At 75.5% G+C, this 56,910-nt stretch carries 50 protein-coding genes and 1 pseudogene (1 of these 51 only partly in view); 19 read left to right on the top strand and 32 right to left on the bottom strand.

Annotation, left to right across the window (positions count from 1 at the left end; genetic code table 11):
• On the top strand, positions 1-213 hold the 3' portion of the coding sequence (locus GCU56_RS05210) for an NUDIX domain-containing protein (protein WP_163480467.1). It extends 273 nt beyond the left edge of the window; 213 of the gene's 486 nt are visible here — the last part of the coding sequence; its start codon lies off the left edge, out of view; it ends in the stop codon at positions 211-213.
• Positions 214-215: 2 nt separating this feature from the next.
• Here the strand turns inward: GCU56_RS05210 and GCU56_RS05205 are convergent, their stop codons facing one another.
• The gene (locus GCU56_RS05205) at positions 216-725 is read right to left on the bottom strand and encodes a MaoC/PaaZ C-terminal domain-containing protein (RefSeq protein WP_163480466.1); all 510 of its coding nucleotides are present in this window, start codon (positions 723-725) and stop codon (positions 216-218) included.
• 127 nt (positions 726-852) lie between these two features.
• Here GCU56_RS05205 and GCU56_RS05200 point away from each other — a divergent pair, with 127 nt between their 5' ends.
• Together GCU56_RS05200 and GCU56_RS05195 are read left to right on the top strand one after the other, a co-directional pair.
• Positions 853-1,341 carry a hypothetical protein gene (locus tag GCU56_RS05200; RefSeq protein ID WP_345771645.1) on the top strand — a complete coding sequence of 163 codons (489 nt, stop codon included), beginning with the start codon at positions 853-855 and terminating at the stop codon, positions 1,339-1,341.
• Complete coding sequence (locus GCU56_RS05195; protein WP_239521813.1) at positions 1,338-2,309, top strand: HTTM domain-containing protein; 972 nt, start codon at positions 1,338-1,340, stop codon at positions 2,307-2,309. The genes GCU56_RS05200 and GCU56_RS05195 overlap by 4 nt, the downstream gene beginning before the upstream one ends.
• Positions 2,310-2,401: 92 nt before the next feature.
• On the opposite strand, the gene GCU56_RS05190 is transcribed toward GCU56_RS05195, so the two are convergent.
• On the bottom strand, positions 2,402-2,695 hold the full coding sequence (locus tag GCU56_RS05190; RefSeq protein WP_163480464.1) for a WXG100 family type VII secretion target: 294 nt from the start codon (positions 2,693-2,695) through the stop codon (positions 2,402-2,404).
• 152 nt (positions 2,696-2,847) lie between these two features.
• On the opposite strand from GCU56_RS05190, the gene GCU56_RS05185 reads away from it, so the two are divergent.
• Positions 2,848-7,089, top strand: a complete 4,242-nt coding sequence (locus tag GCU56_RS05185) for an FtsK/SpoIIIE domain-containing protein (RefSeq protein ID WP_163480463.1) — start codon at positions 2,848-2,850, stop codon at positions 7,087-7,089.
• 20 nt (positions 7,090-7,109) lie between these two features.
• On the opposite strand, the gene GCU56_RS05180 is transcribed toward GCU56_RS05185, so the two are convergent.
• The 4 genes from GCU56_RS05180 to GCU56_RS05165 all read right to left on the bottom strand — a co-directional run bounded on the left by GCU56_RS05180 (position 7,110) and on the right by GCU56_RS05165 (position 11,335).
• Complete coding sequence (locus GCU56_RS05180; protein ID WP_163480462.1) at positions 7,110-7,622, bottom strand: DUF6912 family protein; 513 nt, start codon at positions 7,620-7,622, stop codon at positions 7,110-7,112.
• A 72-nt stretch (positions 7,623-7,694) separates the two neighbouring features.
• Positions 7,695-9,077, bottom strand: coding sequence for a WS/DGAT/MGAT family O-acyltransferase (locus GCU56_RS05175; protein ID WP_163480461.1), 1,383 nt, complete (start codon positions 9,075-9,077; stop codon positions 7,695-7,697).
• A gap of 27 nt (positions 9,078-9,104) precedes the next feature.
• Positions 9,105-10,421 (bottom strand): AAA family ATPase, encoded by a 1,317-nt coding sequence (locus GCU56_RS05170; protein WP_163480460.1) that lies wholly within the window; start codon positions 10,419-10,421, stop codon positions 9,105-9,107.
• The gene (locus GCU56_RS05165) at positions 10,421-11,335 is read right to left on the bottom strand and encodes an SAF domain-containing protein (protein ID WP_345771644.1); all 915 of its coding nucleotides are present in this window, start codon (positions 11,333-11,335) and stop codon (positions 10,421-10,423) included. Before GCU56_RS05165 ends, GCU56_RS05170 begins: the two co-directional genes overlap by 1 nt.
• Positions 11,336-11,514: 179 nt before the next feature.
• Between GCU56_RS05165 and GCU56_RS05160 the strand changes: the two genes are divergently transcribed.
• The gene (locus GCU56_RS05160) at positions 11,515-11,763 is read left to right on the top strand and encodes a helix-turn-helix domain-containing protein (RefSeq protein ID WP_163480459.1); all 249 of its coding nucleotides are present in this window, start codon (positions 11,515-11,517) and stop codon (positions 11,761-11,763) included.
• Positions 11,764-11,811: 48 nt separating this feature from the next.
• Here the strand turns inward: GCU56_RS05160 and GCU56_RS05155 are convergent, their stop codons facing one another.
• The gene (locus GCU56_RS05155; RefSeq protein WP_163480458.1) at positions 11,812-12,381 is read right to left on the bottom strand and encodes a hypothetical protein; all 570 of its coding nucleotides are present in this window, start codon (positions 12,379-12,381) and stop codon (positions 11,812-11,814) included.
• A 102-nt stretch (positions 12,382-12,483) separates the two neighbouring features.
• On the opposite strand from GCU56_RS05155, the gene GCU56_RS05150 reads away from it, so the two are divergent.
• Both GCU56_RS05150 and GCU56_RS05145 read left to right on the top strand, forming a co-directional pair.
• Positions 12,484-13,302, top strand: coding sequence for a hypothetical protein (locus GCU56_RS05150; RefSeq protein WP_163480457.1), 819 nt, complete (start codon positions 12,484-12,486; stop codon positions 13,300-13,302).
• A gap of 50 nt (positions 13,303-13,352) precedes the next feature.
• On the top strand, positions 13,353-13,916 hold the full coding sequence (locus GCU56_RS05145; RefSeq protein WP_239521812.1) for an Rv3235 family protein: 564 nt from the start codon (positions 13,353-13,355) through the stop codon (positions 13,914-13,916).
• Between the two features lie 99 nt (positions 13,917-14,015).
• On the opposite strand, the gene secA is transcribed toward GCU56_RS05145, so the two are convergent.
• On the bottom strand, positions 14,016-17,090 hold the full coding sequence (gene secA / locus GCU56_RS05140; protein WP_163480456.1) for a preprotein translocase subunit SecA: 3,075 nt from the start codon (positions 17,088-17,090) through the stop codon (positions 14,016-14,018).
• Positions 17,091-17,149: 59 nt separating this feature from the next.
• On the opposite strand from secA, the gene GCU56_RS05135 reads away from it, so the two are divergent.
• Positions 17,150-17,542: a TIGR03618 family F420-dependent PPOX class oxidoreductase gene (locus tag GCU56_RS05135; protein WP_163480455.1), complete on the top strand. Its 393-nt coding sequence runs from the start codon at positions 17,150-17,152 to the stop codon at positions 17,540-17,542.
• A gap of 115 nt (positions 17,543-17,657) precedes the next feature.
• Entirely contained in the window at positions 17,658-18,173 is a 516-nt protein-coding gene (locus tag GCU56_RS05130; RefSeq protein WP_163480454.1) for a GNAT family N-acetyltransferase, read from the top strand.
• A 43-nt stretch (positions 18,174-18,216) separates the two neighbouring features.
• Here GCU56_RS05130 and hpf read toward each other — a convergent pair whose 3' ends face one another.
• The 14 genes from hpf to GCU56_RS05060 all read right to left on the bottom strand — a co-directional run bounded on the left by hpf (position 18,217) and on the right by GCU56_RS05060 (position 34,304).
• The gene (gene hpf / locus GCU56_RS05125; RefSeq protein WP_163480453.1) at positions 18,217-18,897 is read right to left on the bottom strand and encodes a ribosome hibernation-promoting factor, HPF/YfiA family; all 681 of its coding nucleotides are present in this window, start codon (positions 18,895-18,897) and stop codon (positions 18,217-18,219) included.
• A 92-nt stretch (positions 18,898-18,989) separates the two neighbouring features.
• Positions 18,990-19,715 (bottom strand): ComF family protein, encoded by a 726-nt coding sequence (locus GCU56_RS05120; protein WP_163480452.1) that lies wholly within the window; start codon positions 19,713-19,715, stop codon positions 18,990-18,992.
• A 122-nt stretch (positions 19,716-19,837) separates the two neighbouring features.
• Positions 19,838-21,562: an LpqB family beta-propeller domain-containing protein gene (locus tag GCU56_RS05115; RefSeq protein WP_163480451.1), complete on the bottom strand. Its 1,725-nt coding sequence runs from the start codon at positions 21,560-21,562 to the stop codon at positions 19,838-19,840.
• Positions 21,563-21,576: 14 nt separating this feature from the next.
• Positions 21,577-23,337 (bottom strand): MtrAB system histidine kinase MtrB, encoded by a 1,761-nt coding sequence (gene mtrB / locus GCU56_RS05110; protein WP_163480450.1) that lies wholly within the window; start codon positions 23,335-23,337, stop codon positions 21,577-21,579.
• Positions 23,338-23,385: 48 nt separating this feature from the next.
• Positions 23,386-24,093 carry an MtrAB system response regulator MtrA gene (mtrA, locus tag GCU56_RS05105; RefSeq protein ID WP_440588731.1) on the bottom strand — a complete coding sequence of 236 codons (708 nt, stop codon included), beginning with the start codon at positions 24,091-24,093 and terminating at the stop codon, positions 23,386-23,388.
• A gap of 229 nt (positions 24,094-24,322) precedes the next feature.
• Positions 24,323-25,804, bottom strand: a complete 1,482-nt coding sequence (ahcY, locus tag GCU56_RS05100) for an adenosylhomocysteinase (RefSeq protein ID WP_163480448.1) — start codon at positions 25,802-25,804, stop codon at positions 24,323-24,325.
• A gap of 143 nt (positions 25,805-25,947) precedes the next feature.
• Positions 25,948-26,811: a GmrSD restriction endonuclease domain-containing protein gene (locus GCU56_RS05095; protein WP_345771643.1), complete on the bottom strand. Its 864-nt coding sequence runs from the start codon at positions 26,809-26,811 to the stop codon at positions 25,948-25,950.
• Between the two features lie 85 nt (positions 26,812-26,896).
• Positions 26,897-28,072, bottom strand: a complete 1,176-nt coding sequence (manA, locus tag GCU56_RS05090; protein WP_163480447.1) for a mannose-6-phosphate isomerase, class I — start codon at positions 28,070-28,072, stop codon at positions 26,897-26,899.
• A gap of 109 nt (positions 28,073-28,181) precedes the next feature.
• Positions 28,182-29,924 (bottom strand): glycerol-3-phosphate dehydrogenase/oxidase, encoded by a 1,743-nt coding sequence (locus GCU56_RS05085; protein ID WP_163480446.1) that lies wholly within the window; start codon positions 29,922-29,924, stop codon positions 28,182-28,184.
• Between the two features lie 46 nt (positions 29,925-29,970).
• Positions 29,971-31,056, bottom strand: a complete 1,086-nt coding sequence (locus GCU56_RS05080) for a cation diffusion facilitator family transporter (protein ID WP_163480445.1) — start codon at positions 31,054-31,056, stop codon at positions 29,971-29,973.
• Complete coding sequence (locus tag GCU56_RS05075) at positions 31,053-32,198, bottom strand: SIS domain-containing protein (RefSeq protein WP_163480444.1); 1,146 nt, start codon at positions 32,196-32,198, stop codon at positions 31,053-31,055. Before GCU56_RS05075 ends, GCU56_RS05080 begins: the two co-directional genes overlap by 4 nt.
• Complete coding sequence (locus tag GCU56_RS05070) at positions 32,195-32,419, bottom strand: Trm112 family protein (RefSeq protein ID WP_163480443.1); 225 nt, start codon at positions 32,417-32,419, stop codon at positions 32,195-32,197. Before GCU56_RS05070 ends, GCU56_RS05075 begins: the two co-directional genes overlap by 4 nt.
• Positions 32,416-33,780 carry a phosphomannomutase/phosphoglucomutase gene (locus GCU56_RS05065; protein ID WP_163480442.1) on the bottom strand — a complete coding sequence of 455 codons (1,365 nt, stop codon included), beginning with the start codon at positions 33,778-33,780 and terminating at the stop codon, positions 32,416-32,418. The genes GCU56_RS05070 and GCU56_RS05065 overlap by 4 nt, the downstream gene beginning before the upstream one ends.
• A 173-nt stretch (positions 33,781-33,953) precedes the next feature.
• Entirely contained in the window at positions 33,954-34,304 is a 351-nt protein-coding gene (locus tag GCU56_RS05060) for a DUF3499 family protein (RefSeq protein ID WP_163480441.1), read from the bottom strand.
• A gap of 198 nt (positions 34,305-34,502) precedes the next feature.
• Here GCU56_RS05060 and GCU56_RS05055 point away from each other — a divergent pair, with 198 nt between their 5' ends.
• Entirely contained in the window at positions 34,503-34,958 is a 456-nt protein-coding gene (locus GCU56_RS05055) for a metallopeptidase family protein (RefSeq protein ID WP_163480440.1), read from the top strand.
• 40 nt (positions 34,959-34,998) lie between these two features.
• On the opposite strand, the gene GCU56_RS05050 is transcribed toward GCU56_RS05055, so the two are convergent.
• Complete coding sequence (locus GCU56_RS05050) at positions 34,999-35,895, bottom strand: phosphotransferase (RefSeq protein WP_163480439.1); 897 nt, start codon at positions 35,893-35,895, stop codon at positions 34,999-35,001.
• A 103-nt stretch (positions 35,896-35,998) separates the two neighbouring features.
• Here GCU56_RS05050 and GCU56_RS05045 point away from each other — a divergent pair, with 103 nt between their 5' ends.
• Positions 35,999-37,024 (top strand): hypothetical protein, encoded by a 1,026-nt coding sequence (locus GCU56_RS05045; protein ID WP_163480438.1) that lies wholly within the window; start codon positions 35,999-36,001, stop codon positions 37,022-37,024.
• Here GCU56_RS05045 and GCU56_RS05040 read toward each other — a convergent pair.
• The gene (locus GCU56_RS05040; protein ID WP_345771642.1) at positions 36,999-37,865 is read right to left on the bottom strand and encodes a GNAT family N-acetyltransferase; all 867 of its coding nucleotides are present in this window, start codon (positions 37,863-37,865) and stop codon (positions 36,999-37,001) included. The two genes, GCU56_RS05045 and GCU56_RS05040, sit on opposite strands and share 26 nt — an antisense overlap.
• 179 nt (positions 37,866-38,044) lie before the next feature.
• Entirely contained in the window at positions 38,045-38,380 is a 336-nt protein-coding gene (locus GCU56_RS05035; RefSeq protein WP_275585718.1) for a WhiB family transcriptional regulator, read from the bottom strand.
• Between the two features lie 232 nt (positions 38,381-38,612).
• Here GCU56_RS05035 and cofD point away from each other — a divergent pair, with 232 nt between their 5' ends.
• The 3 genes from cofD (at position 38,613) to rfbA (ending at position 41,608) form a co-directional block, all read left to right on the top strand.
• A complete protein-coding gene (gene cofD / locus GCU56_RS05030) occupies positions 38,613-39,572 on the top strand; it encodes a 2-phospho-L-lactate transferase (protein WP_204331481.1) in 960 nt (319 codons plus the stop codon).
• Positions 39,565-40,659: a coenzyme F420-0:L-glutamate ligase gene (locus GCU56_RS05025; protein WP_163480437.1), complete on the top strand. Its 1,095-nt coding sequence runs from the start codon at positions 39,565-39,567 to the stop codon at positions 40,657-40,659. The genes cofD and GCU56_RS05025 overlap by 8 nt, the downstream gene beginning before the upstream one ends.
• Positions 40,660-40,738: 79 nt before the next feature.
• Positions 40,739-41,608, top strand: coding sequence for a glucose-1-phosphate thymidylyltransferase RfbA (rfbA, locus tag GCU56_RS05020; protein WP_163480436.1), 870 nt, complete (start codon positions 40,739-40,741; stop codon positions 41,606-41,608).
• An 8-nt stretch (positions 41,609-41,616) separates the two neighbouring features.
• Here the strand turns inward: rfbA and GCU56_RS05015 are convergent, their stop codons facing one another.
• The gene (locus tag GCU56_RS05015) at positions 41,617-42,741 is read right to left on the bottom strand and encodes a hypothetical protein (protein ID WP_163480435.1); all 1,125 of its coding nucleotides are present in this window, start codon (positions 42,739-42,741) and stop codon (positions 41,617-41,619) included.
• A gap of 312 nt (positions 42,742-43,053) precedes the next feature.
• Between GCU56_RS05015 and GCU56_RS05010 the strand changes: the two genes are divergently transcribed.
• Positions 43,054-45,804 carry a S8 family serine peptidase gene (locus tag GCU56_RS05010; RefSeq protein WP_163480434.1) on the top strand — a complete coding sequence of 917 codons (2,751 nt, stop codon included), beginning with the start codon at positions 43,054-43,056 and terminating at the stop codon, positions 45,802-45,804.
• Positions 45,805-45,871: 67 nt separating this feature from the next.
• On the opposite strand, the gene GCU56_RS05005 is transcribed toward GCU56_RS05010, so the two are convergent.
• The 4 genes from GCU56_RS05005 to GCU56_RS04990 form a co-directional block, all read right to left on the bottom strand.
• Positions 45,872-46,264, bottom strand: coding sequence for a hypothetical protein (locus tag GCU56_RS05005; protein WP_163480433.1), 393 nt, complete (start codon positions 46,262-46,264; stop codon positions 45,872-45,874).
• A 269-nt stretch (positions 46,265-46,533) separates the two neighbouring features.
• Positions 46,534-47,772 (bottom strand): DUF222 domain-containing protein, encoded by a 1,239-nt coding sequence (locus tag GCU56_RS05000; RefSeq protein ID WP_163480432.1) that lies wholly within the window; start codon positions 47,770-47,772, stop codon positions 46,534-46,536.
• A 99-nt stretch (positions 47,773-47,871) separates the two neighbouring features.
• Complete coding sequence (locus tag GCU56_RS04995; RefSeq protein ID WP_163480431.1) at positions 47,872-48,813, bottom strand: DNA-3-methyladenine glycosylase 2 family protein; 942 nt, start codon at positions 48,811-48,813, stop codon at positions 47,872-47,874.
• A gap of 41 nt (positions 48,814-48,854) precedes the next feature.
• Positions 48,855-49,625, bottom strand: a complete 771-nt coding sequence (locus GCU56_RS04990; protein WP_163480430.1) for an SDR family NAD(P)-dependent oxidoreductase — start codon at positions 49,623-49,625, stop codon at positions 48,855-48,857.
• 179 nt (positions 49,626-49,804) lie between these two features.
• Here GCU56_RS04990 and GCU56_RS25020 point away from each other — a divergent pair, with 179 nt between their 5' ends.
• A complete protein-coding gene (locus GCU56_RS25020; protein WP_163480429.1) occupies positions 49,805-51,325 on the top strand; it encodes a GDSL-type esterase/lipase family protein in 1,521 nt (506 codons plus the stop codon).
• Between the two features lie 120 nt (positions 51,326-51,445).
• Here the strand turns inward: GCU56_RS25020 and GCU56_RS25470 are convergent.
• Positions 51,446-52,411: pseudogene (locus tag GCU56_RS25470) on the bottom strand (acyltransferase family protein); the annotation flags it as partial.
• A gap of 245 nt (positions 52,412-52,656) precedes the next feature.
• Here GCU56_RS25470 and GCU56_RS04975 point away from each other — a divergent pair.
• From GCU56_RS04975 to GCU56_RS04965, 3 genes are all read left to right on the top strand, one after another.
• Positions 52,657-53,970, top strand: a complete 1,314-nt coding sequence (locus tag GCU56_RS04975) for a lipopolysaccharide biosynthesis protein (RefSeq protein WP_163480427.1) — start codon at positions 52,657-52,659, stop codon at positions 53,968-53,970.
• On the top strand, positions 53,967-55,538 hold the full coding sequence (locus GCU56_RS04970; protein ID WP_163480426.1) for a DUF2142 domain-containing protein: 1,572 nt from the start codon (positions 53,967-53,969) through the stop codon (positions 55,536-55,538). Before GCU56_RS04975 ends, GCU56_RS04970 begins: the two co-directional genes overlap by 4 nt.
• Positions 55,539-55,614: 76 nt before the next feature.
• Positions 55,615-56,028, top strand: coding sequence for a polymer-forming cytoskeletal protein (locus GCU56_RS04965; RefSeq protein ID WP_163480425.1), 414 nt, complete (start codon positions 55,615-55,617; stop codon positions 56,026-56,028).
• A 26-nt stretch (positions 56,029-56,054) separates the two neighbouring features.
• Here GCU56_RS04965 and GCU56_RS04960 read toward each other — a convergent pair whose 3' ends face one another.
• Positions 56,055-56,741, bottom strand: coding sequence for an SGNH/GDSL hydrolase family protein (locus tag GCU56_RS04960; protein ID WP_163480424.1), 687 nt, complete (start codon positions 56,739-56,741; stop codon positions 56,055-56,057).
• Positions 56,742-56,910 lie beyond the last annotated feature (169 nt).

Raw genomic sequence — 56,910 nt, 5'->3', positions numbered from 1 at the left:
GTCGACCTGGCCTGCACGCTGCTCGACCCGGCCGCGGCGCCGGTCGCCGGGGACGACGCCGACGACGTGACCTTCGCCGACGCCGCCACTCTCGACCGCCTGCACTGCACGCCACGGCTGCTGGAGACGCTGCGCGGCTGGGGCGTGCTGCCGGATGCCGGTGCACCGCCGCTCACGGGCCCGCCGCCTGTCCCGGGTCCGTCGCCGGGCTGAGCTCAGCCGCGGGCGCGGGGCTCGGGCCGGCCGGGCTGCTCGCCGCCGCGGCCCTCGCCGTAGGAGCGCTTGGGCACCATGACCCTGCGCCGGAAGGTGCACACGACGGTGCCGTCCTGCTTGTAGCCGGTGGTCTCGACGTACACGACGCCGCGGTCGTCCCTGGACCTCGACTCGGTGGCGTCGAGGACCGTCGTCTCGCCGTAGATGGTGTCCCCGTGGAAGGTCGGCGCGACGTGCCTGAGCGACTCGACCTCGAGGTTGGCGATCGCCTTGCCGGACACGTCCGGGACGCTCATGCCCAGCAGCAACGAGTACACGTAGTTGCCCACCACCACGTTCCGGCCGAAGTCGGTGGTCTCCGCGGCGTAGTGGGCGTCCAGGTGCAACGGGTGGTGGTTCATCGTCAGCAGGCAGAACAGGTGGTCGTCGTACTCGGTGACGGTCTTGCCGGGCCAGTGCTTGTAGACCGCGCCGACCTCGAACTCCTCGAAGTACCGACCGAACTGCACGGGCTGCTCCCGACGACGACGCAGGGCACGGGCACGGACGGCGGGCGGGTGCCCACCACGCGGGCCAGTTGCCCACGACGCGGCGTCGGTGACCCATCTGGACGGGCGCCGATCCTACGATGCTCCGGTGGTACCGGTCCCTCCTGCGCGTGACCCTGGGGAGACCGGCGTCCTCGCTCTCCCCCGCACCGGCCGACGGGTCCGGCTGGCCGCCAGCGCCGTGGTGCTGGCCCTCCTGCTCGGCGGCACCCTCTGGGGCAACGACTCGGAGTTCCCCTTCGGCCCCTTCCGGATGTACTCGACCCGCGCCGACCCCGATCGACCGGTCGTCTCGACCCGGGTGGTGGGTCTGACCGCCGCAGGCGAGGAGGTCCGGCTCTCCGGTGGCGAGGTGGGCCTGCGCCGCGCCGAGTTCGAGGGCCAGCTCCCCCGGCTGGTCGACCAGCCCGAACTGCTCGGCCTGCTGGCCGACTCCTACGCCGGGCAGCACCCCGACGCGGACCCGCTGGTCGAGGTGCGGGTGGTCCAGCGGCGCTACGAGCTCGAGGACGGACGCCGCACCGGCGAGGTGACCGACAGCGTGCTGGTCGGCGTGGACCTGGAGGACGCCCCGTGAGCAGCACCCCGGCGACAGCCGCCGGTCCGCCGGGACCCGGGCCGGGCAACGGGCGACGAGGAGCGGCAGGCCGGCACGGCTGGTGGTTCCGGCCCGTCCCGCTGGCGCGGATCGCCGTCTTCCGCACCATCGCCTACCTGTTCATCCCGGTCGACGTCTTCCTGACCACGGCGTGGGTGCGGGCGCACGCCGCCGTCCCGACCGAGTACTACCAGCCACTCACCATCGCCGAACTGCTGCCACTGCCCACGCCCACCTCCACGGTCGTGCACGTCGTCCAGTGGGCGCTGGTGGCCGCGGCGGTGGCGGCGGCCACCGGCCGGGCGCCCCGCCTGCTGGGGACGGCGGTGTTCCTCCTGTACTTCGAGTGGATGGTCATCGCGATGAGCTACGGGAAGGTGGACCACGACCGGATCGCCTTCCTCGTCGCCCTGGCCGTGCTGCCCACCATCGGCCGGGCCCGCTGGCGCGACCGGCGCCCGTCCGAGGCAGCCGGCTGGGCGATGGCCGCCGTCCTCGTCACCGTCATGCTCACCTACTTCCTCGCCGCCTGGGCCAAGTTGCGCTTCGGCGGCTGGGACTGGGCGACCGGGTCCACCCTGGCCCGCGCGATCGTGCGGCGGGGCACCGTGCTCTCGGACTGGACGCTGGAGGTGCCCGGTCTGCTCACGGCGGCGCAGTGGGGGATGCTGGCGTTCGAGCTCGCCGCGCCCCTGATGCTGCTGGTGTGGTCCTCCCGCGCCCGGGTGGGTCTGGTGCTCTTCCTCCTGGGCTTCCACCTGATGGTGTTCGCCGGCGTGAAGATCATCTTCCTGCCGCACTGCGTCGCGATCCTGTCGATCCTCCCGTGGGAGCGGCTCCCCGACCTGGCCCGCCGGCTCTGCGGAACGCGCTCGGAGGAGCCGGTCCGAGCGGTCCCCGACGGCGTTCCCGCCCCGGACGGGGCGCCGAGCGACGCGCGGGCGTGAGCTCCGCGCGGTGCCGTGGACCAGCCCCCGTGGGGTGGGCTCCGCCCCGCGCCCGGGAAGCCCGCGTCGGGGCTCCACCGGGTCGCCACTGCTCAGAGCAGGGCGCCGATACGAGCCGCCATGTCCGCCTCGTGCTGCTGGTAGGACGCCGCGACACCGTCCAGCAGGCCGCCCATGCCGGTGAGCGCGTCGCTGACGCCCTGCGCGCTGAGCCGCCACTGCTCGTACAGGTCGCTGAACCGCAGCGCCGCCTGACTGTCGGTCCACCCGTCGAGCACCGAGGCGTTGACACCGCTGGACAGGGTGGCGTGGCGGGCGGTGGTGTCGGCGGCCTCGGCGCGGCACTGTCCGGCCATCGACTGCAGGGTGGCGATGTCGACCTTCACGGATCCTCCTCGGTTCCCGGGTGCCTCCCGGTCCTGGCGGACGCTAGGCCGGCCCCCCGTCCGGCCGGTGCCGCCCGTCCACAGGTGGGTCAGCCGTCCACAGATGCGGAACCGGTGGCCCACGGCGCCCGGCACGCCCCGACGGTGGAGCGGTGGCACCGCTCCCCGGCCCCCCTCCCTCGACTCCTCGCTGCTGGACCCTCGTCACCTCCGGCGGCGCCCTCGACGTGGAGATCACCGCGTCGGACGCCGCCACCCTCGACCCGGTCCTGTCCGCCCTGGCACCCGCCCTGGAACTGCCGTCGGCCGAGCTCTGGTCGGGGTCGTCCCGCCTGACCGGTGACCTCCCGCTGGCCGACCCGGCGCTGGCGCACGGAGCGGTGCTGGGGCTGGGCGGACCGGCCCCGCGCCACGGGGGCGGCATCCGGTCGGGGGCGCTGGAGCTCCACGTGGTCGGAGGGCCGGCTGCCGGGAGCACCCTGCCGCTGGAGCGGGGCAGGCACGTCGTGGGTCGCGGCGCGACCGCCACCCTCCGGTTGACCGACCCCGACGTCTCCCGCCGGCACGTCCTGCTCGAGGTGGGTGCCGGCGACCTCACGGTGACCGATCTCGGCTCCACCAACGGCACCGTTCTGGCGGGCGAACCGCTCCACGACCGGCCGCGACCCTGGCGGGCCCACGAGGTGCTGCGGCTGGGTGCCAGCGCCCTGCGCACGACCGGGCCCGGAGACGCTCCCGCGGTGGTCGAGCCGACGACGGGCGGACGGGTCCGGTTGCGTCCGCAGCCGCGCCTGGGACCCTCGCGTCCGGCGGTCGAGGTGGCGCTCCCCGGCGGCCCGCCGGCACCGCCGCGCCGGCGGCTGGCCTGGGTGGCGGTCGTCCTGCCCGCCATCGCCGGCGTGACCTTCGCGTGGGTGCTCGACGCACCGCACTTCCTCTTCTTCGCCCTCCTGAGCCCCGTCGTCGCCGTGGGCACCTGGCTGTCGGACCGGTGGTCGGGCCGGCGGAGCGGGCGCCGGGCCGCGGCGGCCCACGCCGCGGCCGTGGCGGATGCCCGGTGCCTGCTGGACGAGGCGGTGGCGGCCGACGTCCGGGCGGCCGAGGCAGCCCAGCCCGACCTGGCCGCTCTTGCCACCGCCGCGCGCCGTCGCTCGGCCTCCCTCTGGCAGCGCGGCCGGGGGGACGCCGACGCTCTGGCGGTCCGGGTGGGCGCCGGCCCGGACACCTCCCGCGTGGTCGCCGTGCACCCCGACGGGAGGCGCGTCCCGGAGCCGGTGGACCACCTGCCGGTCGTCGTCGAACTGGCCGCGACCGGCGGCCTGGGCGTGGTGGGTCCGCGCAGCCACGCGCTGGGCGTGCTGGCCGGGGTCGTCACGCAGCTCACGGCGCTGCACGCCCCGGGCGAGGTGGACCTGGTGCTGCTCACGACCCGGGAGCGGCTGCGGGACTGGGCCTGGCTGCGCTGGCTCCCCCACCTCGCCCCGTCGTCGGTGCACGTGCGAACGGACGGGACGGTCGACGACGCCGCCGGCAGCGCGCCGTCGGAGTGGTCGACCAGCCTGGTGAGCCGGCGACAGGCGGGGACGCCGGGATCCGCCGGCTCCGGTGGCGGAGGCGGCGCGCCGGGCTGGGTCGTGGTGGTGGTGGACCAGCCGCTGGGCTCCCGGTCGGCGGCGGCCCTGCGGCAGGCCCGTGCGGTGGGCGTGGTCGTGCTCATGACCGCTCCGGCCGTCGCCGCGCTGCCGCTCGCCGTCGACGCGGTCCTGGAGCTGACCGGTGAGACGGGGAGTGCGGGCACGCTGCGCCGCTCCGGGGCCGCCGACCGGACGGGCCTGGTCGTCGACCGGGTCCCGCCGCAGGTCGCCGGCTGCTTCGCCCGCGACCTCGCCCCGTTGGCGCCGGCGACCACCGGGACATCCCTCCCCCGCCGGGTGCGCCTGCTCGACCTCGGGCGCGACGGTGTGGACGTCGCCGCGGACGGTTCGACGTCCGGCTCGTGGTCGCGGGACCGCACGACCCTCCGGACCACCCTGGGCCGCGGGACGGGCGGGCCGGTGACCGTCGACCTCTGCCGGCAGGGTCCGCACGCACTCGTGGCCGGGACGACCGGCTCGGGGAAGTCCGAGTTGCTGCAGACGCTGATCGCCGGCCTGGCGCTGTCCCATCCGCCCGACCGCTGCTCGTTCCTGCTGATCGACTACAAGGGCGGGGCGGCGTTCGCCGAGGCAGCCGGGCTGCCGCACACCGTGGGCCTGCTGACCGACCTCGACGGCGCGACGACCGCCCGGGCGCTGCGCTCGCTGACCGCCGAGCTGATCCGACGGGAGACGCTCCTGGCGGTGCACGGGGCGCCCGACCTCGGGTCGCTCCCCGACGGCGTGGCGCTGTCGCGCCTGGTCATCGTCGTGGACGAGTTCGCCGGCCTCGCCGAGGAGCTGCCCTCCTTCGTCGCGGGCCTCGTCGGCATCGCGCAGCGGGGGCGGTCGCTCGGCGTGCACCTCGTCCTCGCGACGCAGCGGCCCAGCGGTGTGGTCTCGCCGGAGATCCGCGCCAACTGCACGCTGCGGATCTGCCTGCGCACCACCGACGACGCCGACTCCAGGGACGTGCTGGGGACACCGCACGCCGCGCTGCTGCCGGTCGACGTCCCCGGACGTGCGTACCTGCGTGCCGGCGCCGGGCCGCCGGTGCTGTTCCAGGTCGCACGGGTCGCCACGGTCGCGAGCGACCACCCCGGCACCGCCACCCGGGCGCGACCGTGGCGGTGGCCGGAGCCGCCGGATGACGGTGCGGCAGTGGAGGTGTCCCACGGCGACTCGGACCTGGCCCGCCTCGTCTCCGCCCTGAGGAGGGTGGCCAGCCGGTCGAACGTCGAACCGCCGCACCGGCCGTGGTGTCCCGTCCTGCCCGACGTGGTCCGTGCCGAGCGTCTCGGCGGAGACGAGGGGCAGCGGGGCGGCCGGCCAGCGGGACGCCTGCGGGTCGGCATCGTCGACCGCCCGGAGGCGCAGGCCCAGGAACCGCTCGAGCTGGACCTGCGACGAGGCGGAGGGTGGCTCGCGGTCGGCGGGCCCCGCAGCGGGCGGACGACGTTCTTGCAGACCGTCCTCGCCGAGACGGTCGCGCTGTCCCCGGCCGACGTGCACGTCCACGTGCTCGACCACGGTGGTGGAGCACTGGCTGCGGTGGCGGCCGGGTTGCCGCACACCGGAACGGCCGTCGGCGCGGACGACCCGCTGCGGACCGTGCGTCTGCTGGACCGTCTCGCGCAGGAGGTCGCCGCCCGTCGCACCGGCACCGACGCCGAGCCGGCTCCGAAGGTCGTGCTGCTCGTCGACGGCCTGGAGTCGGTGAGCGCCCAGCTGGACGACGCCGATCCGAGCCGCGGCTCCGCGGCGCTGCTGAGGCTCGTCCGCGACGGGGCCGCAGCAGGGCTCACCTGTCTGCTCACTGCCGACCGGGCGGTCCCCGGAGGCCGGGTGGCCGGTGCCGTCAGCACCCGGCTGGTCCTCCCCCTGGCCGACCGCGCCGACTACGCCACCGCCGGTCTGGCACCACGGGCGGTGCCGGACCACCGGCCGCCCGGGCGGGCGCTGCTGGGTGAGGCCGGCGTCGAGTGCCAGCTCGCCCTCCCCCGACCGCTGCCCCCCGCCTCGTCCTGGGCGGGTGTGGTGGTCAGGCCCCGCCCACTGTCGATCCCCGAGTTGCCGGCCGCGCCGGTGCTGCCGCTGTCCCACCAGGACACGGCCGGACCCGGCCTGCGTCTGCCCATCGGGCCCGGTGGCGACGAGGGCACCGTGCTCGAGGTGGAGCTGTCCCGCACCGGCGGCCTGCTCGCCGCGGGAGGCCCCGGGTCCGGGCGCCGGACCGCGCTCGCGGCCTTCGCCCGCCACCTGAGCACGGCCGGTGTCCCGGTGCTGGAGGTCACTGGCGGGCTCCCGCCGACGGCGGAGCCGGAGGCCCGGTGGACCCGGGTGTCGGGCGCGGACCACGACGGCTGGCGGGCGTGGCGTGCCGCGCTGGACGGGTCCCCGGGCGTGGTCCTGGTCAGCGACCACGGCGCGGTGGCCGACTCGCCGGTGCTGGCCGCACTCGGCACCGGCGAGGCCTCCGAGGGACTGGTGCTGCTCGTGGGTGGGACCGCCGGGGAGCTCGCGTCGGGCTACCGCGGTCCGGTCATGGCGCTGCGGAGGCGCCGCAGCGGCCTGCTGCTCTGCCCCGGACCCGGTGACGCCGACCTCCTGGGCATCCGGCTCCCCCGGACCCCGGTTCCGCAGCGCCCCGGATCGGGCTGGCTGGTGACCGCCGGGATCGCCCAGCGGGTGCAGGTCGCACGCCGCGCACCAGCCGGTGCCGGCGGTCCGCGCACCGGGTCGGCGGAGGCCGCCGGGTGAGCCCGGCCGCGGACGCCGGCTCAGAGCAGCTCGAGCACCGGGCCGATCTCCTGTGTGGCGTACCAGGCCAGTTCGTGGCCCTCGGCCTGGTCGACGACGAACTGGGCGTCCTCGCTGCCCAGGTCGGCCTCGAGGACGACGCCCACTGCCGCTCGCACGTCCTCCTCGGCGTCCGCGCCGTCGATGTGCGCGCTGGCGACGGCGCGCAGCGCGACGTCGGCCGAGATCCGCACGGCTCCGCGGTCGGCATCCGGGTCCTCGATCTCGGCGACGTCGGAGTCGGCGACGTCCGCGGCCACCACCACGCGACGACGGGCCGCGGTCGGATCGACGTCGATCAGCCGCAGGCTCGCGCGGGCCGCGGTGAGCAGCGCTGCGTACTCCAGCTCTTCCGTGTCGGCCTCGGCCTCGCTCACCGCGTAGAACTCTCGCAGCCGCGGGGTCACGGCGAAACCGGTGAGCGGGCCGGCCAGGCGGCCGTCGTCCACGAGCGTCCGCAGGACGCTCGTCGTCGCAGGGAGGTACACGCGCACCGGGATGGCTCCTTCTCGCTGGTGGACGGCGCGACGGTATCCCCCCGTCTCCAGGTGCCGGCCTGCGACGGGTCAGCCCGCGGTCTCGACGAGGACCCCGATCTCCTGCTCGATCAGGTCGGCCAGGACGTCGACGTCGCCGACGGCGTCCCGGTCGGCGTTCAGCCCGAAGAAGACCCGGCCGTCGTAGCTGGTGATGCCCACCGACAGCCCCTGCCCCGGAGCGAGCGGGACGACGGGGTAGACCTCCAGCATCCGACCCCCCGCCGCGTACAGCGGCAGCTGCGGACCGGGGACGTTCGTGATCACCAGGTTCGACATCCGGCGGGAGAGCCCGCGGGCCGCCCGCGCGCCGAGGGCGTGCAGCGTCGGCGGGGCGAAACCGGTGAGCGCGACGAGCGTCTCCGCGCCCACCGACCGACCGTGCTGGCTCACCCCCCGCATGGCGTAGCTCAGCCGCGCGAGCCGCACCCGCGGGTTCGGCTCACCGACCGGGAGGTCCACGAGGTAGCTCGACACCCGGCTGCCCGGGGCCTCCTCACCCTCTCCCTGGACCGAGAGGGGCACGAGCGCGCGCACCGAGGTCGACCCGAGCACCGCCTGGCCTCGCGAGAGCAGCCAGTCCCTCGCGGCGCCGGCGACCACGGCGAGCAGGACGTCGTTGACCGTCCCACCGTGGGTCTTGCGGACCCGCTTCACCTCGTCGAGGTCGATCCGGGCGACCGCCACCCGGCGCTGGCTGCCGCTGGCGGAGTTGAGCGGGCTGTGCGGCGCCGGGAAGAGCGCGGACCGCGCGGTGCGCAGGACGCCACCGGCGGCGCCGGTGAGCCGCCCGCCGGTCGCACGCAGGTCGGTCACCGCGTGCCGGGCGGCCTCCACGACCGCCGACGGGCGCTGCACGTACTCCTCGACGGCCTCGCGGACCAACTCCAGCGGGCCCGGCAGCGGCCGCGGCCGCCACCGGTCGGGCGCCGGAGTGGGAGCGTCCGGCGAGGGGTCGAGCAGCACCTGACCGATCTCCACGGCGCCCAGCCGGTCGACCAGGGCGGGATGGGTCTTGGTGACCACCGCGACCCGGCCGTCGGCCAGTCCCTCCACCAGGTAGACCTCCCACAGGGGGCGGGCGCGGTCCAGCGGCCGCGCTGTCACGCGGGAGACCAGGTCCAGCAGCTGCGCCTCGGTCCCCGGCCGGGGCACCGCGGACCGGCGTACGTGGTAGTCGACGTCGAAGTCCGGGTCGTCGGCCCACACCGGGTCGGCGAGGTGGCCGGGCACCCCGAGGACCCGCTGCCGGTACCGCGGCACCAGCTGGAGCCGCGCCCGCACCAGCGACGCGATGGCCTCGAGACCGCCGGGCGGCGCCTCGAGCACCAGCACCCCGGCGACGTGCATCGGGCTGTCGGGCTTCTCCAGGTAGAGGAACGACGCGTCCAGGGTGGTCAGGCGCTCCACCATCGGTCTCCTCCCGATCGGGCCCCCACGCTACGACCCGGTCGCCGGCACCGGCACCCGGGACCACGGGCGGACGCGTCCCCGCCGGCCCGCCGCCGGCTCCGGCACCCCGGCGACCGCCGCCGCGAGGCCGCGCAGGCCGGTCCGCAGGGGCGACCCGGGAGCGACCTCCGCCAGCGACCGGCCGGCCGCCAGCGCCGCGTCGGTGGCCCGGCGGTCCGCGGGCAGGAAGTGGGCGGCCTCCCGCCCCGTGAACCGTTCGAGAGCCTGGGCGATCTCCCGTGCGGGGTCGCCGGGGACCGGCCCGCGGCGCACCTGGTTGACCACCACCACGGGCTCGACGCCGGGCAGCACCTCCCTCAGTTCGGCCAGGGCCCGGATGCTCCGCTGCAACGCCACCGGATCCGCGCCGCTGACGCAGAGCACCGTGTCGGCCGCCTCGAGGACGGTGAGGGTCACGCCGTTGCGGCGCGGCGCCGCGGTGTCGAAGGACAGCTCCTCGTCCTGCTCGAGGTTGAACGCGCAGTCGACCACGGTGAGCGCCGCCGACCTGCGGGCCTCCTCGAGCACGGCCGCGACCCCGGAGGGGCGGAGCTCGGGCCAGCGGTCGGCGCGCGCGAGCCCGGTGAGGACGCTCAACCGCGGACGCACCGCCCACGCCAGCCGGGCGAGCGCCGGCCCGTCGAGGGTGCCGGCCGCGGCCTGCCGCGCGGCGCCGGCCAACCCCGGCGACTCGTCGAGCAACCCCAGGACCTGGGCGACCACCCCGCCGTAGACGTCGGCGTCCACCAGCAGCGTGCGCACGTCCAGCCGGGACGCCTCGTCGGCCAGGCCCACCGCGACCGTCGTCCGCCCCGGAGCGCCGGTCGGGCCCCACACCGCCACGACCTGGCCGCTGCCGGAGGAGTCCGCATCTGCCGACCCGGGCGGGTCCGCGGCGGGCAGGGCGGCCCGCGGGTCGGCGATGTCCCGCCCGGCGGGTGCGCCGCCCGCCACCGCCTCGCGCAGTGCCTGCGCGATCGCGTGCGGCTCGGCGTCGACGGCGAGCACCCGGACCACGCCGAGTGCCCGCAGCCGGTCGGCGGCTCGGTCGTCCCCGGGCTCCACGACACCGACCACCGCCACACCGGCGGCCGCCAGCCGGGCCACCGCGTCGGCGTCCAGCCGCCGGAGGTCGGCCGAGAGCAGGGCGGCCTGCCCGGTGCCCGTGGCGGCGGCCGCCAGCAGCTCCGAGACGTCCACGCACCGCCGGACGACGGTGACGCCGTGGTCGGCCCGGTCCAGGGCCCCGACCAGGACCGACTCCCAGTCGGCTCCGGTGACCGCGGTGAAGACCTGCAGGGCCATCAGGGCACCGGCTCCGCCGGGGCGCCGGGCACGATCGCCGCCCCCGGGCCGGCGGCACCCCCGGGTGCTGCAGGGGGACCCGGCACCGCCTCAGGTCCTGGTACGACCGGAGCACCGGGGACGGCGGGGTCGGCCGGCACCGGCACACCGCCCGCTGGTCCCGGCGGAGCCGGCGGGGACGCGGGTGAGCCCGGGGCCCCGGTACCAGGCGCCGAACCGCCACCGGCGCCGTCCACCGACTCGTGCACGACGACCACCAGTGGCCGGCCGGCGATCGCCCCGAGGACGGCCGGAGCCCGGTCGGCCGCCACCGAGACGACCACCTGCACGGTCGTCGTCGCCGTGGACAGCACGCCCTCCGAACGACCCGAGACAGCCTGGACGGGAGCCGCGGCGACCACCAGCGACACGCTCTCCCCGACCGCACCCACCGCGCCGGTCGCGGGATCACCCACGGCGTAGACGTCCACCACCTGACCGCGGGTGAGGGCCGGCGGGACGAAGCCGGCCTGGACCGGCAGGGCCAGGGACACCAGCTCGGCCGGCTCCTCCAGGGCCGAGCGCGGGACCAGTTCACCCGCGCCGACCGTGCGGGCGAGGGTGCGGCCCTCCGGCCGGGTGCTGGTGGCCAGGTAGGCGCCGGCCGCGTCGTCCAGCCGCACCTCGACGGCGACGAGGTCCGCAGCCGTGAGCACCGTCCCCGCCGCGAGGTCGGCCGTGGCGGACCAGACCGGGACGGTGGCATCCGCTGCGGTCACCACGCGGGCCCCGAGCAGCACCGAGCCGAGCACGAGCAGCACACCCAGCACCAGCCGGAGGTCCAGCCACCCGGGCGGCCGGGTCCGTCGCGGCACCGGTCCGGGCGGATCGGCGGCAACCGCCGGAGGGGTCGGGGCGGTGCGCGTGGCGCTCACAGCCAGCGGTCCTCCGTTCTGCGGATGCCCCGTCGCGTCTCGTTCCGCCACGGTCGGACGCCGATGATGCGACATGGGCGCAGTTGCCCGCAGTCGCTGTCCACACGTTCGGGTGTGGACGGCGGGGATGCCACCCGGACGGGGCTGCCAGACTGTCGGGGACCGGACGGAGACCCTCGATGCCCACACCGCGCTTCCTGACCCTCGACGACGTCGCCGAGATCCTCAACGTCTCGTGGTCGCAGGCGTACGCGCTGGTCCGCCGCAAGGAGCTCATCGCCATCCAGATCGGCGGCCGCGGCCAGTGGCGTGTCGAGGTCGACGAGCTCGAGCGCTTCATCCAGCAGAAGTACGCGGAGGCGCGGGCGGGCACCGTCCCCGCGCAGCCCGCCGTCCCCGAGCAGCCGACGGCGGCCGAGCCCGGCTGACCCGCGCGGCCGGAACGGCACGCGCGCGACCGGCCGCTGGCCGGCGGCTCAGTCCAGACCGGGCGCCAGCGTCCGGACGACCGCCACGGCGCGGAGGGCGATCGCGCGCACGCCGCGCACCGCCCCTGCCCGCCGCGGCTGGTCCGCGTCGTGCTCGGCCAGGTCGACGTAGTCCGCGCCGACGGCGTCCAGGGTCCCGACGTGCACCGATCCGTCCGAGACCACCACCTGGACGGCGCTCCGGTCACGCACCAGCGCACGCAGCGCCCACCGCAGGTCCAGGCGCGCCCGCACCGCTCCCGCCGCCTCCGGCGGAGCGGTGAGTCGGCTGAGCCCGGCCACCGAGTCGACCGCACCGATCGACACCAGGAGGTCGCGGGAACCGCTGCCGGCGAGCAGCACCCAGTCCGGCCCCGTCGCCGTGAGCACACCCGCGACCTCGCCGGCCGGGCCGCACCGCAGCCGGACCGGCCGGCCCACCGAACCCCCGAGCCGCTCGGCCAGCCGGACCGTTCCTGCCTCCGCGCGGCGTCGCGAGCCCAGCTCTCCGCGCTCGGCGGCCGCCTCGGCCTCGTCGAACTCGGCCTGCAGATCGGCGAACAACTGCTCCCAGCGCATCCGGCACCTCCTCCACCCCAGCCTAGTTCCACAGGTTCACTTGCATTCGCGTGCATTTGATTGCTTTAGTCTCGTTAGACCCGATCGAGTCGAGGAGGGGACATGTCGACACGTCGCCTGCTGGTGACCACGGCGGCCATGGCCGGCACCGCGGCTGCCTTGGTCGCGGTCACCCCCGACCTGTCCTGGTCCACCGACACCGGGTGGGATCTGCAGCGCGCCGCGGAGACCGCCGGCGCCGAGACCCTCCTCCTCAGCGGCGTCGCCGTGCTCGCGTGGCTCACCTGGGCATGGGGCGCAGTCGGGCTGCTGCTCACCGCCCTCGCCGCGCTCCCCGGCAGCACCGGCGCCCTGGCCCGGACCTCCGCCCGGCTCGTGCTGCCGGCAGGAGCCCGGCGCGCCGCCGCGATCGCCCTGGGCGTGGGGCTCGCCGGAGGGCCACTGGTGGCCGGCTGTGCGTCGGCGCCTCCGCCCCCCGTCACGGTGGCGCTCACCTCCGCAGCGGCGGAGAGGCCCGTGGCCGACTGGCCGTTCCCCGCGACCGCCACGCCCGCACCAGGCCCCACCGCGGCGGCCACGCCGACACCCGGTCCCGCGGCCGCCACGCCGGCACCGGCGACCGCCGCGCCCGAGCCCGCCCCCTCCGCGGCGGCCGCTCCGGCGCCCGTCCCCTCCTCGCCCGGCGGGGTCGCCGACTGGCCACGCCGCGATCCCGGAGACCACGTCGTCCTGCGGGGCGAGTGCCTGTGGGAGATCGCCGCCGGCGACGTGCGCAGCCGCTCCGGTGCAGAGCCCTCCGACGCTGAGGTCGCCCGGGCGGTGCAGGCGTGGTGGGCGGCCAACAGGTCGGTCATCGGGCCCGACCCCGACGTCCTGCTCCCCGGTCAGGTGCTGCGCCCGCCGCCGGAGGCGGCGCCGTGACCGCCCCGCGTCCCGATCCCCTCCCGCACCGACAGAACCCGGAGCACCCGATGCCCGCCACCGTCTCCTCCACCGAAGGGCCGACTGTCGCGCAGCCACTCACCACCGCCACGCTGCGGCTGGTCGTCGTCCCCACTCCGCAGCCGCCGCTGGACGAGGGCCCGCTGCAGTTGGTCCGCCCGGGCGTCGCCGTTCCGCGCCCCGCGCACCGGCCCGGGCCTCGGCCGCGCCCCCAGCCCGGCCCCTCGGACGACTTCCCCGCCGGCTTCGGTCCGGCCTGGTCGGGACGCGCGGATCTGCCGGACCCCCGCGTGGCCGGCCGGCGGCTGCTCACCCTCACCCTCGAGGCGCTGGCGGGGCGCCGTCCGCTGTCCCAGGTGCAGCCACTGACCTCGGTCGGGGTCTACGCCGCGCTGACCCGTGGCCGCCGCCCCCGCTGGTGCGCCGGCGGCACCACGCCGCTGCTGCTGGGTGCGGTGCACGTCTGCGAGCCGGTCGACGGTGTGGCGGAGGTCAGCGCCGTGGCCCGGCGGTCGGGCCGCGCGCACGCGGTGGCCGCCCGCTTGGAGGGCATCGACGGACGGTGGCGCTGCACGGCCCTGCAGATCGGCTGATCCGGGAACGACAGCGCCCCCGCCGAGGAGGTCGGCGGGGGCGCTGTCATGGCTCCGTGCGCGGGCTCGTCCCGAGCCGAGGAGAGGCAGGGTCCTCTGTCAGCGCGCGACGCCGTGGCACTGCTTGTACTTCCGACCCGAGCCGCACGGGCACGGGGCGTTGCGGGCCGGCTCCTTGGTGCCGGTGACCGTCGCCGTCTTCGCTGCCTTCGCCGAGCCGCTCTCCTTGGCAGAGGCGTCCAGGCTGGGAGCCGAGTAGCTCAGCTGCTCGTCGGACCGGCGCGGCTCGTCGAGGCCCTTGACCGCGAGCTCCGGCCCGGTGCCGGACACCGACGGCTCCTCGACCACCGGGGCGGCCTGTGCCGCGGCCGGGCTGGGCTGCACCGGAGTCGACGTCCCCGACCGGCGGGCCGTCGGGGCCTTGGCCAGCGACGGCGCGGGCGCCGGGGCAGCCGGAGCCGCCGGCGCAGCAGCCGCCGACCCGTTCCCGTCGGAGGGCGCCGGTGCCGCCGCGGCACGCGCCGGGGGAGCCGCAGCCGGGGCGGGAGCCGGCGGGGTCGCCGTCCGGGCCGCCGCGGCCTGGCGGGCCAGCACCCGCGCCGTCCCCTCCTGGGCGGCGGCGAGCGCCTTGGCCTCCGCGTCGGCCTGCTTGGCCTGGGCCTCGGCCTCCTGCTGCGCCTTGGTCTTGACCTCCAGGTTGAACAGGAAGCCGACCGACTCCTCCTTGATGCCGTCGAGCATCTGGTTGAACATGTCGTAGCCCTCGCGCTGGTACTCCACGACCGGGTCGCGGTTGGCCATCGCGCGCAGGTGGATGCCGGCCCGCAGGTAGTCCATCTCGTAGAGGTGCTCGCGCCACTTGCGGTCCAGCACCGAGAGCAGCACCCGCCGCTCGAGCTCGCGCATGACCTCCGAGCCCAGGCTCTCCTCGCGCTCCTCGTAGGCGCGGTGGACGTCGCCGATCAGCTCGGCCTTGAGCACGTCGGCGGTCAGCGCGGCCTGCTCCCCGTCGGCCACCCGGTCGAGCAGCTCCGCCCGGTCCAGGGCGACGGGGTACAGCGCCTTGAGGCCGGCCCACAGCTGCTCGAGGTCCCAGTCCTCGGCGTAGCCGGTCTCGGTGGCGCCGTCCACGTAGGCCCCGACGACGTCGTCGACCATGGCCTGCACCTGCTCGTGCAGGTCCTCGCCGTCGAGCACCTTGCGCCGCTCGTCGTAGATGACGGTGCGCTGCCGGTTGAGCACCTCGTCGTACTTGAGGACGTCCTTGCGGACCTCGAAGTTCTGCTGCTCGACCTGCGTCTGCGCCGACAGGATCGCCCGGCTGACCATCTTCGACTCGATCGGCTGGTCGTCGGGCACGCGCAGGGTGTTCATCATCGACTCGAGCATCGGGCCGTTGAACCGGCGCATCAGGTCGTCGCCGAGGGACAGGTAGAACCGCGACTCGCCCGGGTCGCCCTGACGTCCGGAACGACCGCGCAGCTGGTTGTCGATGCGCCGGCTCTCGTGCCGCTCGGTGCCCAGCACGTAGAGCCCGCCGGCGTCGACGACCTGCTCGTGTTCGGCCTTGACCTGCTCCTTGGCCGTGCGGAGCGCGTCGTCCCAGGCGGCCTCGTACTCCTCCGGCGTCTCCGCCGGCGACAGGCCGCGGGCGCGCAGCTCCTCGTCGGCGATGAACTCCGGGTTGCCGCCGAGCTGGATGTCGGTACCGCGACCGGCCATGTTGGTGGCCACGGTGACCGAGCCCAGCCGCCCGGCCTGGGCGATGATGTGCGCCTCACGCGCGTGGTTCTTCGCGTTGAGGACCTCGTGCTGGATACCTCGGCGCAGCAGCAGCTTGTCGAGGATCTCGGACTTCTCGACGCTCGCCGTCCCCACGAGCACCGGCTGGCCGGCCTCGTGCCGGCCGGCGATGTCGTCGATGACCGCGTCGTACTTGGCCTTCTCCGTCTTGTAGATGACGTCGGAGCGGTCGTCGCGGATCATCGGCCGGTTGGTCGGGATGGGGACGACGCCCAGCTTGTAGGTCTGGTGGAGCTCGGCGGCCTCGGTCTGGGCCGTGCCGGTCATCCCGGACAGCTTCTCGTAGAGCCGGAAGTAGTTCTGCAGCGTGATCGTGGCGAGGGTCTGGTTCTCGTCCTTGATCTGCACCCTCTCCTTGGCCTCGATGGCCTGGTGCATGCCCTCGTTGTAGCGCCGGCCCGACAGCACGCGACCGGTGAACTCGTCGACGATGAGCACCTCGCCGTTGCTGACGATGTACTGCTGGTCGCGGTGGTAGAGCTCCTTGGCCTTCAGCGCGTTGTTCAGGTAGCTGATCAGCGGGGAGTTGACCGCCTCGTAGAGGTTCTCGATGCCGAGCTGGTCCTCGACGAACTCGACGCCCTCCTCGGTGACGGCGACCGTGCGCTTGGCCTCCTCCACCTCGTAGTGGACGTCCCGCTTCATCAGCGGCACGATCCGCCCGAACTCCGTGTACCACTTGCCGGCGGACTCGGCCGGGCCGCTGATGATCAGCGGGGTGCGGGCCTCGTCGATGAGGATCGAGTCGACCTCGTCGACGATCGCGTAGTGGTGCCCGCGCTGCACCAGGTCGGCCTTGCTCCAGGCCATGTTGTCGCGCAGGTAGTCGAAGCCGAACTCGTTGTTCGTGCCGTAGGTGATGTCGCAGGCGTACTGCTCGCGGCGGTGCGCCGGCCGCTCGCCGGACAGGATCGTGCCGACCGAGAGACCGAGGAAGCGGTGCACCCGGCCCATCTGCTCCGCGTCGCGCTGGGCCAGGTAGTCGTTGACCGTCACGATGTGCACGCCGTCGCCGGTCAGCGCGTTGAGGTAGGCCGGCAGGACGCCGGTGAGCGTCTTGCCCTCACCGGTGCGCATCTCCGCGATGTTGCCCAGGTGCAGCGCCGCCCCGCCCATGATCTGGACGCGGAAGTGCCGCTGACCCAGGGTGCGGGTGGCCGCTTCACGGACGACGGCGAAGGCCTCGGGCAGGAGCTGGTCGAGGGACTCCCCGTCGGCCACCCGCTCCTTGAACTCGTCGGTCTTGGCCCGCAGCTCGGCGTCCGTGAGGTCGACGACGTCATCGGCGAGGGACTCGACCGCGTCGGCGATCTTGTTCAGTCGTCGGAGGAGCTTGCCCTCACCGGCTCGCAGGATCTTCGAGAACACCACGACCCCAGCGTAGGCGGCTCGGCCCGGCGGGCTCCGCGGCCGCCACGCACAATCGCCCGGTGGCCCACGACCCCGGCACCCTCGGCCCCGGCTTCCTCACCTTCCTCACCGAACGTCACCTGGCCACGCTCACGACGATGCGTGGCGACGGCACCCCGCACGTCGTCCCGGTCGGGGTGACCTACGACGCCGCGACCTGCACCGCCCGGGTGATCACCTCCGGGACGTCGGCCAAGGCCCGGCACGTGCGCGACGGGCGGTCACGGGTGGCCGTCTGCCAGGTCGACGGCCGCCGCTGGGTGACCCTCGAGGGGACGGCGGTCGTGCGGACGGACCCCGCGTCGGTCGCCGACGCCGAGGAGCGCTACGCCGCCCGCTACCGCCGGCCGCGGGAGAACCCCGCCCGCGTGGTCATCGAGATCTCGGTCGACCGGGTGCTGGGCAACGCGTGACCATCGCTGCATGCCATCGACTCCACGGCCCCGGCCAGAGCCTCGCCGCGAGCGTGCGAGCGGGAAGGGGGCCGGGGTCTTCTCACTGAACGGCGTCGACCTGACCAGCGCGGTCGTGCGCAGCACGCGGCTGGTGCTGCGCCCGCACCGCCCGGACGACGAGGAGGCCGTCCTGCGGGCCTGCCAGGACCCGGACATCCAGCGCTGGATCGGCGCGCTGCCGGTGCCCTACACCCGCGCCGACGCGCGGGCGTTCGTGACGCAGGTCTCGCCTGCGGAGCGGGTCGAGGGCCGGGGCATGCCGGTCGTCCTCGAGGCCGACGGGGAGCTCGTCGGCTCGGGCGGCCTGCACCTGCGCGACGGCCGGCTGGGCCCCGAGATCGGCTACTGGGTGGCGCCGTGGGCGCGCGGCCGGGGCTTCGCGGCTGAGGCCGCCCGTGCGCTGGCGGACTGGGCGTTCACCCACGGGGCGCCGCGGGTGCACCTGTTCACCGACGTCGACAACACCGCCTCGCAGGCGGTCGCGGAGCGGGCCGGGTTCCGACGGGAGGGCGTCGTGCGCTCGTGCCTGCCCTACCGGGACGGCTCCCGCAGCGATGCGGTCCTGTTCGGCCGGCTGGGCGGAGGGTGAGCGGGGGTGGGGACGCGGTCGCGCGTCCCCACCCCCGCCGTGGTCAGAGGGGGGCCGCCGCGGGCTGGGCGGGTGTCTGGGCGGCGGAGGCAGCGCCGTCCATCGGGGTGTCGACCAGGCGGATGAGGCCGTAGTCGTACGCGTGCCGTCGGTAGACGACCGTCGGGCGACCGGTGTCGGCACACTGGAAGAGGAAGAAGTCGTGACCGACGAGCTCCATCTCGTGGAGCGCCTGGTCGACGGTCATGGGCGTGGCCGGGTGGTGCTTCTCTCGCACGATCTGGCCGGGCAGGTGCTCGTCGAGGTCGGTGACCAGCGGGCCCTCGGACGGCGACGACTCCTGCTGGGGCGCCTCCAGCGACTCCAGCTCCGCACCTCCACCGACCCGGACGCTGGCCGGCGTGCGGCGACCGTGGTGCACGCGGCGCCGGTCGGCGGCCCTGCGCAGCCGGTTGTCGAGCTTCCCGGCGGCCAGGTCGAGCGCCGCGTAGAAGTCGGGGGCGCTCGCCTCGGCCCGGACGACGGGTCCCTTGCCGCGCAGGGTGATCTCCACCCGCTGGCACTGCGAGGACTGGCGGGGGTTCTTCTCGTGGAACAGCTCCACGTCGATCCGGATCAGTTTGAGTTTGCCGTCGAAGCGGTCGAGTTGGCCGACCTTGTCCTCGACGTGCTGCCGGTAGTGCTCGGGGACTTCGACGTTGCGGCCGCGGACCACGATCTCCATGAGACCTCCCGATTGAGCGGGCTGTGATCGAGTCCACGCTAGTCGCCGTCCGGGGGTACCGACAGTCGACGCCGTCGTCCCCCGTGGCCCGGTCACCGAGCCCCGGTGGCGGGTGGTGGACCGGCTCGTCGGGGGGTCGCGGCCACCACCGCCGCCAGCACCGGCGGATCGTGCGGACCGGCCGCGGAGGCCAGCACGGCGGCGGCCTCGGTGAGCGTCGCACCGCTGGTGACGACGTCGTCGACCACGACGAGCACGCCGCCCGCGGCCGGCCGGCGGTGGCCGCCGGCGAGCGCGAAGGTGCCCGCCAGGTTGGCCCGCCGCTCGGCCGCGGACAGCCCCGCGGAGTCCTGGGCGCGGCCGGTGCGCCGCAGCAGCCGCGCCTCGGCGGCCGGCACGCCGGCCGCGCGGAGGTCGGCGACGGCGCGGGCGGTCAGCTCACGGACGTGGTCCCGGCCCCGGGCGCGCAGGGCGGCGGCGCCACTGGGGACGGGCACCAGCCGCACCGGCCCCGGCGATCCGGAGAGCCCCGTCAGGACGCCGGCCACCGCCAGGGCCAGCGCCGCGCCCAGGGGGCGGGCCAGCTCGGCGCGACCGCGCTCCTTGAAGGCGTTGACGGCCGGGCGCACCGGGCCGTCGTAGCGGCCGGCGGCGACCGTCGGGGGGAAGCCGAGCGGGAAGCGCCGCGGCTGGGCCAGGAGCGGGACGGCGAACAGGCGGGCGCACCGCCGGCAGAGCGCCGGGCCGGGGAGCTCGCAGCCCGCGCAGGTGCGGGGCAGCACCAGGTCGGCCAGCGCCGCGAGCAGGCCGCCGTCCATCCCGCCAGCGTCGCCGTTCCACCGCGAGACCGCTCAGGACGCGACGCGGCTTGTGGACGGCCGGTCGCGGCCTCGTGCGCAGTCCCAGCCCGAGCGGGTGAGGGGTGAGGGGGGACGTCCGGTCACATCGGGTAGAACGGCTCGTTGCCCGGCAGCGGCTGCTGCCCCCGGAGCAGGGTCACCCAGGTGCCCCCGGCGAGCTGCCAGATGGTGCCGTCGGCGCTGACCAGCGCCGGGCGGCCGGGCGCGGCCGCCACCCCGGTCGGCTGGCTGGGCAGCCCGGACGTCGGCACGTCGGTGAGCCCCCAGCCGTCCACACCCAGCGAGTACGGCTCGATCCGGCCCTCGTCGGCGTCGCCGGCCAGGACGAGCAGGCTGCCGGCCGTCCGCCAGGCCACGTCCACGACACGGGTCAGCGTCGGCGCGACCTCGCGGAGGTCCCGCAGCGCGACGGGGCCCTCGTCGGACCGCACCACCGTCCCGACGAACAGGCTCGCCCCCTGCGCGTCCTCCAGCACGACCGCGGCCCGCACGCCGTCGGGCGACAGCTGCAGCACGGTCGCCCGGCCCGGGCCCGGGAGGGTGGGGGCGATGACCGCCTGGGCCTGGCCCTCCGCGGGCACCCGCACCACCGCCGACCCGTCCCGGACCACCCAGAACTCCCGGCGGGTGGCGGCGACGGTCGGCGCGCTCAGGGTCGCGCCGCTGAGCACCGGCACCAGGTCACCGCCGTAGGCGCCCGACAGCAGCGTGGTCTGCCCGTCGCGGACCACCGAGCCGACCATGTCCGTCAGCTCGCCGGTGCGGGCGTCGGCGGAGACCGCGGCGGCCGTGAGCCCGTAGGCGCCGGCACCGGCCGGGCCCGGGGCGGGCTCGCCCGCGACGGTCCGGAGGGCCCCTGCGTCGACGAAGTGCCCCACGGCGTCCACCGGCACGGCGTCGGGACCGAACGCCGTCCAGTCGTCGATGGTCTGCACGGCCGGGACGCCCTCGAGGTCCAGCGACGCGCCGTCGGCGCGGATCGCCACCGACCGGGCCAGCGGCCGGAGGGTCCACACCAGCTGCGCGCAGAGCTCGGCGAGCTCGGCCGGTGGCCGGTCGGCCAGCCCGGCCAGGTCGACGGTCACGGTCTGGGCGGAGACGGTGACCGTGCTGTTCAGGGTGGTGCCGGCCAGCCGGTTGCCGACGCCGGCCGCCAGCGTCGACGACGGCCCGCCGAGCAGGCGCTCGACGAGCACCGTGGGCTGGGCGTCGCCGCCGATCAGGTAGCGGGGGTCGGGGACGACCCGGCGGCCGGTGGGGTCGATGAAGTACAGGTCGCGCCGCTCGTAGAGCCGCTCGAAGTCCGGTTGCAGGATCAGCAGTCCGTCCGGCGGGTTGGTGATCCGCCACTCGGCCTCCACCTGCTGGAGGGTGAACTCGTAGGTGAAGAGCTCCTCCCCTCCCACGGTGAACACGCCCCGCTGGTCGATGGTGCCCACCACGCTGGCCGTGACCTCCACCGACCCGGAGTCGGTGGTCACCGTGGCGTAGTCCTGCCCGAGCACCGTGATGCCCGACTCGTCCGACCACACCCGCGCCGGCTCGGGCGCCAGGTGCTCGCGGGCCACCGGGTGCCCCGGGACCGAGCTCGCGGCGGCGTCGAGGAACCCGCGCACGACGTCGTCGGGGGTCACGCCCGACGGCGGCGGCAGCGGCTCGATGCCGACCGCGCCGTCGGGCCGGGTCGGCGCCTGGGTGATCTGCACCGTCGGCGAGCTGGTCGGCACCGTGGAGCACGCCGACAGCACCACGAGCAGCACCGCGGCCAGGACGGCGACCCGGCGACGGGCCCCCCGCCCCGGCACCGCCGCGCGCGACCTCACCGGGCTGCCCGGGGACGCCGGGTGATCGCCGGCCGCAACGGCAGCGGCGAGCTGGTCAGGTCCGCTCCCGCGGTGAGCGGCAGGGTGAGCCGGAACTGCGCACCGGCGCCCGGCTGGCCCCACACCTGCAACCAGCCGCCGTGCAAGCGCGCGTCCTCGAGGCTGATCGAGAGCCCCAGCCCACTCCCGCCGACCGTGCGCACCCGCGACGGATCGGCCCGCCAGAACCGGTCGAAGACGTGCTGGGCCTCCGCCGAGGTCAGCCCCACGCCGTGGTCCCGGACGGTGACCGCCGCCGCCGTCCGGTTGGCCGCCCAGGTGACCTCCACCGGCCGGCCCGTGCCGTGCTCGATGGCGTTGCCGACCAGGTTGCGCAGGATCCGCTCCACCCGCCGGGAGTCCACCTCGGCGATGACGTCCTCGCGCGGACCATGCACGGTCAGGGTGCAGCCGTGCCGCTCGGCCAGCGCGGACATCCCCGCGGTGACCCGCCCGACCAGCGCCCCGAGGTCGGTCGCCTCCCAGTCGAGGACGGCCGCCCCGGCGTCGTACCGGCTGATCTCGAGCAGGTCGGTGAGCAGTGACTCGAACCGGTCGAGCTCGGTGTGCAGCAGCTCCGCCGACCGCGCCACGTGCGGCGGGAAGTCCTCGCGGGACTCGTACAGGATCTCGGCGGCCATCTGCACGGTGGTCAGCGGCGTCCGCAGCTCGTGCGAGACGTCGGAGGTGAACCGCTGCTGGAGCTGGCTCAGCCCCTCCAGCTGGGTGATCTGCCGCTGCAGGCTGTCGGCCATCGCGTTGAAGCTCGTGGCCAGCCGGGCGAGGTCGTCCTCCCCGCGCACGGTCATCCGCTCCTCGAGCTGCCCCTCGGCCAGCCGCTGCGCGGTGCCGGCGGCCCGGCGCACCGGATCGACCACCAGCCGGGTCACCAGGACGCCGATGCCGACGACGAACAGGGTGAGGGCGATGCCGCTGATCACCACCGTGCTGCGGATCAGCGACAGGCTCTCCGCCTCCTGGTCCAGCGGGAAGGCGTAGTACAGCTCGATCCGCTCGGCACCCGCGGCGTCGGTGGGTACCGGCGAGCCGACCAGCAGGGTCGGTCTCGGCTCGTTGGCGTCGTTGGGCACCATCGCGTACTGGTAGGACTGGCCGCCGGCACCGACGTCCGCGCGGAGGTCGGTGGGGATGGCCGGGTAGATGTAGCGCCGGCTGGTGGCCGGGGGGCGCTCGGTGTCGCCGGTGCGGTAGATCATGACGACGTCGAAGTCGCCGGCCGCGCCGCCGCGCTCCTGCAGTTGCCGGACCGTGCGGTCCAGCGTCGACCGCACGCTGGCCGCGTCACCGGAGGCGATGCCCGCCACCTCGGTCTGCGCGTACAGGACCCCGGCCTGGACCTGGTCGACCGCGGCCCGCTCCTTGACCGACAGCAGCTGCTCCCGGATCTGGCTGAACAGCACCATGCTGACGATCACCACCACGGTGCCGGCGACGAGCATGGTGATCGCCCCGATGCGCACGTGCAGCGACGAGCGCCAGGCGTGCACCGCCTGCCCGGCGAGCCGCCGCGCCACCCGGCGGGTACGGACCGCCCGGCGGCGCAGGTCGCGGCGCAGCGATCCCCCTCCGGTGGACGGCGCCCGCCGCGCCGTGGGGGGAGCCGCGGACGGTGCCACCACCCCGGAGGACACGGTGGAGGCCGAGGTCGCGCCGGTGGGCTCGGCGACGACCTCGGGCGGCGCGGGCCGGGCGGTCACCTCAGGCGGCCGCGGTCGCGGTCAGCTCGCGCGGCGTCGCGAGCTCGGTCACGGTGGCCCCGCCTTGTACCCGACCCCCCGGACGGTCAGCACGATCTCCGGCCGCTCGGGGTCCCGCTCGATCTTGGCGCGCAGCCGCTGCACGTGGACGTTGACCAGCCGGGTGTCGGCGGCGTGCCGGTATCCCCAGACCTGCTCGAGCAGGAGCTCGCGGGTGAACACCTGGCGCGGCTTGCGGGCCAGCGCCACGAGGAGGTCGAACTCCAGCGGCGTCAGCGCGACGGCGACGCCGTCCCGGGTGACCTGGTGGGCCGGGACGTCGATCTGCACGTCGCCGATCGCGAGGTTCTCCGCCTGTCCGGTCTCCCCGCGGCGCAGCTGCGCCCGCACCCGGGCGACCAGCTCGACCGGCTTGAACGGCTTGGTGACGTAGTCGTCGGCGCCGGCCTCCAGCCCCTGGACGACGTCGATCGTGTCGCCCTTGGCGGTGAGCATGACGATGGGCACCGTCGACTGGGTCCGGATGTCCTGGCAGATCTGCAGGCCGTTGCGGCCGGGCAGCATGAGGTCGAGCAACACGATGTCGGGGCGGGTCTGCTGGAAGACGCCCAGGGCGCGGTTGCCGTCGGAGACGAACGCCGGTTCGTAGCCCTCTCGGCGGAGCACGATGCCGAGCATCTCGGCGAGGGCGGCGTCGTCGTCGACGACCAGGACTCGGCCGCGGCTGGACCCGTTCTGCGGGGCGGTGGGTGGCACGGCGCCCATTCTGCGCTGCTCGGGACGAAAGATGGCCCACCCGCCCGGGTGAGGCCCCGCGGCGCCCACCGCAGGTGGGACCCCCGGCGCCGGGAGTCCCACCTCGCGAGGGGGTGGAACGGCCCCGCTGCAGGGCCCCACCCTGAGCCTGCGCAGGGTGGGGGCAGCGGTCAGGCCCGCCTGCAGGGTCCCGCCGCGAGCTCGCGAGCGGTGGGGCAGGCGGGTCCTCTCAGTAGCGGTAGTGGTCGCTCTTGAAGGGGCCCTCGACCGGGACGCCGAGGTAGTCGGCCTGCACCTTCGACAGCTCGGTGAGCTTGACGCCCAGCGCGTCGAGGTGCAGCCGCGCCACGTGCTCGTCGAGCTTCTTCGGCAGCACGGTGACGCCGGGCTGCTGCCCCTCGTAGGCCGACCGGTTGGTCCACAGCTCGATCTGGGCCAGCACCTGGTTGGAGAACGAGGCGCTCATGACGAAGCTGGGGTGCCCGGTCGCGTTGCCCAGGTTCAGCAACCGGCCCTCGGAGAGCACGATGATCGTGTGGCCGTCGGCGAACCGCCACTCGTCCACCTGCGGCTTGATCGTGGTCCGCTCGACGCCCGGGGTGCGGGCCAGCCCGGCGATGTCGATCTCGTTGTCGAAGTGGCCGATGTTCCCGATGATCGCCTGGTGCTTGGTCTTCCCGAGCTGCTCGGCGGAGATGATGTCCTTGTTCCCGGTGGCCGTGATGATGATGTCGGCCTTGCCGATGACCTCGTCGAGGGTGGTCACCTCGTAGCCGTGCATGGCCGCCTGCAGCGCGCAGATCGGGTCGATCTCGGTGACGATCACGCGGGCGCCCTGGCCGCGCAGCGACTCGGCGCAGCCCTTGCCGACGTCGCCGTAGCCGCAGACGACGGCGACCTTGCCGCCGATCATCACGTCCGTGGCCCGGTTGATGCCGTCGATCAGCGAGTGGCGGCAGCCGTAGAGGTTGTCGAACTTGCTCTTGGTGACCGAGTCGTTGACGTTGATCGCCGGGAACAGCAGCCGGCCCTCACGGGCGAGCTCGTAGAGGCGCAGGACGCCGGTCGTGGTCTCCTCGGTGACGCCGGCGATGCCCTGGCCGATGCGGGTCCAGCGCTGCGGGTCCTCGGTCAGGCTGGCGCGCAGCACGCCGAGGATGACCTTGTACTCGTCGGAGTAGGCGTCGACGTCGTCAGGGACGGCGCCCTCGGCCTCGAAGCGGGTGCCCAGGTGCACCAGCAGCGTGGCGTCGCCGCCGTCGTCCAGCAGCATGTTCGGGCCGACGACCTCGCCGGCCTCGTCGCGGAACTCGAACAGCCGCTGGGTGCACCACCAGTACTCCTCCAGCGACTCGCCCTTCCACGCGAACACCGGCACGCCGGTGGGCTGCTCGGCCGTGCCGTCGCCGACCACGATCGCCGCGGCGGCGTGGTCCTGGGTGGAGAAGATGTTGCAGCTGACCCAGCGGACGTCGGCGCCCAGCGCGGTGAGCGTCTCGATGAGGACGGCGGTCTGCACGGTCATGTGCAGCGAGCCCGCGACCCGGGCGCCGGCGAGCGGCTGCGCGGCGCCGTACTCCTCGCGCAGGGCCATGAGGCCGGGCATCTCGTGCTCGGCGAGCTGGATCTCCTTGCGGCCGAAGCCGGCGAGGGAGAGGTCGGCGACCTTGAAGTCGGCGTCGGTCAGGGTGGTGCCGGTGCTGGCGGTCATGTCGCTCCAGGGGGCGGGACCGGCCGGTGCGCAGAGGGCGCGACGGGGCCGGCTCGGCGGTCTGCGGATTCGAGCGAGCATGCCGAGGCTTCGGCGGGGCTCGTGCCGGTGTCCAGGATACGCGGCGGCCGGAGCCGGCCCGATCACTCGCAGCCGACGCCGTCCCCGTCGCCGTCGAACGCGGTGTCCCAGCCGGGCTCGCCGACCCGGATCGGTGCGGCACCGGCGGCCCGCACGGCGGTGCAGTCGGCAAACGGCGCCGACGCCGGGACGACCGGGGAACCCGCCGGCGCGCTGGAGCCGTCAGGCAGGGGCTCGTCCGGGCAGCCGGCGAGCACGGAGGCGACGGCGTCGCGCTCGGCGGTCGTCATCCACAACCCGTAGCCGGCCTTCACGGCGACCTGCCGGGCGACGTAGGCGCACCGGTAGCCGGTGGCCGGCGGCAGCCAGGTCGCGGCGTCGCCGTCCCCCTTCTGCATGTTCAGCGGCCCGTCGACGGCGAGCAGGTTCAGCGGGTCGTTGGCGAAGGCGGCGCGCTGGTCGGCGTCCCACTGCTGCGCGCCCTTCTGCCAGGCGTCCGACAGCGCGACGACGTGGTCGATCTGCACGTCCTCGCTGGTGCCCTCACCGCGCTGGAAGGCGATCGTGCGCCCCGAGTAGGGGTCGGCGAGGGTGCCGGTGAGGACGACGCAGTCCCGGGTGCCCGGCCGGAACGTCTCGCCGGTGAGGTCCCGGGCGAGCACGTCGTTGCGGGTGTCGCAGCCGTTGCGATCGGTGTCCACCCAGCCCGCGCCGAACAGCTCCCGGTCGTAGCCGGTCTGCGGCGCGCGGCCCTTGACCTCGATCCCGCCGAGCGCGGCCAGCGCGGAGCCCGACGGCGCGTCAGCGGTCGCGCCCGCGGACAGGGTCTGCTCGAAGGACGCGCACCCGCCGACGACGCCGGCCAGGGTCAGCGACAGGGCAGCGGCGGCGACCCGCCGCCGCACGGTGGTGGAGCGGACGGACACGCGACTCCCCGGGTGGACGGAGAGTCGACGCTAGGCGGCGACCGCGGCGGCGCGGCGGCGACACGCCCGTGCCGGGCGGCGGGCCTCAGCCGAGGTTGGTCGTCGTGCGGTAGAGGACGGCGGGCCCGCGGGCGCTGACCGGCTCACCGGCCGGGACGAACGCCGACTGGCCCCGCTCCAGGACCAGCTCGCCGTCCGCCGCGGAGAAGACGGCCTGGCCCTCGGTGCACAGCAGGACCTGCGGTCCGGCGGTGGTCAGCGAGCCCGCCCCGCTGTCGAGCTGGATGCGGGTGAGGTCGAACTCCTCGACGGGGACCGGGTAGCGCAGTCCGCCCGGGCCGAGCACCGGGCGGAGGACCGGGACGCGGCCGTCGCTGAAGTCGAGCACCTCGATCAGCGCCGCGAGGTCGACGTACTTGGCGGTCAGCCCGCCGCGCAGGACGTTGTCCGAGCTGGCCATCACCTCGACACCGGCGCCGGAGAGGTAGGCGTGCAGGTTGCCGGCGGGGAGGAAGACGGCCTCACCCGGCTCGAGCTTGAGGTGGTTGCACATCAGCGAGATGACCACGCCCGGGTCCCCGGGGTAGGCCTCGGCGAGCGTCGCGGCCCAGCGGTAGGTGTTGATGAACTCCGGGTCGGCGGCGGCCACGAACCGGGACGCCGACTCGGCCACCGCCTGCACCAGGACGGCGCGGCGCTTGGCGGAGAGCGCCAGCAGTTGCGGCACCGCCGCCCGCAGGCCCCCGCGGGCCAGTGCCGCGATCGTCGGCTTGAGCTCGGGCACCTGCAGCTTGGCCAGGCAGTGCAGCGACTCCTCGACCGGCCGGAAGCCGCACAGCGCCTCGAAGGTGGTCAGCGCCAGCAGCAGCTCGGGCTTGTGCCACGGGTCCTTGAAGGTGCGGGTCGGGTCACCGTGCGGCACCCCGGCGGCCTCCTCGGCGGCGAAGCCGGCCTCGGCCTGCGCCGTCGTGGGGTGCGCCTGCAGGGAGAGCGGCGCGTCGGCGGCCAGCACCTTCATCAGGAACGGCAGGCGCGCGCCGAAGCGGTCGACGACGGCCCGGCCGAGCAGCCGGTCGGGCTCCTCCGTGACGGCCTTGTCCAGCGGCCGGCCGTCGCCGAGCAGGCTGGGCTCGTCGGGGTGGGCCCCCATCCAGAGCTCGGCGTGCGGGCGCTCGGCCGGGCTGGGCTGCCCGAGCAGCTCCGGGATGACGGTGCGGCTCCCCCACGGGTAGAACCGGACCGCACTGGTGAGCTGCCACATCACGGACGAGGCTACTGGGGAGTCGAGCACACCCGGTATGTCGGAAGCCCCGCGCACGGGGTGGAGGCCGCCTCACCCGGACGGGTGAGCCGGCATCCAACGGCGTCCCTCAGACGGCGGCGCGCACGTCCGGGGCGCCGAGCCGGGCCGCGTCGGCGGTGTGGTCGTCGGGCATCCGCTGCGACTCCCGCTCGGCGGCCACCCGGGCCGTGTAGTGGGCGACCTCCCGGTCGGTGCGCTCGCGGTCCCAGCCCAGCTGTCCGGCCATCAGCTCGGCGACCGCGGCCGCGGACTCGGTGCCCCGGTGCGGTGTCGCGATCGACACCCGGGTGCGCCGGGTGAGGACGTCGTCGACGTGCAGGGCCCCCTCGGCGATCACCGCGTGCACCACCTCGGCGGCCAGGTGGGCGGGCGCCCCCGGCAGCGGGCGGCCCAGCGCCGGGTCGGCCGCGACCAGGTCGAGCACCTCGCCGACCTGGTCACCGTGCCGGGCCAGCAGGCGCTCGACGGCGTCCACGGGCAGGCCGCCGGCGGCGGCCAGCTCGGGGGCGGTGCCGCGGACGGCGTCCCAGCGGTGCGCGCCCACCAGCGGCAGGTGCGCGGTGCGCGAGGGCGGCACCCCGGGCAGGCCGGCGGTGGCCGCGTCGACGGCGTCGGCGGCCATGACCCGGTAGGTCGTGTACTTCCCGCCGGCGACCAGCACCAGGCCGGGCACCGGGGTCACGACGGCGTGCTCGCGGGAGAGCCGGCTGGTCTGGTCGGCCTCCCCGGCCAGCAGGGGGCGCAGGCCCGCGTAGACGCCGACCACCTGGTCCGCGGTCACCGGCCGGGACAGCACCCGGTTGACCTGGTCGAGCAGGTAGCCGATGTCGGCGCTGCTGGCCGCGGGGTGGTCGCGGTCGAGCTTCCACGGGGTGTCGGTCGTACCGATGATCCACTGCCCGCCCCAGGGGATGACGAACAGCACGCTGGTCGGCGTCCGCAGGATCAGCCCGGGCCGCCGCCCGTCGGGGACGTCGCCGGGGTCGATCGCCGAGCGCGGCACCACCAGGTGCACGCCCTTGGAGGCCCGCACCCGCAGGCTGGGCGCGGAGTCGCCGAGCCACGCGCCGACGTCGTCGCTCCACACCCCGGTGGCCGCGACGACGCTGCGGGCGCGGACCGTGAACGACGAACCGTCGGCCAGGTCGGCGACCCGCACGCCCACCACCGCCGCCGCCGGTCCCTCGCCGTCGCGGAGCAGCCCGGTGACGCGGGCGCTGGAGAGCACCCGGGCGCCGTAACCGGCCGCCGTCCGGACGACGGCCAGCGTGTGCCGGGCGTCGTCGACCTGCGCGTCCCAGTACCGGATCGCACCGACGACGGCGTCCGGGCGCAGTGCGGGGAAGGCTTCGAGGGTCGCCCGGCGGGAGAGATGCCGGTGCGCGGGCAGGCCGCGGCCGGCGTCCAGCGCGGCTCCGAGCAGGTCGTAGAGCGCGACGCCGGCGCCGTAGTAGGCCCGCTGCCAGGCAGGGGCGGTGAGCGGGAGCAGGAACGGCAGCGGCCGGACCAGGTGCGGGGCGATGGTGCCGACCAGCCGGGCGCGCTCGTGCAGCGCCTCCCGCACCAGCGGGAAGGCCAGCTGCTCGAGGTAGCGCAGCCCGCCGTGCACCAGCTTGCTCGACCGGCTGGAGGTGCCGGCCGCCCAGTCGCGGGCCTCCAGCAGCCCGACCGTGAGCCCGCGGCTGGCCGCGTCCAGCGCCGCCCCGGCCCCGGTCACGCCCCCGCCGACCACCAGCACGTCGACGACCTCGTCGGCCAGCCGCGCCCGGTCCTCGCGGCGGCGGGCCGGCGACAGGTGCGTGCGGCTCATGCCCCCACTGTGCGCCCGGCCCTGCCGGGCCGGAGTGAGAGGTGGGTCACGCCCGCGGGGCCGCCGACGAGCCCGACCCGGCGGCCGCGGGCCGGCGCAGGTCCGGCTCGATGTAGATCACCCGCGCGATGGGGACGGCGGCCCGGACGCGCGCCTCGGCCGCGTCGATGGCCTCGGCGATGCAGCTCGCGGTGTCGTCGTGCGCGACGGCGACCTTGACCGCGACGAGCACCTCGTCGGGGCCCAGGTGCAGCGTCTTCATGTGGATGACCGACAGCGGCGGCGTCCCGTCCTCCAGGGCGGCGACGATCTTGCGCCGGTCCTCCGGCGTGGCCGACTCGCCCAGCAGCAGGCTCTTGGTCTCCAGCGCGAGGACGACGGCGATCACGACGAGCAGGAGGCCGATCGCGACGGTGCCCAGGCCGTCGTAGACGCCGTTGCCCGTGATGGTGGCGATGCCGACGCCCAGCAGGGCGAACGTCAAGCCGGTCAGGGCGCCGACGTCCTCGAGCAGCACGACGGGCAGCTCCGGGGACCGGGCGTGCCGGATGAACTGCCAGTAGCTGTCGTCCGGCGACTTGACCGCGGCGGTCTCCTTGACGGCGGTCCGCAGCGAGAAGCTCTCGAGCGCGATCGCGACGACGAGCACGCCGATCGCCCACTGGGGCGACTCCAGCGCCTCCGGGTGCTGGAGCTTGTGCACGCCCTCGTAGATGGCGAACAGGCCACCGACGCTGAACAGCACGATCGCGACGATGAACGCGTAGATGTAGCGGTCCCGGCCGAAGCCGAAGGGGTGCTCGGGCGTCGCCGCGCGACGGGCCCGCTTCCCTCCGATCAGCAGCAGCACCTGGTTGCCGGAGTCGGCCAGCGAGTGGATCGCCTCGGCGAGCATCGACGAGGCGCCGGTGACGAGGAAGGCGACGAACTTCGAGATCGCGATGCCGAGGTTGGCCAGCAGCGCGGCGATGATCGCCTTGGTGCCGCCGTGCCCGCCACCGCCGTGGTCCTCGCCGCCGCCGTGGTCACCGCCACCGCCGTGGTCACCGCCACCGGGCCCGCCCCCACCGTGCCCGCCGCCGGATGCCGGCCCGTGTGCCGGGCCGGTGCTGGTCGTGGTGTCGGTGCTCATGAATGGGCGGCCCTCTCGGAATCCAGTGCCAGGGCCAGGTAGACGGCCGTGAAGTCGGCCACGGCCAGCTGACGGGCCAGGCGGGGCAGCCGGCCGTACCGCTCTGGTTCCCCGTGCTCGGCCAGTCCACTCACGGGCACGTTGGCCGAGGCCGCGGTGCGCAGCACCTCCTGCAGCGCCTCGCGCGCCGAGCGCGGCTCGCGTTCGCCCGCGCCGTCGTGCTCGCCGGCGTCGGTGTCCCGGATGGTGAGCAGCCGCAGCCGCCGGCCGGCGTCCTCCGCGCGGTCGCGGAAGAAGTCGTCCGGGCCGCCCCCGGGCGCCAGCGGGCCGCCGAGCACCGAGCAGGCGGCCACCCGCTGGTCGGGCAGCCGGAAGGTGGTGACCGGGAGCCCGGCGAGGGTGGCCAGCTGGTCGGCGATGCGGGCGGCGGCCGTGCCGGCCAGCGGGCCCTCGGCGGCGATGGTCGGCAGCGCGTCGAGCAGCTCCAGGGCCAGGGTCTTGGCCGGGTTGACGAAGGACTCCTGCGCCGGACCGCACTCGCCGGCGGTCTCGTCGAGCGCGGCCGCGACCGCCTCGAGGTCGGCGGTCTCCGGGGACCACAGCTCCAGGTCGGTGGCCAGCCGCAGGAGCGGGGTCAGCATCGACCACAGCGTCGTGTGCCGGACCCGGCTGCGCGGGAGCGCGACGTAGGGGGCACGGGCGGTGGAGCAGGCTGCGCGCAGCGGGGCGTCCTCCGCCCCGATGCCCAGCAGGGTCACCCCCCGCCGGGCCGCCTCGTAGGCGGGGGTCACCGCGTAGCGGCCGGCGCCGGTCCGGGTGGCGACGACGGCGATGTCGCTGGGCCCGGTCCAGACCGGCAGGTCCGGCCCGGGGACGACGTCCACGGTCACCGGGCTGGCCGGCCCCAGCAGCGCGCGCAGCACGGAGGCGGCGACCGCGCCCTCGCGCCGGGCGACGATCACCAGTCCCCGCGGCCGGCCCCCGGCGGTGACCCGCTCCAGGCCGGCCTCCTCGGTGAGCCGGGCGGTCTCACGGACCTGCGCCCCGGCGCCGGCCACCGCCGGCAGCAGCCCGCGGGGGTCGCGGGCGCGCAGGACGTCGAGGTCGTCGAGGACCTCCTCGGCCAGCTCCGGGGACGTCATGGGGTGGCGTTCCCGGCGCCCCGGTCGCGCGCCTCGTCGAGCAGGAGCACCGGGATGCCGTCGCGGACCGGGAAGGCCCGGTCGCACGTGGCGCAGACGAGCTCCCCAGCCTCCTCGTCGACGGTGAGCGGGCTGTGGTGGGTGTCGGGGCAGGCGAGGATCGCCAACAGCTCCGGGTCCAGGCCGAGCGGCCCGGCGGTGGGTTCGGGGGTCGTGGTCACGTCCGCACCATCTCCAGTACTCGATCGCGCAGCGCGGCCATCCGCGCGGCGTCCGGCGCCTCCACGTTGAGCCGCAGCAGCGGTTCGGTGTTGCTGGCCCGCAGGTTGAACCACGACCCGTCGGGCAGCTCGACGGTCAGCCCGTCGAGCTCGTCGACGGTCACGCCGTCCTCGTCGGCGAAGGCGCCGCGCACGGCCGCCGTGCGGGCGGCCGCATCGTCCACCGTCGAGTTGATCTCCCCCGAGGCGGCGTAGCGGCTGTAGGCGGCGGTCAGCTCCGAGAGCGGGCGGCTCTGCTCCCCCAGCGCGGCGAGCACGTGCATCGCGGCCAGCATGCCGGTGTCGGCCCGCCAGAAGTCCCGGAAGTAGTAGTGCGCGGAGTGCTCCCCGCCGAAGACGGCGTCGGTGCGGGCCATCTCCTCCTTGATGAAGGAGTGCCCGACGCGGGTGCGCACCGGCTCCCCGCCGTGCTCGCGGACGATCTCGGGGACGGCGTGCGAGGTGATCAGGTTGTGGATGATCGTCGTCCCGCGGCCCTTGGCCAGCTCCCGGACGGCGACCAGCGCGGTGACCGCCGAGGGGCTCACCGGCTCGCCCCGCTCGTCGACGACGAACACGCGGTCGGCGTCGCCGTCGAAGGCCAGCCCGAGGTCGGCGCCGGTGCGGCGGACCTCGGCCTGCAGGTCGACGAGGTTGGCCGGGTCGAGCGGGTTGGCCTCGTGGTTGGGGAAGGTGCCGTCGAGCTCGAAGTACAGCGGCAGCACCTCCAGCGGGAGGCCGTCGAGCACGACCGGCACGGTGTGACCGCCCATCCCGTTGCCGGCGTCGACGACCACCCGCAGCGGGCGGATGCCGCGCAGGTCGACCAGGGTGCGCAGGTGGGCGGCGTACTCGGCGAGCACGTCGCGCTGGGCGACGGAGGCGACGCGGTCGGGCACGCGGTCGTAGCCGTCCCGCTCGGCCCACTCCCGGATCGTGACCAGGCCGGACTCCTGCCCCACGGGGGCGGCCCCGGCACGGCAGAGCTTGATGCCGTTGTACTGCGCCGGGTTGTGGCTGGCGGTGAACATCGCGCCGGGCACGTCGAGGGAGCCCGAGGCGAAGTAGAGGAGGTCGGTGGAGCCGAGACCGGCCTCGACGACGTCGACGCCGCGGCTGAGCACCCCCTCGGCGAACGCCCGGGACAGCGGGACCGACGTCGCGCGCATGTCGTGGGCGGTCACCACCGCCGTCGCGCCGCTCTCCAGCGTCACGAACTCGGCGAAGGCGGCGCCGATCCGGCGGGCCACCCCCTCGTCCCACTCGTCGGGGACCACGCCCCGGACGTCGTAGGCCTTGATGATCGACGAGAGACCAGACACCCGCTCACCCTCGCACCGATTCCACCGCCGGCTCCCCGGCCCACGGTGCGGTCAGACACTAACGGCGCACGTGCCGACGGACTCAGCCAGGACGCCGGGGGTGCCCGACGTGGCGGCCCCGCTGGAGGCACCCGCCGCGAGCCTGGGAGCGGTGGGGGCAGCGGGGTCCTCCGTCAGGGGATGTCGGGGAGGATGCGCAGGTGGCCGCGGCGGATCCCGCTGCCGTCGTCCGCGGGGCTGCGCGGGGGCTCGGGCCGGGCCGCCTCGCGGACGGCGTCGGCCAGGGCCAGCAGGTCGTCCCCGGTGGGGCCGGAGTCGTCGAGGTCGATCTCGTGGCGGACGACCTCCCAGCCGCGCGGCACCGTGAGCCGGCCGGCGTGGAACTCGCAGAGGTCGTAGCTGTGCGGCTCCGAGAACGTCGCCAAGGGACCGACGACGGCGGTCGACTCCGCGTACACGTAGGTCAGGGTCGCTGCCGCCGGTTGCGCGCAGCCGCTGCGCGAGCAGCGACGTGACTGCCTCACCACCGGTTCCTCACGAAACGCACAGTAGACGCGTCGCCGGGTCGTGTGCATCAGGCACACCGGGATTCTCGGCGGGTCCGGAGCAGGCGCCCCATCCTGCACGACGGCCCCGTGCACCACGCGGGGTGGTGGCCCGCCGCGGCGCAGGACCGGCACGACCGGCACCTCCGCGAGCCTCGGTCGTACGCTCCACACGCCATGAGCCGACGCCCCCGTTCCCGCCGCGACCGGCACGGTCGTGGCCTGCGCGGACGGCTGGTCCCCGAGGGGCTGCCCCTGGCGCGCAGCCGCGGCGAGCAGTTCGACGACCTGGTGCTGGACGCGGTCGAGGACCTCGAGCGCCGGTGGGAGAAGGAGCTGGCCGGCGTCGAGTTCGCGGTCGAGGACGTCCCCTGGGTCGAGCACACCAGCCCCGACGACGTCGTCCACGACACCGACGTGCTCGACGACGGCAGCGTGCCCCTGGCCCGCGTGCTGCCGGCGCACCGCGAGGGCGGCCGGGAGGTGCCCCCGCGGATCGTGGTCTACCGACGGCCGCTGGAGCTGCGCGCGCACGACCGCGACGACCTGGCCGACCTCATCCGCGACGTCGTCGTCGACCAGGTGGCGGTGCTGCTGGGCCGGGACCCGGAGGAGATCGACCCCACCGCCTGAGGGCCCCGCGCGGCCTTCGTGGCCACATCGGCCACCGGGGTCAGCTGGGGGCGGCGACCGGGCTCCCGAGCTCGACCGCGATGCCCCGGGCGTCGCTCAGCCGCGCCCGGCAGAAGGCGAGGTCGAGCCCGTCACCGCGGCCGGGCCGGGTGATCCGCTCGGCGAGCTGCTCGAGGGCCACGGCGTGCCAGAGCAGCCCGACGTCGGGTTCCTCCCAGCCGGCGGTGCGGTCGAGCACCACCCGGGCCACCCGGGCGCGGTCCTCGTCGTCGGGAGTGGTGGCCCACAGCGTGAGCAGGTCGCGGTGCCGCGGCCCCGGCCGGACGCCGGTCCACTCGAGCACCACCATCCGGCCGCCGTCGTCGAGGACGGCGTTGGCCGCCCGGAAGTCGCCGTGGGTGACCTCCGACAGCGGCAGCTGCGCCGCGGCGGCGCGCACGGCGCGCAGCTCCCCCAGGCGGATGCCGCCGCGCAACAGCCGGCCGGTGTCCCCGACCGACGAGCGGGCCCGGCGCAGGGCCGGCGCGGCGGGCGGGTGCCACGGGCGGCCCGGGGGTGCGGGCAGCGGGGCGATGCGCACGGCGGCGTCGACCGCGGCCTCGGTCCAGCGCGGGCCGCCGGCCGGGACGGGGTGCACCCGGCCGGAGAGCAGCCAGCGCCCGTCGTCCGCGGCGGCGAGCACCTCGGGGACACCGATCGCCCGCTCCTCGGCCCAGCGGCGCCCGCGCAGCTCGGCCCGGAGCCGCCGGCGGCCGCTCTCGGTGACCGCGAGGTCGACGACCCGGTCCGGCAGGACGCCCTGCACCACCCCCAGCGACCCGGTGAGGTCGGTGACCGCGGTGAGCTGCTGCTCGACGCCGAGCTCGGTCAGCAGTGCGGTCACCCGCTCCCGCGCCGCGCCGTCCGCCGCCGTCGTCGACCCGCTGCTGCCGCTCATCGGGGGGATCGTCCCAGCCCGCCGGGTGCTGCGCACGGACGACGGGCGGCGCGGTCGGACGCACCTCCCGGCGGCGGGCGCGGTGACTGCGATGCTCTCCGCGATGGACTCCTCCGCGCCGGCCGCCGTCCCGTGGCTCGTGCTGGGCGGGGCGCTGCTGGCCCTGGCCGGCCTGGCCACGGTGTGGCTGACCGGCCGCCGGGACCGCCCGCCGGCAGCCCCGGCGAGCGCTGCTCCTCCTCCGGTGCCGGCGCCGCCTCCGGCGCCGCGGTTCGCCGACGACGACCTGCCGGGCTTCCTCGACGCGCCGCCCGGCACGCCGGCCCCGGAGCCCCCCGCCCGGGCCGGGGACGCGGCGGACCGGGAGGAGCCAGCCGCCGCGGAGGACCCGGCGACGACGCGGGCGCTGCTGGCGATGGCGTCCGCGGCGCTGCTGCTGGTGGCCGTCCTCGCGGGGGTGGCCGGCGGCGTGCGGGACGCCGACGAGGCCGCCGCACCGCCGTCGGCCTCCCCCGCTCCGCCGTCCCCGCCGGTGGAGCCCTCCGCGCCCGCTCCGCAGGTGCCGCAGCTGCCCGGCGTCCCGACCGACCCGCTGCCCGGCGAGGGCGGCGCCGGCACCCTCGCCAACCGGTCGGTGCCCCTGGGCACCGACGGCGTCGCCGCACGGCTGGCCTTCGGCGGGATCGTCGTCGAGCGGCACGCGGTGGGGGTCGCCGTCGGGTACCCGGCGCTGAGCCTCACCGCGCAGTCCGCCAGCCCCGGCGGCGCCGCACTGGCGCACCTGCGGCTGCCGACCTGGAACTGCCTCGACGGTCCCCCGGCTCGCGATCCGGCCGACGCCGGCTGCGTGCCGTCCCTGACCGAGTACGCCGACCTGCCGGCGCCGGCCCTGACCCTGACGCGGGACGGCGACGACCTACGGCTGACCGGCCGCTTCCCGACCTACACCCGGCCGGTGGGCACCGCGCCGGTCTACACCGGGCGGGTCTACGACCTGACCGTGACCGTGTCGCCGTCCGGCGCGGTCCGCGACGGCCGGGCGACGGCCGAGGCGACCCTCTTCCTCGGCACCGACCGGGTGGGCACGCTCGACGCGCCGGGGCTCAACGAGGTCCGGTACGCCGGCTGACCCTGGCGGGCAGCAGTCCGCCGCGGAGGGTGAAGCTGACCAGCGGCGCGCCCATCTCGGTGGACAGACCGCCGCGGTCGGAGAACCCCCACCAGGGCCGGCGCTCGGGGCCGTCGAGCAGGGTGAGCAGAGCGGCCGCGAGCCGGTCCCCGTCGGCCACCACGGCCAGCTCCAGCTGCCCGAGCGCGGCGTGCAGCCGGGCCACCGCGCGCAGGTGCTCCCGCGACTGCCGGGCGGGCTCGCGCGCCAGCAGCTCCGGCAGCCACCGGTCCAGCAGCCGAGGGTCACGGCTGCGCAGCACGGGGCCGGCCGCGTCGAGGTCGTCGACCAGCCGGGTGCTGCGGGCGTTGGCGAACGCGCCGTCGGGCCGCAGCCGGCCGAGGGCGCGGAGGGTGGGGTCGCCGAGCGGGAGGCCGGTCAGTCGCAGCGTCCAGGGCCGCCACAGCGAGTCCAGCAGCGCGAGCACCCCGGCGGCCAGTGCCGTGGCGGCGGCGTCGTCCCGCGCCGGGAGGCGGGCCGGTGGCGTGCCGGGCGGGACCGGGCCGGCCGAGGCGGGGAGCAGGGTGGCGGTCACCCGCGGACCGGCGGCGCGCAGGGTGAGCGCGGCGAGGGCGGCCGGCGGGGTGGCACTCCCCCGGACCGGCCCGGGGCCGTCGACCACGACGGCGACCGGACGGGGCCGAGGCCGTCGGCCGGCGGCGGCGGCGTTGAGGACGGTGGCCGCCCACGGGGCACGGGCGGTCGCCGGGGCGCGCAGGCCGGCCAGCAGGGGCTCGGCGGCGCACAGCTGCCGCAGGACCGGGCCGCGTCCGGTCAGCACCCGCGTGGTCGGCGTCGTCACGCCCCCGAGGACACCACAGCCGCCGACGGAGAGTCCGTCGGCGGCTGCGAGGAGAGCGGGGCTGGTGTCACACGACGCTGTGCGTGGTCGCCCCCCGGCTCGCCAGGGGGAGGACGGTCAGGCCCCGTCCCGGGTCCCGCCCTGAGCGTGCGAAGGGCGGGGAGGACGGGGTCCTTCCTTCAGACCGCGCGGCGGCGGAGCCGGCGGCGCTCACGCTCGGAGAGACCGCCCCAGATGCCGAAGCGCTCGTCGTTGGACAGCGCGTACTCGAGGCACTCGGCCTTGACCTCGCAGCCGGTGCAGATCTTCTTCGCCTCGCGGGTGGAGCCGCCCTTCTCGGGGAAGAAGGCCTCCGGGTCGGTCTCGGCGCACAGGGCGCGCTCCTGCCACGACTGGACGTCGGCCTCCAGCCCGGCGGTCCACACCCCGGCGAAGCCCTGCCCCGTGGCGGTAGCGAAGTCCGCGTTCCGCTCCGACGCGCTCATGTAATCGCTCAACCACGACACCTCTGCCATGACGATGCGTCCCCTCTCGCTCTCGTCCTGAAGTGCGCTCCGCGGGGAGATCCCGGGCCGCTCAGCACTCAGTGACACCGCCGGAATTACACGCGTGTCGTTGCCGACCCGTCAACTTAGCCCGGTGTAAGCGACTCGCCACACCTGCCCCATCTGTCACAGGGTGTCTGTCACATCTCGTGGGAGACATCGACACGCCCGGCGAACAGTGCACAACTGACCATGGGGCACGATGAGTTTCGTGCACATCGTCGTCCTCGCCGGAGGGGTCGGCGGAGCCCGGTTCCTGGCCGGTCTCCGGGCCGTCACCCCGCCGGAGTCGATCACGGCGGTGGTCAACACCGGCGACGACGTGACGATGCACGGGCTGCGGATCTGTCCCGACCTGGACACCGTGATGTACACCCTCGGCGGCGCCATCGACCCCGAGCGCGGCTGGGGGCGGGTCGGCGAGAGCTGGACGGTCAAGGAGGAGCTGGCCGGCTACGGCGCGGAGCCGACCTGGTTCGGCCTCGGCGACCGTGACCTGGCCACGCACCTGGTCCGCACCCGGATGCTGGACGCCGGCTACCCGCTCTCCCAGGTGACCGCGGCGCTGGCCGACCGGTGGCAGCCGGGCGTGGAGCTGCTGCCGATGAGCGACCAGCGGGTGGAGACGCACGTCGTGGTGACCGACCCGGACAGCGGCCGGCGTCAGGCCATCCACTTCCAGGAGTGGTGGGTGCGGCACCGGGCGGCGCTGGAGGCGTCCGCGTTCGTCCAGGTCGGCGTGGAGACCGCCCGACCCGCCCCCGGGGTGGTCGAGGCGTTCGCCACCGCCGACGCGGTCGTGCTTGCGCCCTCGAACCCGGTGGTGTCCATCGGCACCATCCTCGGCGTCCCGGGCCTGCGCGAGGCGCTGCTGGCGACGCCGGGCCGGGTCGTGGGCATCGCCCCCGTCGTCTCCGGCGCGGTGGTGCGCGGGATGGCCGACCGCTGCCTGCCGGTGGTCGGCGTCGAGGTGAGCGCCGAGGGCATCGGCCGGCACTACGGGGCACGGTCGGACGGCGGGCTGCTCGACTCCTGGCTGGTGCACACCGGCGATCGCGCCGACGTCCCGGGTGTCGACGTCCGGGCCGTGCCGCTGCTCATGAGCGACCCGGACGCCACGGCCGCGATGGCCCGAGCCGCCCTGGACGCCGCAGGTGTCTGAGGAAGGACCCCGTCCTCCCCACCCCTCGCGGGCCCGGGACGCGGCCGAGGGGCTGACCGTGCTCCCGGTGCCCGGGCTGCCGGAGTTCGGTCCCGGGGACGACCTGGCCGCCGCGGTGGCCGCTGCCACGCCGTGGCTGGCCGACGGGGACGTCGTCGTCGTCACCTCCAAGGTGGTCGCCAAGGTCGAGGGGCGACTGGTGCGGGTCGAGCCCGGCACCGACCGGGAGGTCGCCCGGCAGCGTGCGATCGACGCCGAGACCGTGCGGGTCGTGGCCCGGCGCGGGCCGCTGAAGATCGTGGAGACCCGGCAGGGCTGGGTGGTCGCCGCGGCGGGCATCGACGCCTCGAACGTCGCCGGCGACACCCTCGTGCTGCTGCCGGAGGACGCCGACGCCTCCGCCCGGGGCCTCCGGGCCCGGCTGCGGGACCTGCTCGGGGTGGACGTCGCCGTGGTCGTCAGTGACACCTTCGGCCGCACCTGGCGGGAGGGGCTCACCGACGTCGCCGTCGGCTCGGCCGGGATCGCGGCGCTGGCCGACCTGCGCGGGGCCGTGGACACCCACGGCAACCGGCTGGAGACCACCCAGGTCGCCGTCGTCGACGAGCTGGCCGCCGCGGCGGACCTGGTGAAGGGGAAGCTCGGCGGGCTGCCGGTCGCCGTCGTCCGCGGCCTGCCGTTCGAGCCGCCGGCCGAGGACAGCGGCACCCGCCCCCTGGTCCGGCTCGGCGCCGGGGACCTGTTCCGCTACGGCACCCGCGACCTCGTCGCCACCCGCGCCCCCGCGGCCGACCTGGTGCCCCGCCCCGGCGAGGTGGACGCCGTCGCCGAGGCGTTCCGCGTCGCCGTCGCCGCGCTGCCGGAGTTCCCCGTCGTCGTGCGCTACGGCGGTGCCGACGACGGCGTGGTCGACGTCCACCTCCCGGAGCGGGCGACCACGACCACGGCGGTCAACCTGGGCGCGGTCATCGGCGCGGTGATCGTCCAGCTGCACGCCGAGGGCTGGACCACCCGCTGGGAGCCGGTCGGCACGCCGGGCGGCTCCTCACTGGTGGGCCGGCTCTGGCTGGGCAGCCCCGCGGACTGACCGGGCGCTCCCCCCGAGGGGTCACGCCCGCCCGTGGAGCGGGCGGGGCGTGGCGGGCGACTCGGTAACGTCGTCGCCCATGCGCGGGATCATCCTGGCCGGCGGTACGGGGAGTCGGCTCTTCCCCATCACGCAGGCCGTGAGCAAGCAGCTGATGCCGGTCTACGACAAGCCGATGGTCTACTACCCGCTCTCCACGCTGATGATGGCCGGCGTCCGCGAGGTGCTGGTGATCACCACGCCCGGCGACCAGGAGGCCTTCCGGCACCTCCTCGGCGACGGCAGCCGGCTCGGGATGAGCATCGAGTACGCCGCCCAGCCCCGGCCGGAGGGCCTCGCTCAGGCCTTCCTCATCGGGGCCGAGTTCCTCGGCGACTCGTCCGTGGCGCTGATCCTGGGCGACAACATCTTCTACGGCGCCGGGCTGGGCACGGCGCTCTCCCGCCTGCCGGAGCCCGACGGCGGGCACGTCTTCGCCTACCACGTGGCGAACCCGCAGGACTACGGCGTGGTGGAGTTCGACGGAGAGGGCCGGGTGCTGTCGATCGAGGAGAAGCCGGCGCAGCCCAAGAGCTCCTACGCCGTCCCGGGGCTGTACTTCTACGACAACGAGGTCGTCGACATCGCCCGCGGGATCACGCCGAGCGCGCGCGGTGAACTGGAGATCACCGCGGTCAACGAGCACTACCTCCGGCAGGGCCGGCTCACCGTCACCGCCCTCGACCGGGGCACCGCCTGGCTCGACACCGGCACCTTCCAGTCACTGCGTCAGGCGACCGAGTTCGTCTCCGTCGTCGAGGACCGCCAGGGACTGAAGATCGGGTGCATCGAGGAGGTCGCCTGGCGCCAGGGGTGGCTGGACGACGACGGACTGCGGCGCGCCGCCGAACCCCTGGGCAAGAGCGGCTACGGCGACTACCTGCTGCACCTGCTGGTCGAGGGCCGCTGACCCGCTGATCAGTCGCCGCGCCGCCGCCCGGCGCCGACGGTCACCGTGACGCACACGCCCAGCGTGACGACGCCGACCAGGGCTGCGGCGAGGACTCCGACACCGTCGGCGTCGAACAGACCACCGGGCACGACCGAGGACGCGGTCTCCAGCTCGACGGCGATCGGTGCGTCCTCCGCCGATGGCTCGGTCGCCGCCGGTTGGTCGCTCGGCGTCGGCGCGGAGTTCGTCATGGGCGCAGGACTCGCCGTCGGCGCCGGGCCCGTCGTGGGCGCAGGGTCCGTCCTGGGCGCAGGGTCCGAGGGATGGGGAGCGGCGCTCGGCACGTCCGTGGGCGAGGCGCCGTCCGGTGCCGGGACGGCCGGTGGTGCTGCCGTGGTCGCCGGCGCGGGCTCCGGGGACTGCTCGGGCTGGAGGGTCTCCGGCGCGGGCACCGACGCCTCGGCGGGAGCCGGAGGCTCGCCAGGCGCGGGCGGCTCAGCGGGCGCCGGGGACTGAGCCGCCGCGGTCCCTGCGGCGGGAGCCGGGACCTCCGGGCTCGCCGACGGCCCGCCGTCGAGCGGGAGGTCCGGCACGGACTCTGCCGGGAGGGCGACGGGCTCCTCCGCCTCGCTGGCGGGCGAGTAGGTCAGCACGAGGCGGCCCCGGGCGTCGTCGTCCACCGGCGTCGCGGCGGCCGGGGACCGTCCCGGGTCCGCGGCACGCCGCGTCTGGATCAACGCAGCGGCTCCGTCGTCGGACGCCACGTACCACCACGGCGCCGTGACCGGGGCCGCCGTCGGCGCGTCCGTCCCGGCACCCGCCGCGGTGGGGGACGGCAGCTCGTCGACGTCGCCGAGGTCGATCAGCAGGGTGCTGCCCGGGACGACGATGAGCGAGCTGGTGCCGCCGGCCGGCTCCCCCGCCACCGGCTCGCCGCCGTGCAGCGTCACGCGGACGCTCGTCACACCCTCGGGGACGACGAACTCCTGCTCCGTCCCGGTGTCGAGGTAGGTGCAGTCCGTCGTGACGCCGTCGGGCGAGGGCACGCACCGCTCGGCCGCGCCCGCCACGGAGGGGCTGAGCAGGCCGGTGACGATCATCCCGGCGACCCCCGCGAGGGTCAGGGCGGAGCGACGTGCGGCGCGTGACAAGGCGGTACTCCCGGAGTCCCGGCGCACCGCCCCCGGACCCTCGGGCCGCGAGCGGCCGCTGACGGCCATCGATGCGGAAACGTTAGGAAGTCGGACCCGAACTCAGCGTGAGGACATGCCTGTCCCGACCGAGGGGCCGGTGCCACCTGACCCTGCGGCCCACCCTGTCCCAGTCGTCACTCCCGTGCGGCGTCCCCCTCGTCCGGGTGGGAGGGCGCAGGACGACCCGTTCGAGCGATCGGCACGAGGCCCCGACGTGTCGATGGGGTGAGGTAGCCCGCCGTGCGCGGGTCCACCGAGGGATGGGACGACATGGCAGGCAGCACGGGGATCGGCACGGGACGCCGTACCAGGCGCGGGCGCGTGGTGGTGGCCGCGGTCGCCGCGATGACGGTGGGGTTCAGCGGTGCCGCGGTCATCGACGCGTGGTTCCTGAGCCCGAGGCTGGCGATGGCCGACGAGCTCGGCCCCGGCGACGGGCTGACCCGGCTGGTCGTGCGGGCCGACGGCGGCGTGACCGCCGAGCAGGTGGCCGCGCTGGGGACCCTGCCGGCCGTGGACTCGGCCCAGCCACTGTTCGACGGCTCGGCACTGGTGGCCGGCACCGACATCACCGCCGCGGACGTGCAGACCGTCGTGCCCGGCGCCGAGGTCGAGCTCTCCGTGCCCGGCGAGACCTACGGCCTCGTCGTCAGCGACCCGTTCTGGGGCGGCTACGGCTGGAACCTGGAGAACACCGGGTCGAACGTCTACGGGGGCGGGGCGACGGCGGGCGCGGACGTGTCCGCTCCCGCCGGCTGGCAGGCCGGCACGGGCCGCGGCCTGGTCGTGGCCGTGGCGGACAGCGGGTACGCCCTGTCGCACCCGGACATGGCCGGGGCGCTGTGGACGAATCCCGACGAGAGCTGCGGCTCGTCCGACGCGGACGGGAACGGCAAGCCCGGGGACTGCCACGGCTGGAACTTCTACCGGAACACCTCGGACATCACCAACGGCGGCGACAACGCCCACGGGACCGCCGTCTCGGGGATCGTCGGGGCACGCGCCGCCAACGGCGAGGGCAGCGCCGGTGTGGCGCCGGACGTCACGATCATGCCGCTGGTCATCGGCGCCGGTAAGAGCGTCGACCTGTACGCCGGCGCGCAGGCGATCCGGTACGCCGCCGACAACGGCGCGGACGTCGTGAACGCGAGCTGGGGCACCGTGCAGGACGACCCCGGGGCGGCGTCGATCCTCACCGCCGCCATCGCGTACGCCGACTCCAAGGGCGTCGTGGTCGTCACCGCGGCGGGCAACGACTCGCTCGACCGCGACACCCAGCGCCGCTACCCCGCCAGCCTCGACCAGCCGAACCTGATCACGGTGGGCAGCAGCACGGCGGCCGACCGGGTCGCCGGCCACTCCGCCTACGGCGACGCCACGGTGGACCTGTTCGCCCCCGGCCAGCGGATCATGGTGCACGACAACAGCGGCGGCTACGGCATCGGTGACGGCACCTCCTACGCCTCACCCCACGTGGCTGCGGCGGTGGCCCTCTACAAGGCGCAGGACCGCACGGCCACGCCCGCGGAACTCAAGGCCGCGCTGCTGGCCGACGTCCAGTACCTGCCGGCGTTCGCCGGGAAGTCGGTCACCGGTGGCCGGCTGGCGCTCGACGACCTAGGCAACACGGCGGCACCGGTCTCCTACGTCTTCTCCGCCATGTCCGCGGACGCCGGACCGGTCGCCCCGCGAGTGGTGGCGACCGGCTCCGCTCCCGCCGGGGCCTACGAGGTGGCCTTCGGCCTGGGCATGGAGCACGGCGGCCAGGTGTACGCGCTGACCGGGCAGGACATCACCCTCGGCGGGGTCACGGCGACCACCGACGACGACGGCGCGGCGACCTTCTCCCTGGGCACCCGTCCCGGCCTCGGGTCCGTGGCGCTCTCCCCCACGACCGAGCTGGCGGAGGGCCGCTACGTGCTCACCGCGCGCGTTCTCCGGGACGGGAGTCCGCTCGGACTGGCCTACGCGGCGCCCCTGCTGGTCGGCGACGAGGCGCGGGCAACCGCACCCCAGCCTGGCACCGGGACACCCGGGACGCCGGTCCCGGACGACGAGGAGGCGGGCGGCGCCGACCCGGACACCGGGACGGCCACGCCGGCGCCGGGCACCGGCACGCCCGGCACGGGCACCGGCCCGGCTCCCGGGTCGGGCACTCCGCCCCGCACGGGCACGCCCGGCCCGGTCGGGCCCGCTCCGGACGCCCCCGGTGCCATCGGCACACCGGCCCCGGACACCGACGACCGCACCGGTACGCCGGCTCCGCAGACCCCGGCCACCGACGGCGGCTCGGGCGCGCCGGCTCCGGGAGCCACCGGTCCCGGGACGACCACCCCGGGGACGACCGGCCCCGGCACGGGGACGCCCACCCCGGGGGCGACCGACCCGGGCGCGAGCGACCCGGGCGCGAGCGACCCGGGCACTCCCCCGGCCACGGGTGGGAGGAAGGACTATCCGGAGACCGGGCCGTTCCGGCTCACCTCCATCTCGCCGACCGTCGTGAGCGCGGCCGGGGGCACCCGGGTGGTCATCACCGGCCTGGCCATCCCCGAGGGCGCACTGGTCCGGGTCGGGTCGACCGGCGGGGCGCAGGTGGACGAGGTGAGCCCCACCCGGCTCACCTTCACGACGCCGGCGCTGGTGGCCGGCCGGTACGACGTGTACGTCTTCTCGCCGGACCGGTCCACCTCCTCGCGCCTGGACGCCGCGCTGACCTACGTGGCCGGCGGTTCCGGACCGACCCCGGGAACGAACCCCCAGCAGCCCGGCGGTTCGACCCAGCCCGACCCCGACGGCACGGCCCCGGGCGTCCCGGATCCGGGTGCGACGGATCCGGGCACGACGGGACCCGGCGCCACCGATCCGGGCGCGACCGACCCGTCCACTGGCGGTTCCGCCGGTGGCGGCGTGGTCACCGGCCCGAACGGTGAGCGGTTGAGGTACTCGGCGAGGTTCGCCTCGCTCGGCGCCTCGATCTGGGGCATCGACTGCTCGACCGGCTGCAGCGGGCTGGCCCTGTAGCCCTGCCACGACCGGCGACGCCGCGCACCCGGCCGGGTGCGCGGCGTCGCCGTCGTCGGGGGGCGGATCAGCGGCGCAGCGCGTCGCAGGCTTCTCCGTCGTCGTCCCCGTCGAGCTGAGCGACGTCGGAGCCGTACGTCGCGACGGACCACTCGAACCAGGCCTGCGCCGCCGGCCAGCTCCCGCCGAAGTCGTCACTGCCCCGGCGGACGCCGAGGGTGTCGCCCGCCTGACCGTCCGACCAGCGGCCGGCCAGCACCCGGTCTCCGGGGTCGCCGTACGAGAAGTCGCTCGAGGAGACGCCGGTGCTCACGTCGTTCTCGACGAAGTAGTGGCCGCCCCGGCCGACCATGAGGGTGTCGGTGCGATTGCCGTCCCGGTCACACACGTCCACCTCGTCGCAAGCCTCGCCGTAGGCCAGCACCGTGCTGGCGATGCCGCTGACGGCGTCGTTCAGCAAGCACTGCGTCCCCGCGCCGCCGACCGTCGTCCCCTGGCTGAGGCCGGTGCCATCGTGGCCAGGACACCTGCCGTGACGGCCGCGGCCGACAGCGCTGATCGTGTTCCCCGTGCCATGTCCTGCCCCCGTTCGGGCGCCCCCGTGGCGCCGGGCACGGAGTGGCACGGATCGATCCGGTACCGGAACGCAGTGGCTCCCGAGTCGGCGCGACAGCCACGCCGACGAGCGGACACGCGGCTCTCGGAGGACGACGCTCCCCGACCGGCGGCTCAGCCGGACCGGCACGGGCCGCGCGGGACGATCTCGCTGCCGTCGGGGCGGACCGTGTGCCAGACCGCGGTGCCGGGATCGCGGCGGACGGCGAACCCGCCCTCGTGCACCGCCGTGTGGTGGCGCTCGCAGAGGAGCGCGCCGTTCTCACAGCTCGTCGGGCCGCCGTGGGCCCAGTGGACGACGTGGTGGACGTCGCACCAGGCGGCGGGAGCCGTGCAGCCGGCGAAGACGCACCCGTCGTCCCTCAGCTCGACGGCACGGCGGACGCCGGCGCTCGCGGTGCGCTGAGCCCGCCCGACGTCCATCGGCAGCCCGTGCGGGCCGGTGATCATCCGCACCACCGAGGCGTCGCAGGCGAGCCGACGGGCGGTCTCCGGCGTCACCGGGCCGGCGAACGGCAGCTCCGCGGGGGCGGCACCGGCCGCCGTCCGCGCGGCTGACAGGGACTGCCAGTCGATCGTGACCCGCACCTGCGGCCGTTCGCCACGGACCTCGGGGAGCTCTCCGGCCACGAGCGCCCGCCGGCACAGCTCGACCAGGGCCTCACCCTGACGCTCGGCGTGGCTGCGCAGGTCTCCTGCCGGGCGGTCCGCGCCGGCCAGGGACTCCAGTGCGGTGTGCACGGTCTCGGCACCGACGGGGTCGAGATGACCGCTCAGGTAGACCCGGCCGGTCAGCGAGACGGCCAGCGAGAACCGTCGATCCACGTCGGCGGCGTCGGCGAGCTGCCCGTCGGGGTCGACCCCTGCCACCCACCGGCGCACCGCCTTCGCGGTGTCCTCAGGACCCAGTTCACGGGCCGCCGTGGCGAGCACGCGGTCGGTCTCGGCGACGTCGATCCCGTGGCCGGCCGCCGCGGCCACCCGCGCGGGGGTCACGGCGGAGGCGATCACGCCGACGTGTGCGGACGTCATCTCTCCCGCGGTGAAGGCGGCCTCGACCTCGGGCAGCTCGGCGAGCCGCCGTCCCGCCCGGACGAGCGCGACGGCCTCCCGCCCGGAGACCCGGCAGTGTCCCGTCAGCCACGACCTCATCGACACCATGCCGTCGTTCCGGTGGGCCTGCCGGACGTCGGCCGCGCGCACCAGGCGGGTCTGCAGCGCCGAGAGCCGGTTGACCGCGGCCTGGACGTCGACGACGGCCGTCAGCAGCTCGGCATCGCCGAGGTCCGCCGCATCCCACTCCGCGGGGTCCAGCGCGGCGAGCTGGTCGACCACCGAGCGCCAACCCGACACCGCCGACCACCTCCCGCACCACCGTCCGACGACTCGAACACTAGTACGATCGGGTGACAGAAACCGCAGCTCAGCCGCCGTGTGGACAACCGGGAGACGTCAGATCCGGCGGTAGTTGGTCGGCGCGTTCCGCGGGCCGCGGCGCGGGGGGCGGCTGCCGCCGGCGAGCAGCAGCCGGACGACGCGCTGGCGGTGCCCCCGCCACGGCTCGAGCAGCTCGAGCATGCCCTCGTCGTCGGTCTTCCGGCCGGCCAGCGACCAGCCGACGATGTTCTTGAGGTGGTAGTCACCGACGCTGACGGTGTCCGGGCAGCCGTGCGTCCGCTGCACCACCTCGGCCGCCGTCCAGACACCGATGCCGGGCACCGAGGTGAGCCGGCGCTGCAGCGTCGGGGAGTCGCAGTCGTCATGCGGCTCGAGCCGGGCGGCGACGGAGGCCACCGCCCGCAGCGCCCGGCGGCGGGCGCCGTCCAGGCCGCAGCGGTGCCACTCCCAGTCGGTGACGTCGAGGACCCGGCGCGGCGACGGGACCACCTTCATGCCGGCGGGAGCCGGCCCGGGCGCGGGCTCTCCGGCCAGCCGCAGCAGGTCCCGCCACACCCGGTGCGCCTCGACGACGGTCACCTTCTGCTCCAGGACGGCGGGGACCAGCGCGTCCCAGGTGCGCCCGGTGCGGCCCAGGCGGAGCCAGGTCGTGGTCCGGTGCAGCCGGACGACGAGCGGGTGGGAGCCCGGGTCGAAGCCGTCGGGGCAGTCGTCGGCACCCAGCCAGCAGGGCACGGCAGACCCGGCCCAGACCGCGCCCGGCCCCCAGGCGGCGATGCGGATCTCGCCCGCGACCGGCGTGATCCGGACGGTCGCCGGACCGTCCGGTGTCGTGGTGGTGCGCCAGGCGGCACCGGCGTCGTCGTAGCGCAGGGTCGGGTCCCCGGCGCTGCGCTGGTGCGGGTACAGCGCGCGGCGGAGGTCCAGCGGCCAGTCCGGCCGCCACGTGGCCTCGTAGTCGGGGACGGTGACCGCGGGGAGGACGGCGGTGGTCACAGGTGCTCCTGGGGAAGTCAGGACGTGCTGTGCGGGAACGGTCAGCGCGGCGCCATGCGGAGGGCGCCGTCCAGCCGGATGACCTCGCCGTTGAGGTAGCCGTGCTCGACGATGTGCATCGCCAGATCGGCGTAGTCCGCTGGGCGGCCCAGGCGCTTGGGGAAGGGTATGCCCGCCTCCAGGGCGATGCGGGCCTCCTCGGGCAGGCCGGCGAGCAGCGGGGTGTCGATCAGCCCGGGGGCGATGGTGCACACGCGGACGCCGACGGTGGCCAGGTCGCGGGCGGCGGGCAGCGTCATGCCGACGATGCCGCCCTTGGAGGCGCTGTAGGCGATCTGTCCGATCTGCCCGTCGTAGGCGGCGATCGAGGCGGTGTTGACGATGACGCCGCGCTCGCCGTCCTCTCCCGGCTCGGTGGCGGCCATCGCGGCGGCGGCCAGTCGGAGCACGTTGAAGGTGCCGACCAGGTTGACCATCACCGTGGTGGTGAACGGGGCCAGCCCGTGCGGCGAGCCGTCGCGGTTGACCACGCGTCCGGCCGTTCCGATGCCCGCGCAGTTGACCGCGACGCGCAGCGGCCGGTCCTTGCCGGTGGCGTCGGCGAGCGCGGCCTGCACGGAGGCCTCGTCGGTGACGTCGGTACGGACGAAGGTGGTGTGCCCGCCGAGCTCCGCGGCCAGCGCCGTCCCCTTGTCCTCCTGCAGGTCGAGGATCGTCACGGCCGCCCCGCGGGCGGCCAGCGCACGGGTGGTGGCCTCGCCCAGCCCGGAGGCCCCGCCCGTGACGACGGCGGCGACGTCGAAGCTCTTCATGGGCCCGGACCCTAGCCGCGTCGGCGGCCGACCCGTCGCGCCGCCGCCCGGGCCGGCTGTGCCGATCGAGAGGGGAGGACACGACTCAAGATCCGTCCCGTCCGGTCGATACCTGGCAGGCCGGACGACCGGGAACCAGCAGACCAGCCCGACGGATGCCGGGACGACGGGGGACGAACGTGGGCGCACTCGGCGCGGGCCGCCGCTGCCGACTTCCGGGGATCACCGCACTGGGCCTCGCGCTGACGCTGGCCGGCGCTCCGGCCGCGTCCGCACAGGGCGCGCCGGTCGGCGGCTCCGGCGCCCGGTACCTCCTCGCCGGCGCCGGCAACACGAGCGGGTGGGCAGCCTCGGCGTACTACTACGGCGATCCCACCGATGTCGTCTTCTTCGGCGACTTCGTCGACGGGAGCGGCGCCTTCGGCAGCGACGGCCGGGACGAGCCCATGGTCCGCCGGGGCAGCACCTTCATCATCCGCGGCGCGGAGCAGCGGCCCTTCGTCTACGGCGACCCGGGCGACACCGTGCTGGTCGGTGACTGGGACGGCGACGGCACCGACACCCTGGCCGTGCGGCGGGGCAACCGCTACTTCGTCAAGAACGACATCTCCACCGGCTTCGCCGACTCCACGTTCTCCTACGGCGAGCCCGGCGACGCCGTCCTCGTGGGGAACTGGGACGGCGACACCAGCGCCGCCGACGCGGAGCGCACGGTCACCACCGACACGCTGATGGTCCGGCGCGGGAACCGGTACTTCGTCAAGAACGACACCACCACCGGGTACGCGGACTACGACTTCTTCTTCGGCGAACCCCGCGACACCGTGCTGGTCGGCGACTGGGCGACCGACGGGGAGTCCGGCGACCACGCCTCCCAGCTGATGGTCCGACGGGGCAACCGGTACTTCCCCTCCGCCGAGGTGTGGACGGCAGAGGCGCAGCGCAGCGGGTTCGGCGTGGGCACACAGGGGTCGTTCCTCTACGGCGAGCCGACGGACACCCCCTTCGTCGCGGCCCTCCCCCGCCGCATCGACGACACCACCGGCACGCGGGTCGTCCACGGCGACGGTCTCGCGGTGCGCCGCACGACCGGCCCGGGCGCGCCGTCCACCGAACCGGCCGCCGCCGCCGCCGGCGACTCCATCGGGGTCCGGACCTACGCCGCCGTCGGCGACTCGCTCACCGCCGGCATCCCCGGCGGGCCGGCGACCGGCATCCAGCGCCCGGGGGCTTCGTCATGGCTGAACGGCGAGACCGCGCAGCGGCTGGTGCTGGCGGGAGGCTGGGCGGTCTCCAAGACCACCACGAGCGACATGCTGGCCAACGTCGTCCCGACGCCCTCGGACGTGCTCGTCCTGCTCGGCGGGGCGAACGACGTCAACCTGCTGCCCTGGGAGGTGACGGCGGCGAACCTGCGGGGGATCTCGGCGAGGATCGGCGCCCGGAACACGCTGCTGGTCGCCATCCCTCCGATGCGTGGCTCGTCGGCGGCCCGCGCGGCCTTCAACGCCCGGCTCGCCACGCTGGCCAGCCAGCAGGGGTGGCGCTTCGTCGACCCGTGGGGCCCGTTCAGCGTGAACGGGAACTGGGCCCCCGGAGCCGACCAGGACGGTTACCACCCGACGCCGGAGACCGGGGTCGCCGTCGGCCGGGTGATCGCCGACGAGGCCTGGCAGGCCGCGGCGCGCCGCAGCGGCTGACGCGGGCCGCCGGGCGACCGGCATGCGCTCGCGGCTCCCCCCGCGCCGGGCCGTCCACCGCAGGACCGCCCGGCGGCCGGGTTCCTCGAGCAGCCGGTACACCGCCGCCGCCAGGGCCCAGGAGACCAGGAAGGCGAGGGTGCTGGCCGCCAGTCCGGCGACGCCGGTGGTCGGCCGCTCGGGGAGCAGCGCGCCCACCGCCTGCAGGACCGGCATGTGGATCAGGAAGAACGCGAAGGACCACACGCCCACCCGCTGCCAGGCCGGGCCGGCGAGCACGGGAGCGCCCCGCCGGTCGCGGGCGGCCAGCGTCGACACGAGGACCATGAAGCCGAGGGCGGGGAGGGCCAGGTTGGGGACGGCGGAGTAGCCGGCGACCGAGGCCACCGCCACCAGGACCCCGACGGGCACGGACCGCACTCCCGGCGACGAGGTCACCGCGGCGTGCACGCCGAGGTAGAACACCGGCAGGTAGGCCGGGGGGCAGGTCGCCCACACCCAGTCGTGCCGGAGCGCCTCGCCGCCGAGCAGGGCGAGGGCGGTCAGTCCGGCCAGCGACCACCGCGGGGTGCCGCGGAACAGCCGGGCGACCGGTCGCAGGGTGAACGGGAGCGTTGCGTAGAACAGCACCTCGACGCTCAGCGACCAGGCGGGCATGGAGATGCTCGCCCCGGATGCGCCGACGTCCCAGCTCTGCAGCAGCAACCCGTTGGACAGCAGGGAGCCGGGCGCGAGCAGCGGACTGTCCGGGTCCGCCAGCACCAGCGCCCCGATCGCGAGCACCAGGGCGAGGGCGTAGACGGGGTAGATGCGGGCGGCCCGGCGGGTCAGGAAGGCCGTCGCGCCGTCCCGGAGCGCCGCCGGCCGGGCGAGCAGGAAACCGCTGAGGACGAAGAACAGCAGGACGGCGTTGATGCCGATCCCGCGCAGCGCCGTCCACCCGGCTCCGAGCGGCGTGGCGCCGAGCATCCACCCGAGGTGGTCGACGAACACGGCGCCGGCGGCGATCCCGCGGAGGCCGGTCAGGGACGGCAGGTGCTGCGTTCTCCTGACGATGGTCTCCGGTACGGCCACCGGATCGACCATACGGAGGCGCTCCGGGCCGTCCCGGACGCGCGGGGCACGAGGTGCGGATGGGACGTCCGGGATGAGATCGGCTCGTCCGACCGCCTGCGCGGGCACGTCCCGGTCGCGAGTTAGCCTCTTGCGAGGTGTCCGGGACCGCCGCGCAGCACCGGGTCGATGCCCCCGGTGGGCAGCCGTCCCGAGCCGATCGCCGACCGGTCCCTGGGCCGACCGGCCGCCGTGCGGCCGCTTCGAGAGAGGACGTCATGTCCACCGAACCAGCGGCCTCCCCCGGCGACGCGTCCGGTCTCGTCGCCCGGTGGCGATCGGTTCCGCTGCTCGGTCAGCTGGGCCCGGTGGCACTCGGGCTGGTCGTGCTCGGGCTCGGGTCGTTCGCCTACCTGAGCGTGACCGGACGCGCGCTGGGCCCCACCGCCTTCGCCCCCGTCGCGACCCTGTGGGTGCTGTTCAACGGCGCCGGCCTGGCGCTCTTCCAGCCGATCGAGCAGGAGCTCAGCCGTGCCACCGCCTCCCGGCGGGCGCTCGGGGAGGGCGGCCGGCCGGTCCTGCTGAAGGCGGTCGGCTACGCCGTCGGCGCGACCGCCGTCGTCGGTGCGCTCACGCTGGCGTTCTCCGGGCTGCTCACCGACCGGGTGTTCAACGGGGCGGGGATCCTGGTGCCCTTGCTGGTCCTCGGGCTGGTCGGGCTGGCTGCCGAGCACGTCCTGCGCGGTGTGTTCGGCGGGAACGAACGGTTCTCCCGGTACGGCGCGCAGCTGGCCGTGGACGGCGCCCTCCGCATCGTGGGTCCACTGCTCCTCGTGCTCGCCGCCGCGCACGACGTCGGGGCCTTCGGGCTCGCCCTCGTGCTCGCCCCGCTGCTCGCGGCCGCGCTCACCGCCGGGCGCCCCGGCACCCTGGGGCAGCCGGGCCCGCCGCTGCCCTGGCGCGACATCGCACCGCACCTGCTGGTGCTCACCGGCGCGGCGCTGCTCTCCCAGCTGATCATCAACGCCGCCCCGATCGCCGCGCAGGTGCTGGCCCGCGCCGACGAGGCCGAGGCGGCGGGCATCTTCATCTCGGCCCTGGTGCTGACGCGGATCCCGCTGTTCTTCTTCGGCGCCGTCCAGGCCGCGTTCCTGCCCTCCCTGGCCGGGCTGGCCGCGGTCGGCGACCGCCCGGGCTTCAGCCGGCAGCTGCGCCAGGTGGTCCTCCTCGTGTCCGCCGTCGGCGGGTTGTTCATCCTGACGATGGCGGCGATCGGACCGCTGGCGCTGCGGCTGCTCTACGGCGACGAGTTCGTCGCCACCCGCACCGAGCTGGTGCCGCTGGCCATCGCGGCCGCGCTGTACATGGTCGCGCAGGTCATGGCGCAGACCCTGATCGCGCTGCGCGCCTACCGCGACGCCCTCATCGGCTGGGCGGCCGGGTCGGCGGTTTTCATGCTCGCCCTGCTGGTGCCCTCGCAACTGGAGCTGAGGGTCGGCGCGGCCTTCCTCGCGGGCTCCCTGGTCGCGCTCGCGACGCTGGTCGTCTTCGTCCGGGCGCGGGAGCGCCGGCTCACGGGAACCGGCCGATGAGCCGGGTCGACCAGCCGCCGCACACGGCGCCGCTCCCCCGGGTCACCGGGACGACCGGCGTCGCGGGACGGCCCTCGTCGCCCCGCCGTCGCTGGTGGACGGCGTTCGCGCTGCTGAGCCTGCTCGGCGGGCTGTGGGCGCTCGCCGACCCGGTCTTCAGCGTCCCGGACGAACCGGCCCACGCCGTCTACGCCGCGGCCGCGGTCCGCGGTGAGCTCTGGGCGCCCACCACCGGTATCGACACGACGGTCACCGTGCCCGCCACGTACGCCAACGCGAGCACCGCGGCCGCCTGCTTCATCTACGACGGCACCGTCCCGGCCGGCTGCGCCGAGCTGTTCGTCGCCCAGCCGGGGACGGCGGAGGTCGTGACCACGGCGGGGCGCTACCCGCCGGCGTACTACCTGTTCGCCGGGTCGGCCACGCTCGTCGCCGACGGGGCGACCGCGATCTACCTCATGCGGTTCCTCACCGTCCTCGTGTGCGCTGCGCTGCTCGCCTCGGCGTTCCTGTCGGTCAGCGAGCGACGGTCGCCGTGGCCGCTCACCGGACTCGTCCTCGCGTGCACCCCGATGGTGCTGTTCTTCACCGGCGCGGTGAACCCGCAGGGGCCCGAACTGGCCGCGGGCATCGCGCTGTGGGCGTCGGCCCTGGCGCTGTTCCCGCCGCCCGGACCCGCGGGCGACGGGGACGACGCCCCCCGGGTCGCCCCGCGGCTGGTCCTCCGCTGCCTGGCCGCGATGGCCGCGCTGGCGCTCATCCGGCCGCTGTCGGTGGTCTGGCTCGGCCTGATCGTGGGCGTGGTGCTGCTCGCCCGGGCGACCGGCCCGCGCCTCGTCGCCCTGCTGCGCGACCGCTGGATGCTGCTGGGCGGGCTGGCCGTCGGCGCGATGGTCGCGATGACCGCCGTCTGGGTGCTGGCCCGGGACGCGCTCCGCCAGTGGTCGCGGCCGGTGGACCTGGAGATCAGCCGGGCGGCGCTGTTCTCGGTCTCCAAGCTCGACGGCGAGCTCGCCGAGATGGTCGGCGTCTTCGGCTGGCTGGACAACGCCGCGCCGGGCCTGGTGCAGCTGCTCTGGATCGGCGCGGTGGCCGTGCTGGCCGTGCTGGCCGCCGCCGTCGGCACCCGCCGCGAGCGCCTGGCCCTGGTGGCCGTGGTGGCGATCAGCGTGGTCATGCCGGTGGTGTCGGAGCTGTCCTCCTACCGGGAGAGCGCCTTCGCCTGGCAGGGGCGCTACATCCTCGCGTTCAGCGCCGGTCTGACGGTGCTGTCGGGCTACCTGCTGGCCGACCGGTTCCCCGACGACATCGGCTGGCGGGTCTGCCGGGGCCTGGTGGTGGCGGCCGGGGTCGCACACCTGGTGGCCTTCATCGGCAACCTCAACCGGTACGTGCACGGGATCGACAGCTTCTGGTTCCTCGACGAGCCGGGCTGGCGCCCGCCGCTGCCGGCCTGGCTGCTGATCGCCGCCTTCATCCTCGGGACGGCGGCCGCGGTGGCCGGCCTGCTGCGCGTGCTCCGCGGGCGGCAGGACCCCGCGCCGCTGCCGGCGGTACCCGCCGGCTGACGGGCTGGGGCAGGCTGGCGGGTCAGCGCCTCCGAACGGTCGACGTAGGCTCGTCGGCCGACGGACGGAGTACCGAATGTTCGAGAAGCTGACCGGCGACGTCCAGGGACCGCTGGAGGTCAACGGCGCGCTGGAGATCGACGGCACGCTGCACGGGGGCGCTGACGTCACCGGGACGCTGGACCTGCGCGGGGCGTGCTACGGCCCCCTCCAGGTCCGCCTGGACGGCCACGCGGACGTCGAGGCGGTCGTGCACGGAGACGTGCTCGCCCACAGCGGCCGGCTGCGCCTGCGGGGCATCGTCGAAGGGATCCTGAACGCCCGGCCGGAGGCGGACGTGCGCTTCGCCGTGGGCACGATCCTCAACGGGCGGCAGCTGCAGGCCGACGGCAGCTTCGTCCCGGTGGAGGGGCCGTTCCGGCTGAACATCCCGGACGACGCCGTGATGATGCGGCTGCAGCCCGACGCCACCTGGGCGCCCGTCGACTGAGTCAGCGAGCCGGCGCTCGCGCACGGTCAGCGCCCGGAGATCAGTCCGGCCAGCGTCGGGGCGATCTGGGCGGCGAAGACCGCGTGGCCGTCCTCGTTGAGGTGCAGCCCGTCCGACGCGATGAGTTCGGGGCGCCCCATCAGCCATCCGCTCGCGTCGACGAACGTGGCACCCGCCTCGCGTGCTGCGTCGGCCAGGGCGTCCCGCAGGGTGTAGAGCTCCACGGTCGGCTCCTGCCTCGGCCACTCCGGGCCGATGACCAACAGCTCCGCCTGAGGAGCCGCCGCCTCGATGAGGGCGAAGGTGGCGACGGCGTCCTGGCGCACCGCCTCCGGTGCGAGCGTGATGTCGTTGAACCCACCGAAGACGATGACGACGTCCGCGTCCTCCGGCGGGGGCTCCGTCGCGATCGTGTAGGGGTAGGACCAGCCCACCTCCCAGTTGGTGTACCCGGACCCGGCGTGGCCGTGGTTGACCAGTTCGAGGTCCAGGTCGTCCGCCACCAGGGCCGGCCACCCGCTGGGCAGCTCGGCACCCACGCCAGGCCCGACGTAGCTGTCGCCGTAGGCCACGACCAGGGGAGGCTCCGGCGGTGCACTGGTGGTGCGGGGAGCCGAGGTGGTGGGCTCGGCGGCCGCATCGACCCCCTCCGGCGCGGTGCACCCGCCGAGCACCGCGAGGACGCTGACGAGCGCAACAGCCCTGCCGCGCATGACTCGTCCTCACCCCCGGCGGTGCGCGTTCGCGGCACTCGCGATCGAGGGTAGCGAGGCCGCCGGACGCCGCTGTCGCCGCGCGTGTCGGTGGGTGTGGACGCGACTGAGCCCCCACCCGGGCCCCGGTGGGGGCCCGAGCAGGGGCTCGGTCGTTCAGTTCTGTGCG

This window comes from Geodermatophilus sabuli (assembly GCF_010686765.1).
GTDB lineage: Bacteria > Actinomycetota > Actinomycetes > Mycobacteriales > Geodermatophilaceae > Geodermatophilus > Geodermatophilus sabuli_A.
The sequence above is the reverse complement of the archived record's forward strand: the minus strand, read 5'-3'. Positions and strand labels throughout refer to the sequence as shown.

Excerpts from the sequence above, each read along its gene's own strand:
- GCU56_RS04970 (WP_163480426.1), top strand. The coding sequence starts at position 53,967 with ATGAGCCGGGTCGACCAGCCGCCGCACACGGCGCCGCTCCCCCGGGTC.
- GCU56_RS05010 (WP_163480434.1), top strand. The coding sequence starts at position 43,054 with ATGGCAGGCAGCACGGGGATCGGCACGGGACGCCGTACCAGGCGCGGG.
- GCU56_RS04975 (WP_163480427.1), top strand. The coding sequence starts at position 52,657 with ATGTCCACCGAACCAGCGGCCTCCCCCGGCGACGCGTCCGGTCTCGTC.
- manA (WP_163480447.1), bottom strand. The coding sequence starts at position 28,072 with ATGTGGCAGCTCACCAGTGCGGTCCGGTTCTACCCGTGGGGGAGCCGC.
- GCU56_RS05155 (WP_163480458.1), bottom strand. The coding sequence starts at position 12,381 with ATGCGCTGGGAGCAGTTGTTCGCCGATCTGCAGGCCGAGTTCGACGAG.
- GCU56_RS05075 (WP_163480444.1), bottom strand. The coding sequence starts at position 32,198 with ATGACGTCCCCGGAGCTGGCCGAGGAGGTCCTCGACGACCTCGACGTC.
- GCU56_RS05145 (WP_239521812.1), top strand. The coding sequence starts at position 13,353 with ATGCCCGCCACCGTCTCCTCCACCGAAGGGCCGACTGTCGCGCAGCCA.
- GCU56_RS05085 (WP_163480446.1), bottom strand. The coding sequence starts at position 29,924 with ATGAGCCGCACGCACCTGTCGCCGGCCCGCCGCCGCGAGGACCGGGCG.
- GCU56_RS05150 (WP_163480457.1), top strand. The coding sequence starts at position 12,484 with ATGTCGACACGTCGCCTGCTGGTGACCACGGCGGCCATGGCCGGCACC.
- GCU56_RS05035 (WP_275585718.1), bottom strand. The coding sequence starts at position 38,380 with ATGGCAGAGGTGTCGTGGTTGAGCGATTACATGAGCGCGTCGGAGCGG.
- GCU56_RS04965 (WP_163480425.1), top strand. The coding sequence starts at position 55,615 with ATGTTCGAGAAGCTGACCGGCGACGTCCAGGGACCGCTGGAGGTCAAC.
- GCU56_RS05050 (WP_163480439.1), bottom strand. The coding sequence starts at position 35,895 with ATGAGCGGCAGCAGCGGGTCGACGACGGCGGCGGACGGCGCGGCGCGG.
- GCU56_RS05160 (WP_163480459.1), top strand. The coding sequence starts at position 11,515 with ATGCCCACACCGCGCTTCCTGACCCTCGACGACGTCGCCGAGATCCTC.
- GCU56_RS05170 (WP_163480460.1), bottom strand. The coding sequence starts at position 10,421 with ATGGCCCTGCAGGTCTTCACCGCGGTCACCGGAGCCGACTGGGAGTCG.
- ahcY (WP_163480448.1), bottom strand. The coding sequence starts at position 25,804 with ATGACCGCCAGCACCGGCACCACCCTGACCGACGCCGACTTCAAGGTC.
- rfbA (WP_163480436.1), top strand. The coding sequence starts at position 40,739 with ATGCGCGGGATCATCCTGGCCGGCGGTACGGGGAGTCGGCTCTTCCCC.
- cofD (WP_204331481.1), top strand. The coding sequence starts at position 38,613 with ATGAGTTTCGTGCACATCGTCGTCCTCGCCGGAGGGGTCGGCGGAGCC.
- GCU56_RS05055 (WP_163480440.1), top strand. The coding sequence starts at position 34,503 with ATGAGCCGACGCCCCCGTTCCCGCCGCGACCGGCACGGTCGTGGCCTG.
- GCU56_RS05080 (WP_163480445.1), bottom strand. The coding sequence starts at position 31,056 with ATGAGCACCGACACCACGACCAGCACCGGCCCGGCACACGGGCCGGCA.
- hpf (WP_163480453.1), bottom strand. The coding sequence starts at position 18,897 with ATGGAGATCGTGGTCCGCGGCCGCAACGTCGAAGTCCCCGAGCACTAC.
- GCU56_RS05120 (WP_163480452.1), bottom strand. The coding sequence starts at position 19,715 with ATGGACGGCGGCCTGCTCGCGGCGCTGGCCGACCTGGTGCTGCCCCGC.
- GCU56_RS04990 (WP_163480430.1), bottom strand. The coding sequence starts at position 49,625 with ATGAAGAGCTTCGACGTCGCCGCCGTCGTCACGGGCGGGGCCTCCGGG.
- GCU56_RS05045 (WP_163480438.1), top strand. The coding sequence starts at position 35,999 with ATGGACTCCTCCGCGCCGGCCGCCGTCCCGTGGCTCGTGCTGGGCGGG.
- GCU56_RS05175 (WP_163480461.1), bottom strand. The coding sequence starts at position 9,077 with ATGGTGGAGCGCCTGACCACCCTGGACGCGTCGTTCCTCTACCTGGAG.
- GCU56_RS04960 (WP_163480424.1), bottom strand. The coding sequence starts at position 56,741 with ATGCGCGGCAGGGCTGTTGCGCTCGTCAGCGTCCTCGCGGTGCTCGGC.